The following is a 54,229-nucleotide window of genomic DNA, read 5'->3' as shown; positions in this document are numbered from 1 at the left end:
CCGGTCTCGGCCTCGATCCGCCTCTGCAGACGGATGAGCTGCAACGCCGGCGGGCCTCCGTTCAGCCGCTCGGTGCCCGACAGGTCGATCCAGGCCTCGTCCAGCGACAGGGTCTGCACCAGCGGCGTCAGCTCGCGCACCATGGAAAAGATGCGCCGGGACTCCTCGGTGTACTTGGCGAAGTTGGGCTTGATGACGACCGCGTCCGGGCAGGCCTTCAGCGCCTTGAACATCGGCATGGCCGAGCCGACGCCATACAGCCGCGCGATATAGCAGGCGGTGGTCACCACGCCCCGCACGCCCCCGCCGACGATCACCGGCTTGTCGCGCAGCTCCGGCCGGTCGCGCTTCTCGACCGAGGCATAGAAGGCGTCGCAGTCCAGGTGGGCGATCGCCAACTGGTCCAGCTCCGGGTCCGACGCCACGCGCGGCGATCCGCACGCCGGGCAGCGCGCCACGGCCTCAGCTCCCGTCCAAAGACACTCGCGGCAGATGCTCTTCATCGCTTCCCAAGGCAGGGGCCGCGGACCTCGGGTGTTCCCGCGGCGGGTCCGCGCCGGCTTCACGCCAACTTAAGACTGGATCGGCATGATCGGAACCGAAGTCGGCCTATCGTGCCGCGCGCCGAACTCCGGGTGGTGATGTCCAAGAAAGTCCTCATCGTCGAGGATAACGAGCTGAACATGAAGCTCTTTCATGATCTGCTCGATTCCCAGGGCTATCAGACCCTGCAGACCCGCGAGGGCTTGCAGGCGATGGCCCTGGCGCGCCAGCACATGCCCGACCTGATCCTGATGGACATCCAGCTGCCGGAAATCAGTGGCCTGGAAGTCACCAAATGGCTGAAGGACGACGAGGAGCTGGCGCATATCCCGGTCATCGCCGTCACGGCCTTCGCCATGAAGGGCGACGAGGAGCGCATCCGTCAGGGCGGCTGCGAGGCCTACATCTCCAAGCCCATCTCGGTGATGCATTTCCTCGACACGGTGAAGAAGCACCTCAATCAGCCCGTGATGGTGGGTTGACCGATGGTCGCGCGCGTTCTGGTCGTCGATGACGTGGACGCCAACGTCCGCCTGCTAGAGGCCAAGCTGACGATTGAATATTACGACGTCCTCACAGCGTCCGACGGGCCGACGGCGATCCGCATCGCCGCCGAGGAGAAGCCCGACATCATCCTGCTGGACGTCATGATGCCCGGGATGGACGGGTTCGAGACCTGCCGCCGGATCAAGGCCGATCCCGTCACGTCTCACATTCCTGTCGTTCTGGTCACCGCGCTGGACGGGCGCGAAGACCGGATCAAGGGGCTGGAGGCCGGGGCCGACGACTTCGTGACCAAGCCGATCGACGACGTGGTCCTGTTCGCCCGGGTCAAGTCGCTGACACGGCTCAAGCTCATCATGGACGAACTGCGCGAGCGCGAGGAGTCCAGCCGACGCATGGGCGTCAGCGCCGACAAGGCGGGTCGCCTCAAGGGCTCGGGCGGCCGCATCCTGATCGTCGACGACAATCCGCGCCAGGCCGAGAAGATGGTCGAGGTGCTGTCCAAGGAGCACCGCCCGTCGGTCGAGACGGACCCCGTTGCGGGTCTGGCGGCTGCCAAGGGCCCCAACGACCTGCTGATCGTCAATGTGGCGGCCTCGGAGTTCGACGGCCTGCGTCTGGTGGCCCAGGTTCGCTCGGCTGAGACCACGCGTCATCTGCCGATCCTCGCCGTCGTCGATCCGGCCGACCGGCCGCGCCTGGTCAAGGCGCTGGATCTGGGCGTCACCGACCTTCTGACCAAGCCGGTCGATGCCGAGGAGCTGGCCGCTCGCGCCCGCACCCAGGTCAGGCGCAAACGCTACACCGACTTCCTGAGGGAAAAGCTGGACTACAGCCTGGAAATGGCTGTCACCGACGCGCTCACCGGGCTGCACAATCGCCGGTACATGGCGGGCCAGCTGCAGGGCTTCGTCAGCCGCTCGGCGCTGAGCGGCGAGCCGGTCTCCGTGCTGGTGCTCGACATCGACCACTTCAAGGCGGTCAACGACGGCTTTGGCCACGATGCCGGCGACGAGGTCCTGCGCGAGTTCGCCGTGCGGCTGGCGACCAACGTCCGCGCCGTCGACCTGCCGTGCCGCTTGGGCGGCGAGGAGTTCGTCGTCGTCATGCCGGGCACCGACATGGAGGACGCCCGCCGTATAGCCGAGCGCATTCGCCGCGACGTGGGCTCCACGCCGTTTCGCGTCATGGGCGGGCGGGAGCTGCTGACCGTGACCATCTCCATCGGCGTGGCGGCCTGCACGGGCGCCGGCGACACGCCCGAGGCCCTGCTGAAGCGCGCCGACGAGGGCGTCTATGAAGCCAAGGCCGCCGGGCGCGACCGCGTGGTCGTCCGCGCCGCTTGAGCCCTAACCGCCGACGGGCACGGTCTTGAACTGTTCGGCCGGGTCGCGGTCGATCAGGTTGATCAACACACCGTCGGGGTCGCGCAGGCAGACCTCCATCTGGCTGCGGTGGGGCATGACGAAGGTGATCGGGTCCGGCGACCAGGTGGCTCCCGCGCCGCGCGCCGCCGTCAGCACCTCTATGAAGGGCTGGGCATAGAAGACCAGCGCGGTCTCGCCCAGCCGCGGCGGGCCTGCCGGGGCGGGGAGGGGCTCAGGGGCCGGCGTCAGCTCGAACAGGCCGACCATGCCGAAATTGGCCGCGTCGGCGCTCCTTTTGAGGATGCGACACCGCAGGGTCGATCCCGCTGGAACCTGAAGCGCGCCTTGCGAGCTCTCCGGATCGAGGTCGCCCTCGAAGTAGACGGCGTCGAGGCCCAGCGCGCGATAGAAGACGGTGGACCGCTCAAGGTCCGAACAGAATACCGCCGAGCGGATCAGGCTGGAAACGGGCATCTCAGGCGTCGGCCTTCGACACCTCGACCGCGACCTCTTCGGAGGCCAGGTCGTCCTTGGTCTGCATCGCCTCGGCTTCTTGCTGGAGGGTGCGCAGCACGCGGGTCAGATACTCCTGCATCCACAGGCCGCGCTCGGCCGCCTGGTTCTTGGTCGGCTCGAACGCTTCGATCTCGGCGCGGCCGACGATCCCCTTCGTCTCCAGCAGCCGCTCGACCGTGTCCAATCGCTCGCGCGTGACGGCCAGTTCCTGCACCGTCGCCATCAGGATGTTCAGGACCCGCTCGACCTGGGGGTCCATGAAATAGGGCCGCTTGCCCGCCGGTTTGGCGGACGACAGGGCGAGGGCGAGGTCAAGGCTCACTTGCGTGCCCCCACGACGTGCCAGGCGGCCTTTCTGCCATAGTCCTCGCCCTCGTCGTCGGCCGCGTCGGGGAAGACCTCCTTGTCGACCACCGCGGTCACGCCGTCGTGGATCAGGTTCTCGCGCTTGAAGCCCGCCTCGATCATGAAGCCGTCGATGTCGAGCTCGTGCATCGTGCTCCAGAAGGGCTCGTTGTTGTAGAAGGCGTCCCAGTCGCGCATGGCCTGCTCGAACAGGGGCATGTCGGCGGCGTATTGCGGCTGTTCGACGTGGAGCACGATGCCGTCGGGCGACAGCACGCGGAAGGTCTCGGCGAAGATCGCCTTCATCGAGGTCAGCGACAGTTCGTGCAGGGTCATGGTCGTCTGCACCCAGTCGAACGACCCGTCGGCCCAACGCGAAAGGTCCGATCCGTCGCCCTGAACGAAGCGGACATTCTCCACGCCCATCGTCTTCGCCCGCGCCGCGCCGTAGCGCAGCATGGGCGCGCCGACGTCCAGCGCGATGACCTCCGCGTCCGGGAACGCCTCCGCGATCGGCAGGACGTTCTGGCCCAGGTTGGCGCCGACATCGAGGATGCGGCGAGGCCGGAAGTCCGGAAGGTGCTTCCGGACCCATTTCACCACCGCATGGCCGCCGCCGTCCGAGAACCGGCCCAGCGCACCGCCGGTCGTGGCGAAGATGCCGCTGTCGTAGTTGGCCGCGCCCGAGACGTCGCCAGGGAATATCTCGCGGTGATAGCTGCCGGGCATGCAGTGGTGATCCACCGCCGAGACATAGCGCGGGATCGGCAGGGCCGGATGGACCTCCAGCCGGTCGCCGGACTTGGTCAGGGCGTCAACCTTGGCAGACAGCGTCTCGGCCTGGCGCAGGGCGATCCAGCGACCGGCCTGCTGGCGCTGTTCCATCGTCGCGCGACGCAGCGCCGACCAGGCCTGGTAGTAGGGGTCCTGCAGCAGAGCCTTCCGAACTTCATGCCGGTCCTTCGGCGCGCGGCCTTCCCGGGCTTCGAAGCCCGGGCCGGCGCGACGCTCCCAGGCCGTCTTCACCGCCGGCATGACCTTGGTCGAGAGGTGCCGGTTCATGTGGGCGAGGAAGTTGAAGCGCGCGATCTCGTCGTGGCTGGTTTCCGGGAACACGCCGTGCCGACCGACCACGCGATAGTCCGGCGGACCGGAATAGGACTGGGCCGGGCCAGCGTTCTTCAGATCGGGAGAACCATCCATCATCGACCTCCGGGGCTTGCCGCGCGCAAATGATATAGGATTATATCATTTACCCGTCGAGGGTTCCTCCAGCTTCCAGGATGACGCACATGGCCGCCACCCGAATCTTCGCCCTCTTCAACCTGAAGCCGGGCCAGGACCCGGCGGCCTACGAAACCTGGGCCAAGGCGACCGACATCGCGGCGGTGCGCGCCATGGGCTCGGTCGACGACTTCCAGGTGCACAAGGTCGATGGGTTGCTCGGCTCCGACGCCGCGCCGCCTTACGCCTACGTCGAGACCATCGACGTCAACGACATGGGCCGCTTCTTCGAGGAGGTCTCGACCCCGGCGGCCCAGAAGATCGCCGGCGAGTTCCAGTCTATGGTCGACGTGACCTTCCTCGTGACCAAGAGCCTCTGATGGGGCGCTTCGACGGCAAGGTGGCGGTGGTCACCGGCTCTGGCCGCCGCAAAGGCCTGGGCGAGGCCATCGCCCGGAAGCTGGCCGGGGAGGGGGCGCGGGTCGTCATCTCCGACATCGGGGCTTCGCAGGATGCGGCCACACCGGGCACGATGATCGGCGCGACCGAGGAGATGGAAGCCATTGCGGCCGAGCTGCCCGGCGCCTCCACCTGCGTGTGCGACGTGCGCGATCCGGTTCAGGTCAGGGCGCTCGCGGCGCATGCGGTCGAGACCCACGGCGGGTTGGACGTCTGGGTCAACAACGCCGGCATCGGCTACATCATGAAGCCGCTCATGGAGGTGACACCCGACGACTGGCGCGCTGTGATCGACGTCAATCTGTCCGGCTGCTTCTATGGCATCCAGGCGGCGGCCGAGGTGATGATCCGACAGGGTCGGGGCGGGCGGATCGTCAACATCGCCTCCCAGGCCGCCAAGTCCGGCTTTCCGCACGCTCAGGCCTATACGGCCTCCAAGCACGGTCTGGTGGGCCTGACGCGGTCCGCCGCCATCGAGCTGGGGCCGCATGGCATCACGCTGAACAACGTCTGCCCCAACCACGTCACCACCGGCCTGGGCGCTTGGCAGAACGAGTATTTCGCCAAGGTGGTCGGGGCGGCTTCCGTCGACGACTACCTGAAGGCCATGGCCAACCGCATCCCGCTGCGCCGCCCTGGCCTGCCCGAGGACACCGCCGACGCGGTCGCCTTCCTGTGCTCGGACGAGGCGAAGTACATCACCGCCGAGAGCCTGAACGTCTCGGGCGGCGAGGAGCCCCACTGAATGCCCGCGCCCGCTGACTTCACCTGGCCCGGCGGTCATCGCCTGGCCCTGTCCATCGTCGTCAACGTCGAGGAGGGGGCCGAGCAGAACATCCGCGACGGCGACAAGGGGCCGGAACCGGTCGATGAGCTCTCGGCCGTGCCCAAGCGGCCGATGCGGATGCACGGCAATGAGTCCAACTATCAGTACGGCATCAAGGCCGGCGCGCCGCGCATCCTGAAGCTGCTGGACGAACACCGCATCGAAGCCACCTGGACGGCGGCGGCGCTGGCGCTGGAACGCGCGCCCGAGCTGGCGGCGAAGATCGTCGCGCGGGGCGACGAGGTCTGCTGCCACGGCTGGCGCTGGGCCCACCAGTTCTGGATGGACGAGGAGAAGGAGCGGGACTTCATCCGGAAGGGCTGGGAGTCGATCGAGCGCACGATCGGCAAGCCCCCGACCGGCTGGCTGAGCCGCTATCTGCACACCGAGGCGACGCGGCGGCTGCTGGTCGAGGAGGGGTTCGCCTATCACATGGACGACTATTCCGACGACTTTCCCTTCTGGGACGTGGTCGAGACGGCGAACGGCGCGAAACCCATCGTCATCCTGCCCTATGCCTTGGATTCCAACGACATGAAGTTCTGGCTGGCCCCGGCGCTGACGGCGCGGGACTGGCTGCAATACGCCACCGACACCTTCGACCAGATGCACGCCGAGGCCATGGACGGCGAGACCAAGATGATGAGCCTGGGCCTGCATCTGCGCATCATCGGCCGGCCGGGGCGGATCGGCGCGTTCCGCGGCTTCCTGGAGCACATCGCGGGCAAACCCGGCGTCTGGACTGCCAGCCGCGCCAAGATCGCCGAGGCCTTCGCCGTCGCCGTGCCGCCGCCCGCCGCATGATCGATCTCTGGTCCGTCCCGACCGCCAACGGCCAGAAGGTCCACATCGCGCTGGAGGAGGCGGGGCTGCCGTATCGGGCGACCATGATCGATCTGACCAGGGGCGAGCACCGCACGCCGGAGTTTCTGGCGCTCAACCCCTTCGGCAAGGCCCCCGTGATGCGCGATCCGGACGGGCCAGGCGGACGACCGTTGGTGCTGGCCGAGACGCTCGCCATCGCCTGGTATGCCGCGGAGAAGGGGGCGAACGGTCTGGTCTCCGATGACCCCGCGATCCGCGCCGAGCAGATGATGTGGGCCGCCGCCATCTCCTCCTCGGTCGCCATGCCCTTCGCCATGCAGTTCTTCGCCACCCAGCTGGCCCCGACGCCGGATCCCTGGCTGATCGAGACCATGACCGGCGGCGCGCGGCGATCGCTCGACGTGTTCGAGGCGCGCCTGGCGGAGCGGGAATGGGTCTGCGGGCAGGCGTTCAGCGTGGTCGACTGCCTGCTGTTCCCGGTGGTGGCGACCTCGGCGAAACGGCTCGACGGCTGGCTCGAGGCGTATCCCGCGCTCAGGCGCTGGCATGCCGAGACGGCCAGACGCCCAGCCGTCCAAAGAGGCATGGCGGTCGGGGCGGATTGACCTTCGGGCAGCACTCCGACTAAATGTCCGGACATTTGATCCGAGGCGTCATGGCCTATCGCTCGCTCCTGTTCGTGCCCGGTTCGCGGCCTGACCGCTTCGACAAGGCGGCCGGGGCCGGGGCCGACGGCGTCTGCATCGATCTGGAAGACGCCGTGCCGCCGGACGGCAAGGACGCCGGGCGAGCGGCCGCGATCTCGGCGCTGGACGGCCGGTTCGGAATTCGTGTCAACGCGGTAGGAACGGCCGACGGGGAGGCGGACCTCGCCGCGCTGAACGTGGCCGGGCCGGTCTTCGTCATGATCCCCAAGGCCGCCTCGGCCGCCGATGTCGCCGCCGTCCGCGCCGCCATTGACGCCCCGCTCTGGCCCATCGTCGAGAGCGCGGAGGGGCTACACGCCGCCTGGGACATCGCCGCCGCGCCGGGGGTGCAGGGCGTCCTGTTCGGCGGGGCCGACTACGCCGCCGATCTGGGCTGCACGATGGAGTGGGAGCCCCTGTTCCACGCCCGAGGCGTGCTCGCCGCCGCCTGCGCCCGGGCGGGGGTCGAGTTGCTGGACGTGCCCCACCTCGACATCGCCGACGAGGCCGACCTGATCGCCTCGACTCATCGGATCAAGGCCATGGGCTTCACCGGCCGGGCCTGCATCCACCCCGCCCAGATCGGTCCCGTGCACGCCGTCTTCACCCCGACTGAGGCCGAGATCGCCCGCGCGCGGCGCGTGCTCGACGCCTTCGAGGCGGCCGGCGGCGGGGCCGCCCTGCTGGACGGCAAGCTGATCGAGAAACCTCTGATCCGCGCCGCCCGGCGCACGCTCGAACACGTCGGAGACGCCTGAATGGTGCAGCAATTCAAGGAAGTTGGCCCGCAACGCTACCGCGAGACCTTCGGTCGCTACTTCGAGGATTTCATCGTCGGCGACGTCTATGAGCACCGCCCCGGCAAGACGGTGACGGAGTACGACAATCACCTGTTCACGCTGATGACGATGAACACCCACCCGATGCATTTCGACGCCGAGTTCGCCAAGGCCTCGGAGTTCAAGCGCAACATCGTGGTCAGCCCCTACACCCTCGCCCTGCTCATCGGCATGAGCGTCACCGACTGCAGCCAGAAGGCCATCGCCAACCTGGGCATGGACGAGGTCAAGTTCACCGCCCCCGTCTTCGCCGGCGACACCATCTATGGCGAGAGCGAGGTGCTGAAGAAGCGCGAGAGCCAGTCGCGGCCCGGCCAGGGCATCGTCACCATCCGCACCATCGGCCTGAACCAGGACGGCGTTCAGGTCTGCACCTTCGTGCGCAACATGCTGATCCCGGCGCGTGGCAACGCGGTCGAGGACCGGGTCGGAAACTACTGAAATGACGAACATCTCTGACGCCGACGAACGCGCCATTCTGGACGCCATCGACAAGTGGATCGAGCAGAAGGTCCGCCCGGTCGCCATGGAACTGGAGCACGGCGACATCTGGCCCGCCGACCTGGTGGACGACATGGCCGAGCTGGGCCTGTTCGGGGCCATCATCGATCCCGAGTATGGCGGGCTGGGTCTGTCGGCGACGACCTATTCGCGGATTGTCATGCGCATCGCCGAGGAGTGGATGAGCCTGACCGGCATCTTCAACTCCCACCTGATGATGGCGACCGTCGTCCAGCGCTTCGGCACGCAGAAGCAGAAGGACTACTGGCTGCCGAAGTTCGTCACCGGGGAGATGCGCGGCGGCCTGGGCCTGACCGAGCCGGACGCGGGCACCGACCTTCAGGCCATTCGCACGGTCGCGACGCGCGACGGCTCCGACTATGTGGTGACTGGGACCAAGACCTGGATCTCCAACGCCATCCAGGGCCACTGCTGCGCCCTGCTGGTCAAGACCGACCCGGAGGGGCAGCCGCGCTACAAGGGCATGTCGATGCTGATCGTGTCCAAGATCGACCCGGAGACCAAGGCGCCGCTGCCGGGCATCTCCAACGGCAAGAAGCTGGAGAAGCTGGGCTACAAGGGCATCGATTCCGGCGAGTTCATCTTCGACGGCTATCGCTGCGACGCCGAGCTCAGCCTCGTCGGCGGCGAGGAGGGGCAGGGCTTCTTCATGGCGACCGGCGGTCTGGAGATCGGCCGCGTCAACATCGCCGCCCGCTCGGTCGGCATCGCCAAGCGGGCCCTGCGCGAAAGCGTCGCCTACGCCCAGACCCGCAAGACCATGGGCAAGCCCATCGCCGAGCACCAGGCGATCCAGCTCAAGCTCGGCGACATGGCGGCCCGAACCCGCGCCGCCGAACTGCTGGTCGAGGACGCGGCCCGCGCCTTCGACGCCGGCGGGCGGATCGACATGGAGGCGGGCATGGCGAAGTACTTCGCCTCCGAGACGGCCGTCGAGGTCGCCACCGAGGCCATGCGCATCCACGGCGGCTATGGCTACTCCAAGGAATACGTCATCGAGCGGCTGTACCGCGACGCGCCCCTGATGTGCATCGGCGAGGGAACCAACGAGATGCAGCGCATCATCATCGCCAAGCAGCTGGTGGCGAGGAACAAGGTGTGATGCGGCCTCTAGACGGCGTCCGCATCCTGGCGGTCGAGCAGTACGGGGCCGGCCCCTACGGCACCATGCTGATGGCCGAGCTGGGGGCCGAGGTCATCAAGATCGAGGCGCCGTCCTTGGGCGGGGACGTGTCGCGCCAGACCGGGCCCTACTTCCTGGGCGAGGGCGACAGCCAGTTCTTCCAGACCTTCTCGCGCTCGAAGTCGTCGGTGGCGCTGGAAATCAAGACGCCGGAGGGCCGCGCCGACTTCGAGCGCCTGGTCCAGTCCGCGGACGCCGTGGTCAACAATCTGCGCGGCGATCAGCCGGCGAAGATGCGGATCGACTATCCCAGCCTGAAGGCGGTCAAGCCGTCGATCGTCTGCGCCCACCTGTCGGCCTATGGGCGGAACAACAGCCGCGAGGCCTGGCCCGGCTACGACTACCTCATGCAGGCCGAAGCCGGATTCATGAGCCTGACCGGAGAGCCGGACGCGCCGCCCACGCGCTTCGGTCTGTCAATGGTTGATTTCATGACGGGGACGATGTGGGCCATGGCGACCGTCAGCGCCATCCTGAAGGCGCGCGAGACCGGCGTCGGCTGCGACGTGGACGTCAGCCTGTTCGACGTGGCGCTCCATCAGCTCAGCTATCCGGCGGTTTGGGCCATGAACGAGGGCCACGACGTGGGCCGCCTGCCGCGCGGCTCCCATCCCTCGATCGCGCCGTCGCAGCTCGTGAAAACGGCCGATGGCTGGGGCCTGCTGATGTGCCAGACGCCCAAGTTCTGGGACCGGTTCTGCGAGCTGGCCGGGGCCGATGCTCTGAAGTCCGACCGCCGCTTCGCCGACATCCCGTCCCGCCGGGCCAACCTGGCGGCCCTAAGTGACGCGGTGGACGCCGTCACCTCGACACGCACGACCGACGAATGGCTAGGACTGCTCGGCGGCGAAGTGCCCTTCGCGCCGGTCCGCGATGTCGCCGAGGCGCTCGCCAATCCCTTCGTCGCCGAGGTCGGCATGCGCGACGTGGTCGATCATCCCGACCGCGACGGCGGCCTGCACATGCTGGCCAGCCCGGTGAAGATCGATGGCGAGCGGGCCCCCGGCTTGCGGGCGCCCAAGCTCGGCGAGCAGACCGCCAGGGTACTGGGCCGGTGAAGCTCCGGGGCGTCAAGGTCCTCGACCTCAGCCTGTTCCTGCCGGGGCCGATGCTGACCCTGATGATGGCCGACCACGGCGCCGAGGTGATCAAGGTCGAGCCGGTCGGGGAAGGCGAACCCACCCGCCATGTCGGCTATCGCAAGGGCGGCGAAAGCGTCTGGTTCAGGAACACCCATCGCGGCAAGCGCTCCATTCAGCTGAACCTGAAGGACCCGGCGGATCACGCTGTTTTCATGGGACTCGCAGCCGAGGCCGATGTGATGGTCGAGGCCTTCCGGCCGGGCGTGGCAAAGCGGCTGGGCGTGGACTACGATGTGGTCCGGGCCGTCAATCCGGGCGTCGTCTATTGCGCCATCTCGGCCTTCGGACAGGACGGGCCGTATCGTGACCGCCCCGCGCACGACGTGGCGGTCCAGGCGCTCGCCGGCGTCGTCTCGTTGAACGAGGGCCAGGACGGCCTGCCCGCCATGCCCGCCATGCCGGTGGCCGATGCGCTGGCGTCGCTGACGGCGCTGTCCGGCGTGCTGATGGCCCTGCTAAAGAAGCGCGAGACGGGTCACGGGGACTACCTCGACGTGGCCATGTTCGACAGCGTCCTCGCCTGGACGCCCAACGTCACGGGCCGGATCTTCGCCACCGGCGAACCCCATGTCGTCAAGAACGAACGCTCCTGGGGCGGCAACGCCATGTACGGCCTCTATCGCACCGCCGACGACCGCTGGCTGGCGCTCGGCGGGGCCGAGGTGAAGTTCGCGCGCAACCTGCTGACGCCGCTCGGGCGCGAGGACCTGATCCCCTACGCCGAACGGCCGCCGGGACCGGGGCAGGAGCCGCTACGGGCGTTTCTGCGCGAGACCTTCGTCATCCGCCCCCTCGCCGAATGGGAAACCTGGTTCGCCGACAAGGACGTCTGCTGGGCCCCCGTCCGCACCCTGAAGGACGCGTTCGACGATCCGGCGCTTCAGGCGCGCGGCATGCTGGCGCGCGACGCCGACGGAAACGAGATCGTCGGCACGCCCATCCGGTTTCGCGAGGAGCCTGCCGTGATCGACCCGACCGTGCCGCGGCTGGACGAGCACGGAGCGGGGATTAGGGCGAAGCGCGCGCCCTAGCCCTCCCGCCGATACGTCATCGCATAGACGAACCGCCCGCCTGGATGGACCGAATCCGACGCAAGGATGAGCGCGCCGTCGTCCCCGTGATAACGCCGCAGCGTCCGCAACGCCGCCCCGCCGGGCTCCGCCTTCAGGGCCTTGGCATCGCCAGCCGACAGCAGCTCCGCCGTGATCTCCTGATCGATCCGTCCCGCCGCCACGCCGAACCGTTCGTCCAGCAAGGCATGCACCGACCGCCCCTCGCCAAGATCGCCCGCCACCCCCGTGAACGGCTGGGGCACATAGATCCGCGACAGGGCGAGCGGCAGGGCTTCTGCGATCCGTAGCCCGTCTATGACCAACCAGGTGCGCTCAACGTCGCCGCCGATCCGCGCGGCCTCGTCCGAGGTGAGGCGGCGCTCCTTCTGCGCCAGTACTTTCAGCTTCGCCGTCTGGGCGTACTGCATCAGGTCCTCGACCCCGCCCAGCGGCTGGACGTAGGCCGAGGGACTGGCCGCCGCGATCACCGTCGTCCCGGCCCCCCGCCGCCGCGCGATCAGCCCAGCGTCGGTCAAGAGGCGGATGGCGTCCCGCGCCGTATGACGCGACACCCCGTGGGTCTCGGCCAACTCCAGCTCCGGCGGCAGCTGCGACCCGACCGCATAGTCCCCGCGCGCAATGGCGGCGCGGAGGGTCTCGGCGAGCTGGCGATAGCGGGGGGCGGCCATGGCTCTCCCTACATCGCCCGGCGCATGGCGGACCAGTCGTCGGCCAGCCGGTCGCGGTGCGCGGGCGAGGCGACGGCGATCAGGGCCTGCGCCATCGCATCGATCGACAAGCCGCGCAGGTCGGCGACGCCATGCTCCGTCACCACCACGACCGGATCGCCCCGTCCGACGCTGGGCGGGCAGGACAGGCGGGGCGTGATGCGACTGAGCGTGTCGCCCTTGGCCGAGGCGGGCAGGGCGACAACGGGCAGGCCGCCGTCCGACGCCCAGGCTCCGCGCAGAAAGTCGATCAGCCCGCCCGCGCCCGAGACCTGCCGCCCGTCCATCCACTCGGCGTTGACCTGGCCGAACAGATCGACCTCGATGGCGGAGTTGACGGCGACGAAGCGCGGAATGGCCGCGAGCGTCGATATGGCGTGGGTCTCCCCGACCGGCCGGAACCGCACGCGCGGATCGTCAGCCACGCGGGCGTGGAGGTCGGACGAACCCAACGCGACGCCGGTGGTCACCGCGTCCACCGCATCCCGGTCCAGCAGGTCGATCAGCGGGTCGGTGACCATGCCGGAGTGGACGCGCAGCCCCCGCCGATCGCCGAGCGCCGCCAGCGTCGCCACCCCGATCTTACCCAAGCCCGTCTGCACGGTCGCGCCTTCCGGGATCAGCGCCGCTACGCGGGCGGCGATGGCGGCGCTGACCGGATCGATCGCGCCCGCGCCATAGCCGGGCAGGGGCGTGTTCACCTCCACCACCACGTCGAAGGCGTCGAGCGGCACGAAAGGCCCATCGCGCACCGTAGGCATGTCCGCGTGTATCAGGCCGATCCGGAACCGCGTCCGCTGGAACAACGCCGGGCTGAAGTCCGCCGCGACGCCCAGGCTGCAAAGGCCGTCGGCGCCCGGCGGCGCGACGGTGAACACCCCGGCGTCGAAGGCCCGCTCCGACAGTCGCCGCCACACCTGGGTGTAGGTCAGGGGCGAAAACGCCAGTCGCCCGCCCGCGAAGCTGTCGCGCCACTCGGGGGCGAGGAAGATCGCCTCTGCCCGCGCACCGTCATGCAGCCCCGCCCAGTCGCTACGATTGACGCCCGGGATCCACACGCCTTCGAACGTCAGCCCTGCCGCCGCCTCGGGCAGCCTAGCCAGCGCCGCCGCGAACGCCAGAGGCTCTCCCGCGCAGCCGGGGATGAAGACGCGGCCGCCCTCCGGCATTGCCGCCTTGAGCGCGTCGATCGCGGCGTCCATCGTCATCGTGGTCGGCATGGTCAGAGGGCGCGCTCCGGCTTGACCGGCGAGGGCCGGGGACGCGATAACAGCATATGTCCGGACATTTGTCCTCCATCACCGTACGGCTGGCGGACGTGCTGGCCCGGCCGGTCTCGGCCGAGGACCGCGCGCGGGCTCGACTGCATCTGCTGGACTGGGTCGGCTGCGCCGTGGCGGGGTCCGGGGAAGAGGACGTGGCGCGCGTCGCGGCCTTGGCCGAAGCGGAAGGTCAGGGCACCTGCCGCATCGTCGGCGGCGGCCGGGTTGGCCCCGAGGCGGCGGCGCTGGCGAACGGCCCGGCCGGCGCGATCCTGGAGATGGACGACGTCGACCGCCGTGCCCTGCTGCACCCCGGTCCCGTCGTCATGCCCGCCGCCCTGGCGCTTGCCCAGCATCTTGGCGTGACCGACGGCGATGCCCTGCTGCACGCGATCGTGCGCGGATACGAGGCCATGATCCGCATCGGCCGCGCGGCAGGGGCGTCGCACTATCGCTTCTTCCATCCGACCGGCACGCTCGGCGGCTTCGGCGCGGCGGCGGCGGGGGCCAGCCTGATGAGGCTGGACGGCGAACGGACAGTCTGGGCGCTTGGCCTCGCGGGCCAGCAGGGCGCGGGTCTTTGGCGCGCCCGGCACGAGCCCGGCTCGGTCAAGGCGCTGCACGACGGCCGGGCGGCCGCGAACGGCGTGGCCTCGGCTCTGCTCGCCCGCGACGGCTTTCGCGGTCCGCTCCGGGTGCTGGAGGGCGAGCAGGGCCTGTTCCCCGCCATGGCCCCCGACGCCGATCCCGAAGCTGTGCTCACCCCCGCCGACGGCTGGTTGATCCACGAGGTCAGCTTCAAGCCCCACGCCGCCTGCCGCCACGCCCATCCCGCCATCGACGCGGCGCTGGCCCTGCGCGCGCGGTTCGGCGGCCTGCCCGAAGCGGTCCGGGTCGAGACCTACCGCGACAGCGTCCTGTTCTGCGACAAGCCCATCCCGACCACCGTCTCCGAGGCCAAGTTCTCACTCCAGCACAGCGTCGCCGTCGCCCTGATCCACGGCGACGCGGGGCTGGAACGCTTCGAGCCCGGCGCCATCACGGACCCCGAGATCGCCGCCCTTCGCGCCCGCGTCTCTGTCGCGGTCACCGACGACCTGACCGCCGCCTATCCCGCCCGCTTCGGGGCGCGCTTGATCGCGACGGTCGGCGGCGTGGAACACCGCATCGAGGCGCTCGATGCGCTCGGCGATCCCGAGAACCCCCTTTCGCCCGAGGCCGTGCGCGACAAGGCGCGCGCCCTCATGGCCTGGGGCGGCATGAGCCGGGATGCCGCCGAGCGCCTGATCGCCGCCGTAGACGGGCTGGGCGTCACGACGACCGTCGCGGACCTGTCGGCCGCCTTGCCGGGGAGGGACGCATGACCCTCTCTCGCACCCTGGCCGAACGCGCCCTGGCCCTGACCTGGGCCGACATCGACGCCGCGGCCCGCGCAGCCGCCAAGACCTTCCTGCACGACACCCTGTGCGTCGGGGCCGCCGGAGCGCGCGCGCCGCTCGCCGACAATGTGCTCGCCGCCGCCCGTCGCTGGGGCGAGGGGACCACCTGCGGCGTGCTCGGCCGGCCGGGCGTGCGCCTGCCCCAGCCCTCGGCCGCCTTCGTCAACGCCTTCCAGATCCACGCCCAGGAGTTCGACTGCGTCCACGAACCGGCCGTCGTCCACCCGATGGCGACCGTCGGGGCGGTGATCCTGTCGGAGACCGACCGCGCCGCCGCCGAAGGCCGCGCCGTCTTCGGCGAGGCCCTGCTGACCGCCCTGGTCGCGGGCGTCGAGGTCGCCGCCTCCCTCGGCCTTTCCGCCACCACGCCGCTGAAGTTCTTCCGCCCGGCGACGGCGGGTATCTTCGGCTGCGTCGCCGCCCTGATCGCGCTCCGCCGCCTGTCGCCCGACCAGGGCGTCTCCGCCTTCGGCTATGCGCTCGCATTCGCCTCGGGGACCATGCAGGCCCATGCCGAGGGCAAGCCCGCCCTGCCGATCCAGATCGCCAACGCCGCTCGCGCCGCCGTCATGGCCGTCGACCTCGCCGAGGTCGGTCTGCCCGGACCCGAGGTCGCGCTCGAAGGTCCCTTCGGCTACCTGACCCTGTTCGAGACCGCCCACGACCTGACGCCCCTGACCCATCCCGCGCCGGGCTTCCGCATCGCCGAGGTCAGCTGGAAGCCCTTCCCGACCGGCCGCGCGGCCCACGGCGGCATCGTCGCGCTGCAGACCCTGATGGCCGAGCACGGCCTGACCGCCGCCGACGTGTCCGAGGCGATCTACCGCGCCCCACCCCTGATCCACCGCCTCGTCGGCCGCAAGCCCACCGCCGACATGGCCCCGGCCTGGGCGCGGCTGTGCCTGCCGTGGCTCGGGGCCGTCGTCCTGACGCGCGGGACGGTGGGCCTCGCCGATTTCACGCCCGAGCGCCTCGCCGATCCGACGTTGCTGACCCTCGCCGAGCGCATCCGCGTCGAGGCCGACGACAATCCCGACCCCGCCGCCTTCACCCCCGCCACCCTGACCGTGACCACCATCGACGGACGTGTCCTGACCCACACCGTCACCGCCCAGCTCGGCTCGCCCGCCCAGCCCCTGACCCGCGAACAGCACCTGGCCAAACAGGCCGCCTGCCTCGACTTCGCGGGCCTCGGCGCCAACGCCGCCGCCGTCGCCGAGGCCATCGACGGGTTCGAGACCCTGGCCGACGCCTCTTCGATCCTCTCCCTCCTCGGAGCCAGCCCCCAATGACCTTGGCCGTGACCGACACCCACCGCACCTATTGGGACGAGATCGACTTCGCCGCCATCGCCCGCGACCACCCCATCGGCGACGCCTTCACCACACTCGTGACCTCCATCAGCCGCGAAGAACTCCGCGCCAGGCAAGAGGCCCTGTTCGCCCGCTGCGTCGCCCGCGCCTGGAAGACCGCCTTCTACCGCCGCCTGTGGGGGAACGCCGGCATCGCGGAAGGCGACATCCGGAGCCTCGACGACCTGCCGAACCTGCCCAGCTTCGACAAGTCGGACATCATGAAGTCGCTGGAGATCGCCCCGCCCTTCGGCGACTTCGCGGGCTTCGACTCCTATCCGGAGGACCAACGCCCGCCGGTCATCTTCCACACCACCTCCGGCACCACCGGAAAGCCCCAGGTCCTGCTGTTCGGGCCGAAATCCCGCGAGGTGCAGAACCTGCTGCTCGCCCGCCTCTATCGCTGGCAGGGGCTGCGCTCGGGCGACGTGGTCCACTCGGTCTATGGCCACGGCATGATCAACGGCGGCCACTATGTGCGCGAGGCCGTGACCCACTGGACCAGCGCCGTCTTCATGTCGGCGGGCACGGGGGTGGAGACCCGCTCGGCCCAGCAGGTGGAGTTGATGAAGACCTTCGGCGCCACCGCCATCGTCGGCTTCGCCGACTACATCAAGCGCCTGGCCGAGGTGGCGCGGGAAGCCGGCCTGACGCCCGGCGTCGACATTCCCGTGCGCATGATCTCGGGCCACATGGGCCGCGAGGACAAGCAGGCCCTGTCCGACGCCTGGGGCGGGGCGGAGTGCTTCGACTGGTACGGCGTCGGCGACACCGGCTGCATCGCGGGCGAAGGCCCGGATCGCGACGGCCTCTACGTCATGGAGGACGCCCAGTATCTGGAGGTCTGCGACATCGACACCGGTCGGCCCGTCGCCGACGGCCAGCCCGGCGACATGGTCGTGACCTGCCTCTACAAGGACGACCTCTATCCGATCATCCGCTTCAACACCCACGACGTGACCGAGGTCATCACCCGGCCGTCGTCGATCGGGGCCAGCTTCCAGCGCATCGAGGGGTTCCTCGGCCGGTCGGACAACATGGTGAAGGTGCGCGGCATCAACATCTTCCCCCAGGCCATCGGCCCCATGCTGGACGAGGCGCCGGAGTTCGTCGGCGAGTTCGTCTGCAAGACCCGCCGCGACGCCGCCGGACGCGACACCTTCGTGGTGGTGGCCGAGGCCTCGGCGCCGGGCGACGCGGCGCTGGCGAACCGCTTCGGCGAGATTCTGAAGCGCAAGATCGGCATCGAGGTCGAGGTCGAGCTGGTCGGCAAGGGTCAGACGGCGGCCCTCACCCAGGTCGAGGTGCGCCAGAAGCCCATCCGCCTGATCGACGAGCGGTTCTGATGATCGGCCCGTTCGAGCCCGAGGTCGCGGCCGGTGTCACGGGCCTCGCCGCCGCCTATGCCGAGGGCTCGGCCCGGCCGGACGCGGTGCTGGCGACCTATATGGCCCGGATCGAGCGGCTGAACCCCACGATCCACGCCTTCATCGATCTGGACGTCGAGGGCGCGCGAGACGCGGCCAAAACGTCCGCTCACCGCTGGGCCTCCGGCATGGCGCTGTCGCCGCTGGACGGCTGTGTCGTGGGGATCAAGGCCAACATCGCCGTCGCAGGCCTGCCCTGGACAGCGGGCATCGGCGCCTACCGCGACCGCATCGCGGACCGGGACGCCGCCTGCGTGGCGCGGCTGAGGGCGGCGGGCGCGATCATTCTCGGCACGCTGAACATGGAGGAGGGGGCGCTCGGGGCCGTCACCGACAATCCCTGGTTCGGCCGGACGCAGAACCCCTGGCGTGAGGGCTATACGGCCGGCGGCTCCTCCGGCGGCTCCGGCGCGGCGGTGGCGGCGGGCCTGTGCGCGACCGCGCTCGGCACCGACACCATGGGCTCGGTGCGCATCCCGTCGGCTTACTGCGGCGTATTTGGCATTAAACCTCGCTACGGCGCGATCTGGGAAGAGGGGGTCACGCCCCTGTCCCCCAGCCTCGACCACGTCGGCGTCCACGCCCGGTCCGCCGAGGACTGCGCCGTCGTCCTCGCCCAGATCGCCACGCCGGACCCAGCGTCGCCGGACGGGCCGCTCGCGGTGCTCGACGTCACGGGCCGCGCGACCCTGACCGAAGACGTCCGCTCCGCCTTCCTCGCCCTCGTCGCCCAAGCCGAGGCGCAGGGCCTGCTGCAGGGTTCCGTCCCGCTCGACATAGACCTCGGCCGCCTGCGCCGTCGGGGCCTGCTGATTTCGGAGGTCGAGGGCATGGCCGAGCACGCCGCCGTGCTGGACGTCCGCCCCGACGGCTTCTCCGAGACCTTCACCGCCATGCTCCGGTGGGGCACCGCCCAGCCGCCGGAGAAGCTCGCGGAAGCCCGCGCCGAGATCGCCTCCGCCAAGGCCCGCATCGAAGCCCTCATCGGCGACCGCGTCGGCCTCCTGTGCCCCACGACCGGCGGCCCGGCCTTCGCGTTCGGCCAGCCCATCCCGGCCGACCAGGCCGACATCACCTGTCTGGCCAACATGGCGGGCCTGCCGGCGGTGGCGTTTCCGATGGGGCTTTCAGCGCATGGCATGCCCCTGTCCGCCCAGATCATTGGGCGAGACAGCGCAGCGATCCTGGAGTTGGCGGGGAGGTTGGCGATCACGCTCTCCCTCTCCCAGAGGGAGAGGGCTTGAGGCTCGCAGAGCGAAGCGATGCGTCTTCAGCCGAAAGGGTGAGGGGTTTCCCTCTCACCGGCTCCCACCCTAACCCCTCACCCTTTCGCGCAAAGACGACGCTTCGCGCCGTGCGCTCAAGCCCTCTCCCTCTGGGAGAGGGATGGTCTAGCGAAACGGAAACACCGGCTTTCGCTTGGCCAGAAAAGCATCCCGCCCCTCGCGGAAATCCTCCCCCTCCACCGCCTCGATCAGCCACCGCGCGGTGGTTTCGGTGTCCCCCGTCTCCCCGTCCGCGATCAGGCCCACGATCGCCTTGGCCCGCCGCGCGGTCCACTGGCTCGCCGCCGCGATCTGGGCCGTCTTCTCGGCCACCGCCGCCTCCAGCGCGTCGGGCGCATGCAGCCCATCCACCAGTCCGATGCTCAGCGCCTCATCCGCCCCGATCAGCCGCCCGGTGAACAGGATGTCCTTGGCCTTCGACAACCCCACCGCCTGCACCAGCCGGCGCGTGTCGGGCAGCGAATACACCAGCCCCAGCTTGCCGGGCGTCAGCGCCAGCCGCGCATCCGTCGCCGCGATCCGCAGGTCGCACGCCAGCGCCAGCCCCAGCCCGCCCCCGACGCAGGCCCCCTCGATCATCGCCACAGTCGGCTTCTCGAACCCCGCCAGCGCCTCCATCGCCTCGCCGACTCGGTCGAAATAGGCGCGGGTGCTGTCGGGCGTCGCATAGACGGTCTCGAACTCGCCGATGTCAGCCCCGGCCGCGAAGGTCCCGCCCGCGCCCCGCACCACCAGCACCTTGGCCGCCCGGTCGCTCGCCACGTCGGCCAGCAGGCCGGGCAGGGCGGTCCACATGGCCAGCGTCAGGGCGTTCTTCTTCTCGGGCCGGTTCAGGGTCAGGGTCGCCACATCGCCGGCGACCTCGACCTTCAGCGCATCATTCATAAGCCCGTCCAAAAAGAAGTTCCCGCCCAAATGATCTAAGTCTATACCATTTGCCAAGGGCGGATCGCGCCGCCCGTCCGAGGGAGCGAACGATGAGCGGAATCCGCGAAGGCATGCCGGTCCTGGCCCGCCACGCTGGCGAATGGGAAGGCGAATACATTCACGTCGATCCCGACAACAACCTGATCGACCGCCACCGCTCGCACCTGCAGTGCAAATTCCCCGACGACGGTCCTTTCGCCTACTATCAGATCAACACCTACATCTGGGACGATGGTCGCAAGGAAGAGATCCACTTCCCCGCCACCTATCGTGACGGCCAGATCTGGTGGGACACCGACCGCATCGACGGCCGGGCGTGGGAGATCGACCCTCGCACCGTCTGCCTGACCTGGACCCGCAAGGACATGCCCGGGGCCTATCTGTATGAAATGATCCAGCTGTCTGAGGACGGCAACGACCGCGCCCGCACCTGGCACTGGTTCGAGAACGACAAGCTGTTCAAGCGCACCTGCATCACCGAACGCCGGGTGAAGTGAACCCGCTGCATGAGCACATGCCGGCGCTGGTTCGCCACGCCGGCGTCTGGGAGGGGACCTATCGCACCGTGACGACGGACGGCGTCGAGGTCGACCGCCACGCCTCGCGCATCGAGGTCTCATTCCCGGACGACGGCCCCTACGCCTACGTCCAGAAGAACCGCTTCACCTGGCCCGACGGCCGGGTGATGGAGGCCGAGCACCCCGGCGTCTATCGCGACGGCCGCCTGTGGTGGGACACCGGCCTGATCCAGGGATCGGCCTGGCAGGGCGACGATCGGACCTGCACCCTCACTTGGCAACGGGCTGACGCGCCCGGCGTCCATCTGTATGAGCTGATCGTAATTGCAGCGGATGGGCTGACGCGTGCGCGAACCTGGCACTGGTTCCGCGACGGTGTCTGCTGGCAGCGGACCCTGATTGATGAGCGGAGAATCTGATCGAGCGGCGCAGCAGGGCGTGGACGCCCTCTACGTCGGCGAGGTTGTTCACCAGCGTACCGCCGGGTTCGAGCACCGCCTGCGCTACGGCCTCTACATGCTGCTGCTCGACATCAACGGTCTGGATCAGGCGGTGCGACGCCTTCGCCTGCTGCGTCCAGGTCGCTTCGGCCTGATGAGCTTCACCCCGCGCGACCACGGCGATCGGTCCGGCGCGCCCCTCCGGGGCCAGATCGAGGCGCATCTGGCCGCGGCAGGCATCGACATCCAGGGCGGGGCGATCCGCCTTCTGACCATGCCGCGCATCCTCGGCTACGGCTTCAATCCACTGAGCGTCTATTTCTGTCACCGGCCCGACGGCTCGGTTGCCGCTCTCGTCTACGAGGTCACCAACACCTTCCAGGAACGGCATAGCTATCTGGTCGCCGTGCCGGAGGGTGCGCCCGTCAGCCTCGTTCGGCAGACGACCGAAAAGCGGTTCTTCGTCTCGCCTTACATGGATCAGGCGCTGACCTACGACTTCACCGTCCGGCCGCCCGGCGAGGCGGTGTCGGTCGTGGTCGCTGTTCGTCGTGGCGAGACGCCGATCCTGACCGCGTCCTTCGCGGGTCGTCGGCGGCCCCTGACGGATGCCGAGCTGCTGCGCGCCTTCGTCACCCATCCCCTCCTGACGTGGAAGGTGACCTTCGGCATCCACTGGGAGGCACTGAAGATGATGCTCAAGGGAGCGCAGTACCGGCATCGGGGTCGTCCTCCAGGCGATCCGGTCAGTCTCGGACACGCCCGTTCACCGCCTGCGACCGCGATTGACGTAGGCCGGTAGTAAGGTGCGCTCCACCGTAGACCTTGAGGGACGTCGTGGCTGGTCGAAGAGACTCCATCAACGTGGTGCACTCCCTGCACTCCCTGCACTCCTTGCACTGCTTGCACGCGGTTTTGGCCACCTTGCTCCCGTCCCTTTCGCGGGTTAGGGACGACGAAAGCCTGCGATTATTCATCAGCCGGTGAAAAAGGGAGAGCGATGCGCAAGATCTACGCTGATGCCAAATCCGCGCTGAAAGGCCTGACCTTCGACGGGATGACCGTCATGTCCGGCGGCTTCGGTCTGTGCGGCATCCCCGAGAACCTGATCGCGGCGCTGCGTGACAGCGGGGTCAAGGGCCTGACTGTCATCTCCAACAACGCCGGCGTCGACGGCTTTGGCCTGGGTCAGCTGCTGGAAACCCGCCAGATCGCCAAGATGATCTCGTCCTATGTCGGCGAGAACAAGGAGTTCGAGCGCCAGTATCTGGCCGGCGAGCTGGAGCTGGAGTTCAATCCGCAGGGCACGCTCGCCGAGCGCATCCGCGCGGGCGGAGCGGGCATCCCCGCCTTCTTCACCGCCACCGGCGTCGGCACCCTTGTGGCCGAGGGCAAGGAAGTCCGAGAGTTCGACGGCCGCCAATACGTCATGGAGACCGGCCTCGTCGCCGACCTGTCGATCGTCAAGGCGTGGAAGGCCGACGAGCGCGGCAACTTGGTGTTCCGCAAGACCGCCCGCAACTTCAACCCGATGATGGCCACGGCCGGCAAGATCACGGTCGTCGAGGTCGAGGAGATCGTGCCCGTCGGCTCGCTCGATCCCGACCATATCCACACGCCGGGCGTCTATGTCGACCGCCTGATCCAAGGCACGTTCGAGAAGCGCATCGAGCAACGCACCGTTCGCGCACGCGAAGCCGCCTGACACTCAGCCAGAGGGGACAAAGACATGGCCGAAGGATCGGACAACCAGCACCTCAAGAGCATCAGCGACAAGCTGACCTGGGGGGTGATCTTCCTGTTCATCATCATGCTGAACACCTGCTCGCTCAACGACGACATCGAGGACGCCATTCGCGACCGTCGTGACGAGCCTGCTCCGACCGCACCCGCCGCGCCTGCGCCCGCGCCCGCGACGACCCAAGGCTGACCCATGCCCCGCACCCGTGAACAGCTCGCTGAACGCGCCGCCCAGGAGCTTCAGGACGGCTTCTATGTGAACCTCGGCATCGGCATCCCGACGCTGGTGGCCAACTACATCCCGGCCGGGATGGAGGTCACGCTGCAGTCCGAGAACGGCATGCTCGGCATGGGACCCTTCCCCTATGACGACGAGGTCGATCCCGACCTGATCAACGCCGGCAAGCAGACGATCACCGAGATCCCCGAGAGCAGCTATTTCAGCTCGGCCGACAGCTTCGCCATGATCCGGGGCGGCCACATCAACCTGTCCATCCTGGGCGCCATGGAAGTGGCCGAGAACGGCGACATCGCCAACTGGATGATCCCGGGCAAGCTGGTGAAGGGCATGGGCGGGGCCATGGACTTGGTGGCGGGTGTCAAGCGCGTCGTCGTGGTCATGGAGCACGCCAACAAGCACGGCCAGTCCAAGGTGCTGAAGCGCTGCACCCTGCCGCTGACCGGCACGGGCGTGGTCAGCCGCATCATCACCGACCTGTGCGTCTTCGACGTCAAGCCGGGCGGCGCGGGGCTGGAGCTGATCGAGCTGGCCGACGGCGTGACCGTGGACGAGGTCGCGGCCAAGACGGAGGCCACCTACACGGTTTCCCAAACCCTCAAGGCTGCGGCATAGTTAACTCCGACACCGGCTCCGCCAGAGGGCCGGACGATGGAGGGTGACATGACCGACGGCTCGCCGCCGACCGCCTCGGACCGCCTCGCCGCGATCCGCGCCGCCATGACCGATGACGCCGAGGCCGGGGCCGCGTTCGGCGAGCCTGTGCGGGCCACCGTCGAAGTGGCGCTGGCGCGTGTTGAAACTCTCGCTGGAAGCGCCCCGCACGCCGAGGCCGCCGCTTTGCTGGAGCACATCCGCGACCGCGTCTCGGGCCTCGATCCCGCCCGGCTGGAGCCGCGCGGGGGCCTGGGCGGCCTGTTCGACAGCCGGGGCAAGCGGCTGAAGGCTTTCCGCGCCGCCTATCTGGCCAGCGCCGACGCTGCGTCCTCGGGCGCGACCGATCTGGCCGAGCGCGGCGCCGCCATTGCCCGCCGGGGCGAGGACCTGGAAAGCCTCTGGGGCGAACTGCGCGCAGGTGTGTCGGCCCTCGACGACCATCTGGAAGCCGGCCGCGCCTGGCTGAGCGACCGCGCCGCCACGCCCCCGCCCAGCCCCGTCCCGCCGGAAGCCGCCGCCGCCTTCGAGGACATGCCCGAGGAGGCCGCTCCGGACGCGCCGTCGGAGGAGGGTGCGCCTCCGGAGGCGGTCGCTTCCCCTGTCGAAGAGATTCAGGAGGCTCCGGCTTCCGCATCGACCGCATCCGCGCCTGACACCCCACACGCCGACGACACGCCATCGGCTGAGGCGACGCCGCCGGAGACTGGGGCGATCCCCGAGCGCGCCGAACCGTCCGATCCGGAGACCGTCGCGCAGGAGACCATCGCGCATAGCGCCGACACAGACGCAGGCGACACGGTCGTGGCCGAAGCCTCGTTAGAACTCCAGCCAGCCCCTGAGTCCGAGCCGGTGCTCGAGCCCGTGCCCGAGCCCGCACCGGCCGAGGTGACGACCCTGCCACACCCCCTGGACGCCCGGCTGGAGGCCTTGGCCGCATTGCGCGCCCGCGCCGTCGCGGCCCTCCCTCGCGTCCGGTCCCTCCAGAACGCCGACCACGCCGTGCCGGCGGTTCTCTCGTCGGCGCGGGACCGGATCGAGACCTGGCGCGCGGACTGGCGCGACGCGCTCGGCCTGTCCGGCAAGCGGCCCAGGAAGGTCAGGCCCGATCCTGTTCGTCTGGCGGAATCCAGGCAGGCGCTCATCGGAGGGCTGGGCGAGGCCGAACGCACCGCTTCCGCGGCCCGTGCGCGGCTGGGCGAGCTTTCGCCACCCGCACCGTCCGTCGAGGCGCCCAGGGCGGCGGCTTAGGCTTTCGGAGATCGGGGGCCCGGCGAGAGCGTCCTTGCCGGGCCGTCAGATCATGAAGCTCAGGCCCCGCGACGCCATGTTCCGCAGGTTCGGGAAGATGACGTCCAGGTTGGTTTCCGACACCCCCAGCCAGCGGCCCAGCGTCGCCCCGTACTGGTCCACAGACGTCGTCGGGATCAGATAGGACCGGGTCATGTCCGGGTTGCGGAACGTGCCCTGATCGATGCCCAGCGTCGGATACTGGCCATAGATGTCGCCGCCCCGGACCGATCCGCCCATCACCAGGTGGTGCCCGCCCCAGGCGTGGTCGGTGCCGTCGCCATTGGTGTTGAAGGTCCGCGAGAAGTCCGATGCGGTGAAGGTCGTCACCGCATTCCTCATGTTCACCCCGCCGATGTTGGCCAGCGCCCCGTCGAAATACGACAGGGCGTGCGCCACCTTGGCCAGGTTGTTGCCCTGGGCCGCGTTCTGGAAGTCGTGGGTGTCCCAGCCGCCCAGGCTGACGAAGAAAACCTGACGCCGGATACCCAGCGCCGGGGCTGCCGCGATCATCCGGGCCACGGTCTGCAACTGGGTGGCCAGGGTGTTGTTCTCGGTCGCGCCCGTGATCGGGTTGCGATAGGCCGGCGCGGTCGCCACCCCGGTCACCGCCGAGGAGGCGAAGACGTTGTTCAGCGTCGTCGAAGCCCCGATCGAGCGGCCGGTGGTCGTGGCGTAGTCGGCCGCGAACAGACTGGCCGACGAGGTGTCGGTGATGATCTCTCGCACCCTCTGCGGCGCGACGGTCGATCCGAACAGATTGGTCCCCGACTGGCCCGTAATGACCACGGCGGGCTGGGCCCCCGTGCTCATCTGGTACTGGACCACGCTCTGTCCCGACAGGAACACCGCATTGCCCGCCGTCGACACGGCCGTGAACAGCGAGGACGTGCCGTTCTGGCTGGAGAGCAAGTCCCCGAACCGCCCGCCCCAGCCCGTGCGCGCGCCCTCGGTCTGGCCCGCCTGCCAGGTCGACTGCTGGTCGTTGTGCGAGAACAGGTTGGACGGGAAGGGGGCGGTTCGGGCCTCGTACTGGGCCTTGGTGATCGGCTGGATCAGGGTGCCGACGTTGGCGACGACGGCCAAACGATCCGCGTCAAACAGGTCCTTCACCGGCTGCATGAAGGGATGCAGGGCAAAGGTTCGCGTCGTGGCGTTGGTGCCCGCCGGGATCGGGTTCAGGGTGCGCGGCACGATCGGCAAGACCCCGCCCCAGGCCTCGGGCGAGTCCGCCGCCGAGACGCGGCCCGTGACCGGATTGGTCGCTCCGACCGGCGTCGGCGCCGTGCCCAACGGCATCAGGGCGATAGGGTCGTTGCCGGTGTTGCGCGCCGCGAAGTAGCGGGTCCAGCTGTCGTTGTCGGTCGCCAGCACCATGTTGTGGCTGTCGTTGCCGCCGAACAGGAAGACGCAGACCAGGGCCCTGTAGTCCGGCGCGCTCTGGCTGGCGGCGTTGCCGGCGGCGGCCAGCTGGGCGGCGAAGGGGGCGGCGGCCCCCAGCATGGACATGCCGCCGGTGATCCGGAGCAGCTGGCGGCGGGTGTATCTTCCGTGGCTCATCGTCCCGCCCTCACCGCTGGACCAGATATTCGGGCGACACCATCGTCATGTAGACGGCGAGGCGAGCCCGGTTCAGAAGCGCCGCGTCGATGGCGGCCTGGTTCGTACCGGTCGAGGCCGGAACGGCGACGGAGTTGACGCTCTCGACGATGCGCGCCCTCAGCGTGGACGACATCTGGCCATAGAGCAGCATCCGGTTCATCCGGTCGGCCAGGGCGTTGGCATCGCTGGCGACCGCCACCTCGCGCGTATAGGCCGAGCGCACGTCGGCTCCGGTTCCGATGCCCGTGCCGATCGCCGTCTGCATGGTGTTGGCGTAACCGGCGACGGTGACCTCATCGACGATCTGGAACTCGGGCACCGTCAGGTTCTGGGCGCCCGCCCGGGTGTTCGGAGGCACGTATCCCGGCCGGTAGAAGTTGAAGACCGAGGGGCTGGCCAGCGCCGACTGCCCCAGCGAGGTGTTCCCGCTGGTTGAATTCAGCAAATAGTTGCCGCTCACCGAGGTCGCGCCGAAGGCCCGCATCCAGTTGGTCATGCGCACGATCGGCTCGCGGATTTTGCCGAAGGTGGCGCTGGAGGCCGAGTTGATGTCGCGGGCCTCGGCGTCCAGCAGGATGGTTCGCACCACCGCCGCCAGGTCGCCGCGGGTACCCGAACCGTTGTTGATGAACGCCGCCGAGCAGCGACCGACGTAGCCGGGCGAGGGGTTCGACGTCACCAGGCGCTGGATCAGCTGCTTGCAGATGAAGGGCGGGACGTTGGCGTGGTTGAAGATGGCGTCCAGGGCGATCCTCAAGTCGCCTGCCGCGTCGTTGGTCCCGGCCGGAATGGTGACACCCAGGAAGGTCTTGGCGGTGATCGAGTGGTACTGCGGATAGACAATCATGGGACGGACGACCGCGTCCGCGTTCCGGTTGCCGCCAAAGAAGGTGTTGTTGGTCGGGTTGGGATGATACCAGCTGAAGCCCGTGAACACCTTGGCCAGCTGACTGATGTCGTTGGCCGTATAGGTCGGGATCGGATTGCCCTGTCCGTCGCGGCGCAGGGTGCCGTCGTTGTTCAGCTCAAACACGCCGATCGACATCAGCTGCATGACTTCGCGGGCGTAGTTCTCGTCCGGAGACCGGCCCGTCGAGGGGTCTTCGCGCTGATTGGCCAGATGGGTCAGGTAGATGCCCATCATGGGATGCAGCGACACCTGCTCGAGCAGGGTGCGGTAGTTGCCGAAGGCATTGGCCCCCAGCATGTCGTAGTAGGACGCCGCGCCCCGCACATCGATGTTGGAATCGTTCATCGAGATGACGAAGATCTGCGACAGGGCGAACTTCATCCGTTCGCGCAGCTGGGCCTGGCCGGTCGCGCCATACAGCCAGAAGCTCTCGTAGAACTGGTTGGCGCTGAGGTTGGCGGTCGGGTTGGTCAGTCGGATTTGCGCCAGACGGTTCTCGACATAGGTCTGATGCGACGAGGACTGGAGAGCGATCTGGGCGTTGATGTAGGCCGAATAGCCCTGGGTCTTGACCGCTTCGATCTCGGCGTCGGTCGGCCCGAAGGTCGCCTGGGTCAGGAACTTGGCCGCTTCCGCGTCCGATATGGTCGGCGCGGGCGTGGGCGGCGGGCCGCCGCCGCCGGAGTTGCCTCCGCCCCCACCGCTGCCGCCTCCGCAGGAGGCGAGACCAAGCATCAGCGCGGCCGGCAGGGCGGCCCGTCTGAACCCTTGAAGCAGTCCGGATAGTCTCACGTCTGTCCCCCGACCCACGTGTTGATTTGGCGACGCTACGACTGTTCCACGGCGCGGGTGAAGAGTTTCCGTCGCCGCGCGGTGAATTTCATCTTCACCGTGTGCGGATCTCTGCGGGCTGGCCAAGCCGGTCGTAGGCGCCCTACAGACGCAGAAAAGAGCGGGGAGATTTCCAATGCTGTCGCGCACCGTCCTGAGCGCCCTGATCGCCGTGTCGCTGGCGACGCCGGGCCTGAGCCAGACGCCGCCTCCGGCCGCCGCACCGGCAGAAGCTCCAGCCGACGAAACCCCCGACTGGGACGTTCAGAATCCTCCCGGTCCGGCTTCCGACGTCCAGATCGATGTCACTGAAGGCACCTGGATGGCGCTGGACGTCAGCCCGGACGGCCGCGAGATCGTCTTCGACCTGCTCGGCGACATCTACGTCATGCCCATCGAGGGCGGAGAGGCCCGCGCCATCGCCTCGGGCGTCGCCTGGGACATGCAGCCCAAGTTCTCGCCGGATGGCACCCAGATCGCCTTCACCTCGGACCGGGGCGGCGGCGACAACATCTGGATCATGAACCGCGACGGCTCCAACCCGACGCAGGTGTCCGACGAGAGCTTCCGGCTGGTCAACTCTCCGGAATGGACGCCGGACGGCGAGTTCATCGTGGCCCGCAAGCACTTCACTTCGTCCCGGTCGCTGGGCGCCGGCGAAATGTGGATGTGGCACCGCTCGGGCGGGGGCGGCGTGCAGCTGACTGAGCGGCGGACCCAGCAGAAGGACACGGGCGAGCCCGCCTTCTCGCCCGACGGCCGCTACCTGTATTTCTCCGACGACGCCACGCCGGGACCGACGTTCGAATACTCCAAGGACGTCAACGGCGAGATCTACGTCATCCAGCGGCTGGACCGCGAGACGGGCGAGATCGAAGAATATCTGTCCGGCCCCGGCGGTTCGATCCGGCCGACGCCGTCGCCGGACGGTCGCTCGCTCGCCTTCATCCGGCGCGTCCGCTACCAGTCGACCCTGTTCGTGATGGACATCGACAGCGGTCGCGAGACGCCGATCTATAACGGTCTGGACCGCGATCTGCAGGAGACCTGGGCTGTCCACGGCGTCTATCCGGCCTTCAGCTGGACGCCGGACAACCGCTCCATCGTCGTCTGGGCCGGCGGCAAGATCCGCCGCATCGACGTGGCCACGGGCGTGGCGACCGACATCCCCTTCGGCGTCAACGACACCCGCCGCATCCAGGAGGCCGTGCGCTTCCCCGTCGACGTCGCGCCGGATCAGTTCGACGTGCGGATGATCCGCTGGGCCCAGACCTCGCCGGGCGGCTCTCGCGTGGTGTTCGAGGCGCTGGGCCACCTTTGGATCCGCGACCTGCCGGAGGGGACGCCGCGTCGCCTGACCCACCAGTCCGACCACTTCGAGCTCTATCCCAGCTGGTCGCGCGACGGCCGCTCCATTGTCTACACGACCTGGGACGATCAGGAGATGGGCACGGTCCGCGTCGTCCCGGCCTCGGGCGGGGAGGGGCGGGTCGTCACCCGCCGTCCGGGGCATTATGTCGAACCCGTCTTCTCGCCGGACGGCCGCACCATCGTCTTCCGCAAGACCTCGGACGGCTTCCTGACCTCGGGCCTGTATGGCCGCGACACGGGCCTGTATCGCGTCTCCGCCTCGGGCGGCGACGCCACCCTGATCACCGACGAGGGCCGCGCGCCCCAGTTCGGCGCGAGCGGCGATCGCCTATACTTCACAGGCCGCCAGGAAACGAACGCCGCGCTGAAGTCCGTCGACCTGAACGGGGGCGATGAGCGCGTCCACCTGCTCAGCGAATGGGCCGCCGACTTCGCCATCTCGCCGGACGAGCGTTGGGTGGCCTGGAACGAGCGGTTCAACGCCTTCGTCGCGCCTTTCGCCCGCACCGGCCGCCCGGTGACCCTGTCGGCAGACGGCAAGGCCTTGCCTCAGACCCGGTTCACCCGCGATGCCGGGGACTGGCTGCACTGGTCGGGGGATTCCAGCCGCCTGAACTGGGCCTTGGGGCCGCAGCTGTTCAGCCGCGACCTGAACCAGGGTTTCGCCTTCGTGGAGGGCGCGCCCGCCGATCTGCCCGATCCGCCCGAGACCGGCATCAACATCGGCTTCACCCAGGCCGCCGATCGTCCCGAAGGCCAGCTGGCGCTCGTCGGCGCCCGTATCGTCACCATGGACGGCGAGCGCGTCATCGAGGATGGCGTGATCGTCACCGATGGCAACCGCATCGCCGCCGTCGGCGCGCGCTCGGAGGTCCAGATCCCGGCCGGCGCCGAGGTCGTGGATGTCTCCGGCAAGACCATCATCCCCGGCCTCATCGACGCCCACTGGCACGGCTCGATGGGCTCGGACGAGATCATCCCCGAGCAGAGCTGGGTCAACTACGCCGCGCTCGCCTTCGGCGTGACGACGATCCACGATCCGTCCAACGACACCTCCGAGATCTTCGCCCATTCCGAACTGGCCCGCGCCGGCCGGGTTGTCGGGCCGCGTATCTTCTCGACCGGCACGATCCTGTACGGCGCCAACACGCCCTTCACGGCGGTGGTCAACGACCTGGACGACGCCCTGTCGACGCTGCGCCGCATGCAGGCGGTCGGAGCCTGGAGCGTCAAGAGCTACAACCAGCCGCGCCGCGAGCAGCGTCAGCAGATCATCGAGGCCGCGCGCCAACTGGGCATGAACGTCGTACCGGAGGGCGGCTCCCTCTATCAGCACAACATGTCGATGATCGTGGACGGCCACACCACGATCGAGCACTCCATCCCGCTGGCCAACCTGTATGACGACGTCCACGACCTGTGGCGCCAGTCCGAGACGGCCTACAACCCGACCCTGGTCGTGGCCTATGGTGGCAGCTTTGGGGAGAACTACTGGTATCAGGAGAGCCCAGTCTGGGATCACCCGATCCTGACCCAGTATGTGCCGCGCCGCATCCTGGACGCCCGCGCCCGTCGTCCGGTGACCCTGCCCGAGGACGAGTGGAACCACATCAACATCGCCCGCGAAGCCGTGCGCCTGAACGACCTCGGCGTCGACGTCGCCATCGGCGCCCACGGCCAGCGCGAGGGCCTGGCCGCCCACTGGGAGATGTGGATGCTGCAGCAGGGCGGAGCCACGCCGATGCAGGCCATCCGCGCCGCCACGATCGGCGGGGCGAGGGCTCTCGGGCTCGATCGCGACATCGGCTCGCTTCAGGTCGGCAAGCTGGCCGATCTGGTGGTGCTGGACGCCAATCCGCTGGAGAACATCCGCAACACCACCTCGATCCGCTACACCCTGGCCAACGGCCGTCTCTACGACGACCGGATGAACGAGGTCGGTCTGCGCCAACGGCCGCGCGCGCCCTTCTGGTTCGAGCGCGAGGGCGACGAGGGCTTCGTTCCGGGTTCGACGCACACGGAGACGGACGGTCACGGGCACGGCGACTGACGCTTTTGCGGCCGGACGCGGGGTGATGTAGGGAAGGGACGAACCCGCTCCTTCCCATCCCCTTTTCCATGCGCGCGGCCGTCCGGCCGACCGCAGGCCCGTCATGACCGAAACCTCGCCCGCCCAGACCTCCGCCCTCGTCCTGTTCTCCGGCGGACAGGACAGCGCCACCTGCCTCGCCTGGGCGCTGGAGCGATACGCGCGCGTGGAGACCGTCGGTTTCGATTACGGCCAGCGCCACGCGGTGGAGATGGCGGCGCGGCTGCGCGTGCGCGACGGCATGGCGGCGGCGCTGCCCGACTTCGCAGATCGTCTGGGCCCCGACCACGTCGTCGACCTGACCGGCTTTGGCGCTATCGGCGAGACGGCGCTCACCACCGACCGCGCCATCGAGATCGACGCGCGCGGCCTGCCGACCACCTTCGTGCCCGGTCGAAATCTGGTGTTCCTGAGCGTGGCGGCGGCTCTGGCCGACCGGCGCGGGCTGGACCTCCTGGTCGGCGGCATGTGCGAGACGGACTTCTCCGGCTACCCGGACTGCCGCCGCGACACCATCGAGGCCATGAGCCGGGCCCTGACGCTGGGCCTCGACAAACCCGTGCCCATCGAGACGCCCCTGATGGCCCTGACCAAGGCCCAGACCTGGGCGCTGGCTGACCGTATCGGCGGGGCGGACCTGGTCGAGCTGATCGTGGAGGAGAGCCACACCTGCTATCGCGGCGACCGCGCGCACCACCACGCCTGGGGCTACGGCTGCGGCGAGTGCCCCGCCTGCGAACTCCGCGCCGCCGGATGGATCGAATGGACCGCCGGCGCATGACCTATTCGGTCAAGGAGACCTTCCTGACGATCCAGGGGGAGGGCGGTCAGGCCGGCCGCCCCGCCGTCTTCTTGCGCTTCGCCGGTTGCAATCTGTGGAGCGGGCGCGAGCAGGATCGCGCGACTGCCGTCTGCACCTTCTGCGACACCGACTTCGTCGGCACCGACGGCGACGGTGGCGGCAAGTTCGCCGATGCCGAGGCCCTCGCCGACCACGTCGCCGCCTTCTGGATCGGCCGCGACGGCGACCCGCGTCTGGTCGTCTGCACCGGCGGAGAGCCGCTGCTGCAACTGGACCCGGTCCTGATCGCGGCGCTGAAGGCGCGCGGCTTCGAGATCGCCCTGGAGACCAACGGCACTATCGCCGCGCCCCCCGGCATCGACTGGATCTGCGTCAGCCCCAAGGCCGCCGCGGCGGTGGTGCAGACGACTGGTCAGGAGCTGAAGCTGGTCTATCCGCAACCGCTCGCCATGCCCGACCGCTTCGAAGACCTCGCCTTCGACCGCTTCTGGCTGCAGCCGATGGATGGGCCTGATCAGGCGGCGAACACGGCTGCGGCGATCGACTACTGCCTGGCCAACCCGAAATGGCGGCTCAGCGTCCAGACGCACAAATACATCGGCGTGCGCTGATGCGGGTTCGGCCGTACACGCCTGGCGACGCTGAGGCGATGGCCGCGCTGTATCAGAGGTCCGTGCGGGCGGTGGGGCCCTCGGACTATGCACCCGTGCAGGTCGAGGCCTGGGCCGGCGCCGGCCCGTCGGCCATACACTTCGCCGAGCGCATGCAGGACGGCCGTTGGGCCTTCGTCGCCGACCGGGCAGAGGGCGAGCTATTGGGCTTCATCGATCTGGAAGCCGACGGCCACATCGACTTCCTATACGTCGCGCCGGAGGTCCAAGGCCGTGGCGTCGCCGACCGGTTGCTGGATGCGGTGGAGCAGATCGCTCGCTCAGCCGATGTCCAGCGTCTCTATTCGGAGGCCAGCGAAGCGGCTCGCCGCTTCTTCGTCCGGCGCGGATTCGTCGTCCTGCATCGCCGGGACTTCGAGGTCGCCGGCGTGCCGATCCACAACTACGCGGTGGAGAAGCGCCTCTAGCAGCGCCGTCCCTGGCGCTGCCGTTCCTCGCAGCGGCGCTGCTCGCGCTCATACTCGCGCTGCTCGCGCTCGCGGCGGGCGCGCGTCTCCTCGTCCGAAGTGGTCACGGCGTCGACGCCCGCGCCGACGACCGCCCCCGTCGCCTTGGCCGCTCCGCCCACGACGGCTCCGGCCGTGCCAACGACGGCCCCGACCAGGCACCCCTGGAGCATCAAGGAGCCCGCCAGAACGGCGGACAGGGCGGCGGCGCGGCGCAGGGCTTGGATCATGGGTGGCATGTGGCACGGTCTTGGTGAACCAAAGATGACCTAATCTTCACGCCTCTGCGGCCGGGATCGTCGTAACGTCGCTCAATGAGGTGGAGGGGCGAATGAAGGCGATACGCCTGGGCGTGCTGGTCCTGCTGACGGTGGCGGCGACCTTCGCCCTGCATGAGCTGGCTCACGGTCTGACCGGGGCCGCGCTCGGTTATGAGATCTTCGTGCGGGCGAACAGTTCCGGCCTGGCGGGCGGCGGCGCCTATGACAGCGACCTGCACCGCGATCTGGTCGCCGCAGCAGGACCGGCGGTGACTCTCTTGCAAGGGTTGGTCGCCGCCTTGTGGATCCGCACGCGACCGGGCCTGATCGCCCTCGGCATCGTCCTGTCGGCGCTGTTCATGAGGATCCTGGCCGCCTTCGCGAGCCTAGGTAATCCAAACGACGAGGCGCGCCTCGGCCTCTCCTGGGGCGTGGGCCCCTGGGCCATCCACGCCCTGGTCATCCTGATCCTGCTCGGGCTGGCCGTCTGGAGCGCAAGGCGCGTCCGACCGCGCCTCGCGCCGCTGATCGGCCTGCTGGTCCTGATCCAGATCGGCGTCGCGGCCGTCGCCCTCGGAGAGCGCCTGCTCCCCACGCTCACCCTCTGACCGTCTCAGCCGACCTGCGCGCGGTGCCTCAGCATCGCATCGGCCAGCACGCAGGCGGCCATCGCCTCGACCACGGGCACACCCCGCAGTGCCACACAGGGGTCGTGACGGCCCTTGGTCCTAAGATCGGTCTCGGTCCTGTCGCGCGTCACCGTTCGGCGTGGCGCCAGGATCGACGAGGTCGGCTTGAACGCCACCCGCGCCGTGATCGTCTGGCCCGTCGAGATGCCGCCCAGAATGCCGCCCGCGTGGTTGGACAGGTATTCGATCTGGCCATCCGGCCCCAGCCGCATCTCGTCGGCGTTGTCCTCGCCCGATAGCTCCGCCGCGCCGAAGCCCGCGCCGATCTCCACGCCCTTGACGGCGTTGATGCTCATCAGCGCGGCGGCCAGTTCCGCGTCCAGCTTGCCGTAGAGCGGCGCACCCCAGCCCGCAGGGACGCCCGAGACCTCCAGCGCCACCACGGCGCCGATCGACGAGCCTGCCTTGCGGACCTCGTCTAGATACGCCTCCCACGCCGGAACGGCCTCGACCGAGGCCGCGAACAGCGGGTTGTCGTAGACGGCGTCGAAATCCACGGCGTCTGCCGCGATCCGGTGCGGCCCCAGCTGCACTACGCCGGCGCGGATGACCACCTCGTCGCCCAGCACCTTTCTCGCCACCGCGCCCGCAGCGACCCGGCTGGCGGTCTCGCGCGCCGAGGACCGGCCGCCGCCGCGATGATCGCGCACGCCGTACTTGGTCTGATAGGTGACGTCGGCGTGGCCGGGGCGATAGGCGCGGGCGATCTCGCCATAGTCCTTGGAACGCGCGTCCTCGTTCTCGATCTGGATGGCGATAGGCGTGCCAGTCGTCACCGGCCCAGCGCCGTCATCGAACACACCGGACAGGATACGAGCGGTGTCGCTCTCCTTCCTCTGGGTGACGAAGCGACTGCCGCCAGGCTTCCTGCGGTCCAGCCAAGGCTGGAGATCGACTTCGGTCAGGGAGATCAGCGGCGGGCAGCCGTCGACGACACAGCCGATCGCCGGCCCGTGGCTCTCGCCCCAGGTCGTGACGCGAAACAGATGGCCGAAGGTGTTGTGGGACATGACCCGCGACGCTTAGGCCGCCAGCCGGTCCGGCGTCCAGACGCGGGTGAAGCGGGCCAGCAGATCCTCGGCCGCTGACGGCACGTCATCGGCGGGCGTCAGGTGCACGAACAGATGCCCCTGCGGGCGCCGTCCGCGCGCGGGCAGGCCCAGCCCGCGCAGCCTCAGCCGTACGGGATGGGACAGACCGGCTGTGACCCACGCCGCGTGCGAACCCGCATGGGTTTCGATCTCGATCCGCCCGCCATCGGTCAGCAGACGACGCGGCGTGTCCCAGGTCATGTGCAGATCATCACCGACCACCGTCAGACCCTCGCTTGAGCGGATCAGAACGGGCAGATGCAGGTCCCCACCATCGTCGGCGGCGCCTCTCAGGCGCAGGTGCTCGCCCGATCGCATCCCGGCCGGAGCGCGCACACGCAGCGTCCGCCCGCCAAGACGAACCTCAGCGATCCCGCCTTCCAACGCCTGATGCGGGGTCAGGCCGATGACGGGCAGGGCGGCCGGGCGCTGGCGCGGGGCGGCGAGGGCGGCGCGGACGCCTCCGCGCGACTGGATCAAGCGATAGGCGGCGATGACTCTCCGGAACCGCTCGTCGTCGCCGCCGGGGAGGTCGGGCCGCGCCGACTTCACCGCCAGGCGGAAGGCTCGCACGACCGCCGCCTGATCCGTCGGCCCGTGCAGGCCCAGGACGGCGAAGGCGTCGGTCAGGGAGGGGCCGGAGGCGGACATGCGACGAATAGGCCGCGATCATGGTCAAGGCGGGGTTAACCGTGCGGGCCGCGGCACCGCTTGCTATAGCGTCCTCATGACCAGCCCCGTGATCCCGCCCAGCCCCAGCCGCGAGGAATACGCCCGCGACTACGCCGCCGCGCTCGCCGCCAACGGCGACGAAACCATCTTCGACCGCGCCGAGCCCATCGGCCTGATCGTCGACTGGCTGGCCGACGCCCGCGCTCATGAGCCGAACGATCCCAATGCGATGGCCCTGTCGACCGTCGATGCCGACGGCGTGCCCGACAGCCGCATGGTGCTGCTCAAGGACATCGATGCGCGCGGCCTGACCTTCTACTCGAATGCCGAGAGCGCCAAGGGCCTGCAACTGTCGGGCAAGCCGCATGTGGCCCTGCTGTTCCACTGGAAGACCCTGCGCCGGCAGGTCCGCGTGCGCGGCACCGTCGAAGCCGTCACTGTGGCCGAAGCCGACGCCTATTTCGCCAGTCGTGCTCGCGAAAGCCGGATCGGCGCCTGGGCCTCGGACCAGTCCCGACCCCTGCCGGATCGCGCCGCCCTGGAAGCCGCCGTCGCCCGCGAGACCGCGCGGTTTGAGGGCGTCGAGCCGCCCCGGCCGCCCCACTGGACAGGCTGGCGCGTCGTCCCGCGTTCGGTGGAGTTCTGGCGCGACCGACCCTATCGGCTGCACGACCGGCTGAGGTTCGACCGCTCAAGCGAGGGCTGGACGAAGACCCGGCTCCAGCCCTGAGGCGTCAGGTCCCGTAGCGGGCCAGGAACGTCTCGACAGCGTCCGAGGCGATCTTCTCTGGCGAACGTTCCGCCTGCACCTCGTCGCCGGTCACCAGGGGCATGAAGAAGACCGGATGCTCGACCATGCCCATCAGCTGGCCCGCCGCCCACGACGCTTTGTCGAACCGGATCTCGCCGCGGTCCGCGAGGGTCTGCAGCGCCTGGATCAGGGGACGTCCGAAATCGCTTCGTCCCCTGTCGAAGAATCGCCGGGCGACCTCTCGGAAGCGCGGCCGCTCGGCCATGACCAGTCGGAACACCGCGCGCACAAAAGGATCGCCCATGAAACGGGCGTAGGCCAGCGCGAAGCCAGTCAGCACCTCGCGCGCGGGTCCGTCGGTCAACCGAACGCATTCCATCTGGCGGGCAAAATCATCGGCGGCGTTCTCGATCACCGCCCCGAACAGATGCTCCTTAGACGGAAAGTATGCATAGAGCGTCGCAGTCGAGACGCAGGCCGCCCGCGCGATCGGCTCGATCCGGGTCGAGGCATAGCCCTGGCTCATGAAGAACCGTCGGGCTTCCCGCACGATCGTGTCCCGTCGCTTGTCCTGGCCGGGTTTCAGGTCGGGCAGAATGCCGGTGGCGTGCGAGTCCATCGGCAGCACGCCTAAACCAATCCGCGCACAACCGGAATACGGACGAACACCGTTACGGTTCTGAATTCATCAGCTTGGCGAGCAAGGGATGGGCCAGCAGCGGTGCGGCCAGCCGCACGACCGCCTGCGGGTCCTCGAGCCGCACAGCGGCAGTAGCATCGGCCACGATGAAGTCGGCCCGTGTGCGCGACGGCTCGGTCAGCCTTTCGTGTCCGGGACGGACGGTCTTCAGATACTGGTCGATCACCGAGCCCGCCGTCCGCCCGCGCTCGGCCTGATCCCGCAGCAGGCGTCGGATGAAGCGGATGTCGGCCGGCGTGTCCACGAACACCCGGATGTCGAACAGATCGGCGAGCGACGGCGTGCACAGCAGGTGTGTGCCTTCCACGATCACGACCGGCGCCGCCCGCACCGGCTCTCCACCCGGCTCTCGGCCGTGGGTGATAAAGGAATAGATCGGGGCGACGATATCGCGTCCGGCCTTCAAGGCGCCCAGGTCGGCCTTCAGCCGCTCGTGATCGCGCGCCGCCACGTCGTCGAAGTCGAACGTCGCCGCATCGAAGCCGGGCAGGGAGGCAGCGTCACGGTAGTAGGAGTCCTCGCGCAGCAGCACCGCCTGACCCGTCGGCAGCACCGCCGCCACGGTCTCGGCCAGCGTCGACTTGCCCGAGCCCGAGCCTCCGGTGATGGCGATGAGGATGGTCATGGCGGGGCTCTAGCCGCCCCGCGCCTCTAGCGGAAGAAGCAGGTGTCGCCTGCGTAGAGGGATTCCACGGTGCCCGACCCGTCCGCGGCCGTGAGGAAACCGCCCAGGTCGCCCGCCGTGAACTCGATGCCCAGCGTCGAGTCGGTCTGGATCTCGACGGTGCGCGCCGCGTTCAGGTCCGCTCGGCTCGTGCCCACGCCGATCCCGTCTGCGGTCGTCAGGCCTGCCTCACGCAGGAACCAGCCCCGGAACTCTCCATTCTGGAACAGCAGCTGCAGGCCGTTGGCGTATTGCGCGAACTGGACGGGTCCCTGACCGCACTCCTCGTTGGTGGACTGTTCCGGAGCCGGGCCGCCCACGGCGATGTTCACCGCGGTGATGACGGACTCCTGCGGCGTGCCGAAGGGCAGTGCGCGCGCCGCGCCTGAGGCGTCGAACACCCGTAGCCCTTCACCTTCGATGGCCAGACCACCGGTCTGTTGCGCGGCTGCGGCCGGCGCCGCGGCCTCGGAAGGCGCTCCGGCGGGAGCGGCCGTCTCTGCGGCCGGCTCGATGGACCGATCACAGGCGGCCAGGGCGGCCACGACGGTCAGGGCGAGGGCGGTCCGGGCGATAAGGCGCATGGTCTTGTTTTCCTTGTTTCGGGTCCGACGCCGGGGAGAGAAGGCCAAAACGCACGCAGAGGCAACGGCGAAGCTGTCTTCATCGCCCCAAGATGACCTAGCGTCACGTTGCTTGCCGGTGATCACCTCGGCTAGGTTGCCGCCAAGCCTCGCCTTCAGCAGGGGCATTTTCCGAGGGAACGTGATGCTGGGTTTGATGCAGGACTGGCCGCTGACGGTCGACCGGATTCTGGACCACTCCAGGAATTGGCACCCCCACCGCGAGGTCGTGACCCGCTCGGTCGAGGGACCGATCGTGCGCACGACGTACGGCGAAATCCACGGCCGGGCCAAGCGCGTGTCCAATGTGCTCAAGGGCTGGGGCGTCAAGGTCGGCGACCGCGTCGCGACCCTCGCCTGGAACACCGGCCGCCACATCGAGGCCTGGTACGGCATCATGGGCATCGGGGCGGTCTGCCACACCCTGAACCCGCGCCTGTTCCCGGAACAGCTGATCTACATCATCAACCACGCCGAAGACCGCATCATCTTCGTCGACCTGACGTTCGTGCCGCTGCTGGAGGCCATCCTGCCGCACTGCCCGACGGTGGAGCGGGTCGTGGTCATGACCGACCACGTCACCATGCCGGCGACCAAGCTGCCGCGCGCCGAATGCTACGAGGCGGTGCTGGAAGGCGTGTCCGAGGACTGCGAATGGGGCGGTTTCGACGAGAAGACGGCGTGTGGCCTCTGCTACACCTCGGGCACGACGGGGAATCCGAAGGGCGTCCTCTATTCCCACCGGTCGAACTTCATCCACACCCTGCTGGGCATGCAGTCGACGGTGCTGGGGCCGTCGCCCAAGGAAGTGATCCTGCCCGTCGTGCCGATGTTCCACGCCAACGCCTGGGGCATAGCCTTCGCCGGCCCGGCCGCCGGGGCCAAGCTGGTCATGCCGGGGGCCCGGATGGACGGTCCCGCCATCTATGAGCTGATCGAGAGCGAGGGCGTCACCTTCTCGGCCGCCGTGCCGACCGTCTGGCAGGGGCTGCTGGCGCACCTGCGCGAGCACAAGCTGCAGATCCCCACGGTCAAGAAAGTGCTGATCGGCGGCTCGGCCGTGCCCGAAAGCCTGATCCGCGCCTTCAACGACGAGTTCGGCATCGAGGTTCTGCAGGGCTGGGGCATGACCGAGACCTCGCCCATCGGCACCCTGTCCAACCTGACGCCGGAACTGGCCGCCCTGCCGTACGACGAGGGCATGAAGTGGCGGGTCAAGCAGGGCATGCCGCCGCTGGGCGTCGAGCTGAAGCTGAAGAACTACGCGGGTCAGGAGATGCCGCACGACGGGCACACCTACGGCCGCCTGATGGTGCGCGGCCCCACCATCGCCGGGGCGTACTTCAAGGGCGAGGGCGGCGAAATCCTCGACAACGAGAGCTACTTCGACACCGGCGACGTCGCCACCATCGACGAGCACGGCTTCATGCAGATCACCGACCGCGCCAAGGACGTGATCAAGTCGGGCGGCGAATGGATCAGCTCCATCGAGATCGAGAACATCGCCGTCGGCCACCCCAAGGCCGAGCTCGCCGCCGTCATCGGCGCGGCGCACCCCAAGTGGGACGAACGGCCCGTGCTGGTCGTCAAGCTCAAGCCGGGCGAAAGCCAGGACAAGCAGGAGCACCTGGACTTCCTGCAGGGCAAGATCGCCAAGTGGTGGATGCCCGACGACGTCGTCTTCGTCGACGACATCCCGCTGGGCGCGACGGGCAAGATCGACAAGAAGCTGCTGCGCGAGCGAATGAAGGACTACCGTCTGCCGACCGCCGCCCCGACCGAGACGGTCTGACCCAATGGCCCAGGCTCCGCGCGCGGTCCGCTGGGCGCGAGTTCTGCTGGCCCTCACGCTGCTGAGCCCCGCCGTGGCCTTCGTCGCCGTCGCGGGGATGAAGCTCGGCGTGTGGGACTGGACCGTCGGCTATTCGCTTCTCGCCATGCGCGTCGGGCTCGCGTTCGCCGCGCTCGGGGCCGTGGCGGCGCTAGGCGGCGTCGTCGTGGCCCTGGGCGAGAAGAAGGCCGGGCCCTTCGCCCTGGTCGGGCTGGTGGCGGGCGCCGTCACGGCGACCATCTATGGCCTCCATGTCGCTTCTCACGGCCTGCCGGTCGCGGGGGGACCCGCGCTCCTCGCCGATGTCACCACCAACCCGGCCGAGCCGCCGGTCTTCTCCGGGACCCTCGCGGATCAGCGCAGCGCCGCCGGCGTGCCAACCCTGACTGCCAGCGCCTTCGGGGCCTGCCAGGCCGCGACCGTCCCGACCCAGGTCGCGCCCAGCGTCGCCGCCTACGCCCTGCAGCAGGCGGGGTTCACGGTGCTGGGCTCCGGCGTCGGCCGCGCCGACGGCACCCGCACCGGCTTCTGGTTCGGCTTCAACCATGACGCCGTCATCCGCATCCGCCCCGGCCAGACGGACGTCCGCGTCTCGGCCCGCCAGGCGCGACCCGACGGCGGTGAGGCCTGCGGACTGTTGCAGACGATCGTGTCGAACCTTCAGGCGCCGTAGGTCGCCGTCAGGGTGGGCTCGCCGTCGGTGGTGGCCCGACCCTCCTTCACCAGCTTGATCAGGTGCGCCCAGACCGACAGGCTCGCCGCCGGCCACAGCCGCTGGTCGACGGCTGCATAGAGCTTGGGCACCATCTCCGCGATGGTCCGGTCCCCGGCCGCCAGCCGCGCTGCGACCTGCGCCTCGCGTTCGAGCCGATGCGTCCGGTAGGCCGCCAGAAACGCGGCGGGCTGCGTCACCGGAGCGCCGTGCGTCGGCCACAGGGTGTCGAACCCCGCTGTAATCACAACGTCGAGACTGGCCATGTAATCCGCCATGTCTCCGTCCGGCGGCGCGACCACCGTCGTCGACCAGCCCATGACGTGGTCGCCGCAGAACAGGGCGTTTTCCTCTTCCAGCGCGAAGGCCATGTGGTTCGACGCATGGCCCGGCGTGGCCAGAGCGGTCATCGACCAGCCGTCGCCTTCGATCCGCTCTCCGCCTGTCAGAATGACATCGGGCGCGAAGGCCTCGTCCTCGTCCTCATCCAGACCGCCAGAGGCGTGGGTCTGTCGCGCGGGCGGGCGCATGGCCAGGATGGGCGCGCCCGTCCGCTGGGCGAAGGGGCGGGCGAGGGGGGCGTGATCGCGATGGGTGTGGGTCACAAGCACATGGGTCACGCGCCGGCCCTCGACCGCCCCCAACAGGGCGTCCAGATGCGTCTCGTCCATCGGCCCCGGATCGATCACGGCGACCCCCGCGCCCGGCGCGTCGCGCCCGACGATGTAGGTTCCCGTCCCGGTGAAGGTGAACGGCCCCGGATTGTTCGCGATGACCCGCTGGATCAGGGGCGAGACCTGATCGCGGCGGCCGTACTCGAACTCGAAGTCTCTGACGAAGGGAATCATCCCGGCTCCTGCTCGCCCGGCGCGGTCCTTGCCTTAACGGATCGTAAACCGTCTCGGAGCGTCCAAAATGGCCCGCGCCATCGCCTATTCTGTCTCAAATCGGCTCCAGCCCATCGCGGCGGCCATCCTGTGTCTCATGGCGGCGCAGCTGGTGCTGCACTCCTGCGGCGATCCCGAGCCTGTGCCCTTCGCCGCCCGCGTCGCCGTCGAACGCTAGAGCGGCAGCCGGCTGAGGTCGTAGCCGGCGCGAGCTCCGGCCTCGCGCAGGGCGTCGGCATCGGCCCCGGCGCGCCGCATGGCCAGCGCCCAGGTCACGGCCGATCGCGTGCCCGATCGGCAGAACATCCAGACGGGCTCGCCCTTGGCCAGAACCTCGCCGACCGCATGGATCGCCGCCTCGTCCGGGAAACCGCTTACCGGCGCATGGACGAACGCCACGCCCGCCGCCCGCGCGGCCTCGGCCACTTCGGCCGCCGTGGGCTGACCGGGATCCTCGCCGTCGGGCCTGTTGGACACGATCGTTGTGACGCCCAGCGCCGCCGCTTCGCCGATGTCGGACAGGGCGACCTGGGGCGCGACCTGCACGGTGTCGCTCAAGCGTCGGAAATCGGCCACAGTCGCCTCCTCGGTTTCAGGTTTTCCAGCTAACACGCCGCCACGGAAAAACCATTGCCACGCTTCAGGCGTTAGGCTCGCTCCTGATGTCGAAACAACCCACGGATTCTCGATGCGTCTTCTGACCGCCGCCTCCTTCGCCGCCCTCGTCCTGTCCGCTCCCTCGGCCTTCGCCCAGGATCAGGACGGTCCGATCGCCACCGCGACCGAGGCGACGGAGTCGGTCGAGGCGAGAAACGCCCGCGAGGCCATCGCCTATGAGACGCCCCTGCCGCGCGGCGCTCCGGAACAGGACTATCCCCTGGTCGCCTGGTGCGCGGCCCTGGTCGAGGGGCACATCGCGCTCGGCCGCACCCTGACCGGCGCCGACGATCTGGACCGCGAGATCATGCGACTGGGCGCGCTCGAGGCCACCGATTTCCGCGAGGCCCTGCGCATCGGGGCACCGCGCCAGACGCCGGCGACCCGCACGGCCGCGCAGGCCGCCGAGGCCGAAGCCACCGCCCGCTGGACCCCGCTGATGGCCCTGCCGGAGGATGCCGCGCGCAGCCAGGCGTTCGGCCTGTTCTTCGGCCTGCCCGGTCGTTGCGAGCACGCCGCGCGGCGGGTGCGCGAGAACATCACCACCGCCCCGGTGACGCTGCAGCAGGCGGGCCTGGACGAGATGGGTCAACCGGTCGCCCAGTAATCGGGGCGGGGGGCAGGGCAGGGGCCTCGACCGTCGCGGCGGGGGCCTCTAAACCGGCCTCATGTTCAGATCCGTCCTGGTCGCCAATCGCGGCGAGATCGCCTGCCGCGTCTTCCGCACCGCCAAGCGCATGGGCCTGCGCACCATCGCGGTCTATTCCGAGGCCGATGCGAACGCGCTCCACGTCCGCGAGGCCGACGAGGCCGTCCTGATCGGCCCGGCCCCGGCGCGGGAAAGCTATCTGGATCAGGCCAAGGTGCTCGCCGCCGCCAAGGCGACCGGCGCCGAAGCCATCCACCCCGGCTATGGCTTCCTGTCCGAGAACGCGGAGTTCGCCGAGGCCGTCATGGCCGCCGGCATCACCTGGATCGGCGCCCCACCGGCCGCCATCCGGGCCATGGGCCTGAAGGACGCGGCCAAACAGCTGATGGTCGAGGCGGGCGTGCCCGTGACCCCCGGCTACATGGGCGAGGACCAGTCGCCCGACCGGCTGAAGGCCGAGGCCGACGCCATCGGCTATCCCGTTCTGATCAAGGCCGTGGCGGGCGGGGGCGGCAAGGGCATGCGCCGCGTCGACGAGGCCCCGGCCTTCCTCGACGCCCTCGCCTCATGCCAGCGCGAGGCCGCCTCCAGCTTCGGCGACGACCGGGTGCTGATCGAGAGATACATCCTGTCGCCGCGCCACATCGAGGTTCAGGTGTTCGGCGATGCCCACGGCGAGGTCGTCCACCTGTTCGAGCGCGACTGCTCGCTCCAGCGCCGCCACCAGAAGGTGATCGAGGAGGCCCCGGCCCCCGGCATGGACGAGGCGACGCGCCAGGCCGTCACGGCGGCGGCGGTGCGGGCGGCGAAGGCCGTCAACTACGTCGGCGCCGGCACCATCGAGTTCATCGCCGACGGGACGGAGGGCCTGCGCGCCGACCGCATCTGGTTCATGGAGATGAACACCCGGCTGCAGGTCGAACACCCGGTCACCGAGGTGATCACCGGCCAGGACCTGGTCGAATGGCAACTCCGCGTCGCCGCGGGCGAGCCCCTGCCGCTGAAGCAGGACCAGCTGTCGATCACCGGCTGGGCCATGGAGGCCCGTCTCTACGCCGAGGACCCGGCCAACGGGTTCCTGCCCAGCATTGGGCGCCTGGACCACTTCGTCCTGCCCGACGACATCCGCGTCGACACCGGCGTCGAGGCGGGCGGCGAGGTCAGCCAGTTCTACGACCCCATGATCGCCAAGCTCATCGTGCACGAGGCTGCGCGCGAGGCGGCGGCGGCGCGGCTGGCGGAGGCGTGCGCCGAAGTGCAGGTCTGGCCGGTCCGGACCAACGCCGGGTTCCTGGTCCGCTGCCTGAAGCACGCCCGCTTCCGCTCGGGCGACGTCGACACCGGTCTGATCGCGGCCGAAGGCGAGGCGCTGTCGCAGGCGCAGCTTGACCCCGCGATCGACGCCGCCGCCATCGGCATGGTCGCCGAGAGCGAGTGGCACGGCCGCACCGACTATCGCTCCGCCGATGGGTCGTCGCCGTTCCAGGGGCTGCCAGGCCAGACGTTCGGCTTTCGTCTGAACGCCGCGCCCCGCGCCAGCTACGCCGCCCGGGTCGCGGGCCGCAAGGTCGTCGCTCCGGTTCTGGCGGACGGCGAATACGCGACCTGGCACGTCGGCGAGCCCGCCCTGCCGGTCGAAGTGCTGCACGACACCATTCAGGTCGGCGAGCGCAGCTTCGGCTACGCCTACGCCTTTGGAGACGCGTCTGGCCCCGACATCCTCTTCGCTGACGGCGGGGCCGTGACCGTGACCTGGCGCGACGGCGTCGCGGACCGGGGCGCGGGTAGCGGCGGGGCTTCCGACGGCGCCCTCCGCGCCCCCATGCCGGGCAAGATCGTCGCGGCGCCCGCCAGGCCCGGCGACGCCGTGAGCAAGGGCCAGCCCATCGTCGTGCTCGAGGCCATGAAGATGGAGCACGCCCTCGTCGCCCCGTTCGACGGCGTCGTCGGCGAGATCGGCGTCTCCGTCGGCGACCAGGTCGCGGCCGACGCCGTCCTGGCCACGGTGGAGGCGGCCTCCGCCTGATGCCCCTCCACATGATCAAGCTGTGCGTCGGCGTCGCCCACGTCGAGACGCTGGAGCGCCGCGCCGCCAAGGGTCAGTGGCTGACCGTCAACACCCGCATGACGCCCAAACGCGCCGCCGAGATCGAGGACGGCGGCTCTATCTACTGGGTCATGAAGGGCACGGTCACCTGCCGCATGCCCATCGTCGACATCTCCACCCGCGGCGAGGGCAAGGCCTCCAGCTGCGTCATCAAGCTGGCGCCCGAGGTCATCCGCACCGCCCCCCAGGCCCGTCGTCCCTTCCAGGGCTGGCGCTATCTGGAGCCCAAGGACGCGCCGCCCGATCTGTCGTCGATGGACGCCGGCGACCTGCCCATCGATCTGGCCAAGCAGCTCCGTGAGATGGGGGCGTGGTGACGCCCCTCTCGCCCGCCACCCGCGCCGCCACCCGCGAGCTTCTGACCCTGGCCTGGCCGGTGGTGCTGGCGCGGATCGGCATCATGACCATGGGGCTGACCGACGCCATCGTGGTCGGCAATTACGCCAGCCGCGAGCTGGCTCTGCATTCCCTGGCCTGGGCGCCGACCTCGGTGGTCGTCACGACAGCGGTCGGCCTGCTGCTCGGCGTCCAGGTGATGACGGCCCGTCTACTAGGCGAGGGCCGTCGAGGGGAGGCGGGCGCGGTCCTCCGACGCGGGCTCGTCTACGCCGCCCAGATCGGCGTCGCCTCCATGCTGGCCTTGGTCGTGATCGGCCCCTGGGCGCTGGAGCGGCTGAACCTCGAGGACGGGCTGGGCGCCGCCGCTGGTCCGGCCCTGATCGTTTTCTCGCTGTCCATGCCGGCCTATCTGATCTCGGTCGCCTGCCAGTTCTTCCTGGAGGCGCTCGGCAAGCCCAAGCCGGGCATGATCGCCATGTGGGTCGCCAACGGGGTGAACCTCGGCCTCAACCTGCTGCTGGTGCCCGACCTGCTCGGGCTGGGCGTCGCGGGCGCCGAGGCCTCGGCCTGGGCCACCTTCTGGGCGCGGGCGTCCCTGGCGATCTTCCTCCTGATCTACATCGCCCGCCTGCCCGAGGCGCGCGCGCTCGGGGTCTTCACCAAGCCGCGACGGGATCCCGTCGCCGCCCGCCAGCAAGTGACCATTGGGCTCGGCTCGGGCTCGTCCTACTTCATCGAGGTCGGAGCCTTCGCCCTCATGACCCTCTACGCCGCCCAACTGGGCACGGCCGAGACGGCGGCCTGGGCCATCGTGCTCAACATCTCCGCCATCGTCTTCATGATCCCCATGGGGCTGTCCTCGGCCACGGCGGTGCTCGTCGGCCGCGCCTACGGAGCACGAGACCCCCACGCCGTCCTCCGGAACGGCCTAGTCGGCGTCGGCGTGGTCACCGGCCTGACCTTGCTGGTCGCTCTGATCGTCTGGCCCAGCGCGCCGTTGCTGATCGGCGCCTACAACCGCGACCCCGCGCTGGCCGTCATCGCCATTCCGGCGCTGGTGCTGGCCACCCTGTTCTTCGTCGCCGACGGCATCCAGGTCGTCGCGGCCCAGGCCAACCGCGCGGCGGGCGACGTCTGGTGGCCGACGATCATGCACTTCACCGCGTATGGCGCGATCATGATGCCCCTGGGCTGGTGGTTGTCGCAGAGCTTCGGCGTCGACGGCCTGGTCTGGGCCGTCATCATCGCCAGCCTGGTCTCATCGACCCTGCTGACCGGCCGGTTCGTGCGGATCGCCAGGCGTCTGCAGATCCGAGGCGTTCCGACCTGAAGCCGCTCAGGTGACGCGGCGGCTGTCGCTCTCTATATGCGTCGGCTTCCTCCCGCCCCCGGAGCCCCATGTCCCGCATCCTGATCACCTCGGCGCTGCCCTACATCAACGGAATCAAGCACCTGGGGAATCTCGCGGGCTCCATGCTGCCGGCGGACGTCTACGCCCGGTTCAAGCGGGGGCAGGGGCATGCGGTGCTCTACATCTGCGCCACCGACGAGCACGGCACCCCGGCCGAGCTGGCCGCCGCCGCCGCCGGTCAGGACGTGCGGATCTACTGCGACGAACAGCATGAGATCCAGAAGCGGGCGGGCCAGGCGTTCGGCCTCAGCTACGACTGGTTCGGTCGGTCCTCGAACGCGCCCAACCGCCGCCTGACGCAGCATTTCGCCAACGTCCTTGAACAGAACGGCTTCATCGAGGAGCGGGTGGATCGGATGATCTACTCCATCGACGACGCCCGCTTCCTGCCCGACCGCTACGTCGAGGGCACCTGCCCCCACTGCGGCTATCGCCCGGCGCGCGGCGACCAGTGCGACAACTGCGGCCGTCTGCTGGACCCCACCGATCTGATCGAGCCCTATTCGGCGGTGTCGGGCTCGACCAAGCTGGAGGTGCGCGACACGCGCCACCTCTACCTGCTCCAGACCAAACTGGAGGACCGCATCCGCGCCTGGATCGAGTCCAAGTCCGACTGGCAGACCCTGGCCCGCTCCATCGCGCTCAAGCATCTGGACGAAGGGCTGATCGACCGGGGCATCACCCGCGACCTGTTCTGGGGCGTGCCGGTGGTAGGCCCCGACGGCGGCCCGCGGCTCGGCATGGAGGGCAAGGTCTTCTACGTCTGGTTCGACGCCCCCATCGAATACATCGGCGCGACCGAGGAGTGGGCCGAGGCCAACGGCCGGACCTGGCGCGACTGGTGGCGTCTGGACGAGGGCGCCGAAGACGTCCGCTACGTCCAGTTCATGGGCAAGGACAACGTCGCCTTCCACACGGTGTCGTTCCCCGCCACCATCCTCGGCTCCGGCGAGCCGTGGAAGACGGTGGATACGCTGAAGGCCTTCAACTGGCTGAACTGGTATGGCGGCAAGTTCTCGACGTCCCAGAAGCGCGGCGTCTTCATGGACCAGGCGCTGGAAATTCTGCCCGCCGACTACTGGCGCTGGCACCTGACGGCCTATGGGCCGGAGGGCTCGGACGCCGCCTTCACCTGGGAGCAGTTCCAGGCGACGACGAACAAGGACCTGGCCGATGTGCTCGGCAACTTCGTCAACCGCATCGTCAAGTTCGCGGAATCCAAGTTCGACGGCGTCGTGCCCGACGGCGGCGAACCGGGGCCTCTGGAAGCCAAGCTGGATGCTGAGGTCCGCGCCGGTCTGGCCGAGGCCACCGAGGCCTTTGAAGCGATGGAGTTTCGCAAGGCCTGTCAGGCCATCCGCGCCGTCTGGGTGCTTGGCAACGAATATCTGCAGGAAGCCGCGCCGTGGACGGCCTTCAAGACGGACGTGGAGCGTTCGGCGGTCGGGGTCCGCACGGGTCTGAACTTGGTCGCTCTTTTCGCCCGCATCGCCGCCCCGGTCATGCCCTTCACCGCCGAGCGGATCGCCGCGACGGTGGGCGAGACCGACCTGAGCTGGCCGGCCGCCGACGCGCCGTTGCTGGAACGCCTCCCTCGCGGCCGGCCGGTCTCCGCGCCCGAAGTCCTGTTCAAGAAGATTGAGGACGCCCAGGTCGCAGACTGGAGCGAGCGCTTCGGAGGCGCGGAGTGACGCCAGCGCTCGGCGAGCTTTCCTCCGAAACGCTGTCGGCCGTTCGCGAGCGGCTGACACGCACCGGTCGGGCGCAACTGCCAGACGTTCTGGCCGCTGACTACGCCAAGGCCCTGCGCGAGGCCGCCGATGGCGTCGACTTCAACATCGTCACACGCCGATCGACCGGCCACGTCGATCTGCCGGCCGCCTGGCTGGCCTCTCTCGATCCACAGCGGCGCCGGACGCTCGGCGAGACGGTGCAGGCCTCGGCGACCGACCAGTTCCAGTATCTGTTCGACAACCACCCCATCTACGACATGGCCGAAGCTCGGGTGGCGGCACCGGTCTGGGCGGATCTGGTCGCCTTCCTGAACGGCGACGCCTTCCTCGGCCTAATGCGGGACGTGACGGGAGAACCCCGCATCGCCTTGGCCGACGCCCAGCTGACGCGGTTTCGGCAGGGGCACTTCCTGAGCGAGCATGACGATACGGCGGAAGGGAAGAACCGCTACTTCGCCTATGTTCTGAACCTGACGCCCGCCTGGCGCATCGACTGGGGCGGGCTCCTGGCTTTCCACGCAGAAGACGGCAACGTATCCGAGGCTTTCACGCCGCGCATTAACACCCTGAATCTGCTTCGCGTGCCCCAGCCGCATTCGGTCACGCAGGTCGCCCTGTCCGCAGGGGCCGATCGCGTCTCGGTCACCGGCTGGTTGCGGGGAACGGGATAGCTATTCGAACAGCGAAGCCGGCGCGCCATATTCGCCGGGCCACGCCAGATAGGCCACGTCCGTCGGGCCGATGACGTGGACCACGACGCGCCAACGATTGCCCTGCCGTCGCAGCAGCCCATAGGTGGTCGGTCCGTCGAACATCCCTTCGGCGATGACTTCGTCGAATCCGGCCCGCGTGAAGTCTATCGCGCGGCCGTTGGGTGCCTGAATCTCGCCGGCATAGTAGGCCCAGTCCCCCTGGACCCGTAGCCTATCCACCACGAACCGGACCGGCTGGTTCACCTCGTCCTCGACTGGCCTGCGCAGGGCATCCAACAGGGTCCGGCGCAGAGGATCGCCGACCGGAACATCCCGCACGGCGTTCTGGATGACGGCCGGTGCCGCCGCCGGTTCGGAGATGCTCGGCGACAGGGCGGTCAGGACAAGGGCCAGAACCAGCGAAGTCATCTTCGAACCCCCTTGCGCGAAGAACCTATTCCGCCGTGGTCGAGCCCGACGACGTCACGGATTCCGCCGCGGCTGCGGACGGCGGGGCGACGGAGCCGTCTGTCCCGGTCAGGGGCGCGCCGGACCCCGGCAGCTCGCTGTCCTCGGACCGGACGCCCTGCATGAACTTCTCAACCTCCTTGGGAGAGATGTCGATGAAGGCCGGGGCCGAGGCGTTGTGCTGTTCCAGATTGCCCGTGCGCACCACGACCGAGCGATAACCGTCCCAGATCATGTGGAGCGCAACGTACAGCACGATCACCAGGCCCACGTAGCCGATCCAGCGATACTTGTTCAGCAGACGGGCGATGAAGGTCGCCGCGACGCCCATCAAGATGATCGACAGCACCAGGCCGAACACCATGATCCAGGGGTGCTCGTGCGCCGCGCCGGCCACTGCCAGGACATTGTCCAGCGACATGGTGATGTCGGCGATCATGATCTGCAGCAGCGCGGCGCCGAAGGTCTTGCGCTTCAGGCCCAGCTCTTCCGGGGTCGGGCCCTGGCCATGCTCGATGGCGAGAGCGAGCTCCAGCTCCTTCTCGGCTTCCGCCTGATCGTGCGTCGCCTGCTCGCGCAGTTCGCGCCACATCTTCCAGCAGACCCAGAGCAGCAGCACGCCGCCCGCCAGCAGCAGGCCGACGATGGCCAGCAACTGCACGGTGATCAGCGCGAAGCCGATGCGCATGACGACGGCGGCGGCCAGGCCGATCAGGATGGCCTTGCGGCGCTGTTCAACCGGCAGGGCGGCGGCGGCCAGACCGACGGCCACGGCGTTGTCGCCGGCCAGCACCAGGTCGATGGCCAGCACCTGACCGAGCGCGGTCAGCTGGCTGGCGAATTCGGGAGAGCTGAGGAATTCCATGAGCGGGCTGTTAGCAGGGAGCGACAGTTAATCAAGCGGGCCGCTGCTTGCGGCTGGCTTCGTACAGCGCGATCGCCGCCGCGTTTGACACGTTCAGGCTCTCGAAGCCGCCCGGCATGGGGATTCTGGCCAGGACGTCGCAGTGCTCGGCCACCAGCCGGCGGATGCCGTCGCCCTCCGACCCCATGACCAGCACGGTCGGTCGCTCATCCAGCGCGCTGCCCAGCGTCTCATCCGACGCTCCGTCCAGCCCGACGGCCCGCCAGCCAAGATCGGCCAGCCGCTCCAGCGCCCGCGACAGATTGGTCACCCGCGCGCACGGCAGCCGCTCGGTCGCCCCCGCCGCCGCCTTGGCCAGCGCCCCCGCCAGAACAGGCGAATGCCGGTCCTGCACGACGATCCCGCGCGCGCCGAAGGCCAGCGCCGAGCGGAAGATGGCCCCGACGTTCTGGGGATCGGTCAGCTGATCCAGCATGACGATGACGCCCCGGGCCGGCTCCGCCAGATCCTCTAGCGCCACGCCCTCCAGAGGCTGAACCTTGAACACCAGCCCCTGATGCACCGCGCCTTGGGGCAGCATGCGCTCCAACCCCTGGAGGTCGACGACCTCGACCACACGGCCGGGCGCCAGGCAGTCGCGTTCGAGCTCTGCGGCGCGATCCGCTGTGGCGAGCAGCCGCCCCATGCCCTTCCTCGCCGGATTGGCCAGCGCCGCCAGCACCGGGTGGCGACCCCAGATCAACTGGTCCGCGTCGATCTTGCCCCGGTTCTGACGCGGCGCCGCCGCCGAACTGGGTTCGGTCGCCCCGGGTGCCCATCCGCCCTTGTCCAGCGCCCCCTTCGCCCCCTTGCCGCCCGGCCCCGAACGCCCCCGAAAGCCTGCTCCACCGGCCGTTTTCCCGCCCGATTTGCGGTCGTTGCGTTCTGGAATTCTCGACACTATAAGACGCCCTCCGATTTGGAGCCCTTGGGGCTTTCGGGTCTGGCTCCCTGTATCGCAGGCGTGTCCGAACCCCGAAGTCTTTTGTTTCGAGACGGGTCGAAAGACCGGTTTCGGGCGTTCATTCGGATCGACCAGCGCGTGCGGGGGAATGTCCCGAGCGGCAAAGGGGGGGGACTGTAAATCCCCTGCGTAAGCTTCGCAGGTTCGAGTCCTGCTTCCCCCACCACGCGCTTCGATCCGAGAGTTCAGAGGCGACGATGAGGATCGCGGTCGAGGGCTGGATCGCCCGAGGCCGTCTCTGCGCGGGTATAGTACAATGGTAGTACAGCAGCCTTCCAAGCTGAATATGTCGGTTCGATTCCGTCTACCCGCTCCAGGTTTTTGATTGAGCAACGCGCCCCTCAACCCGGGCCATCAGGAGTTTGGCCATGGCCAAGGAAAAGTTCGAACGCACCAAGCCGCACTGCAACATCGGCACGATCGGTCACGTCGATCATGGCAAGACGACGCTGACGGCGGCGATCACCATGACGCTGGCCAAGGCCGGCGGCGCCAAGGCGATGAACTATGCGGACATCGACGCCGCGCCGGAAGAGAAGGCGCGCGGCATCACCATCAACACCGCGCACGTCGAGTATGAGACGGCCAACCGTCACTATGCCCACGTCGACTGCCCGGGCCACGCTGACTATGTGAAGAACATGATCACGGGCGCCGCGCAGATGGACGGCGCGATCCTGGTGGTGTCGGCCGCCGACGGCCCGATGCCGCAGACCCGCGAGCACATCCTGCTGGCCCGTCAGGTCGGCGTGCCGGCGCTGGTGGTGTTCATGAACAAGGTCGACCTGGTCGACGACGAGGAGCTGCTGGAGCTCGTCGAGATGGAAGTGCGCGAGCTGCTGTCCAGCTACCAGTTCCCGGGCGACGACATTCCGATCACCAAGGGCTCGGCCAAGGCCGCGACCGACGGCGTGAACCCGGAGATCGGCGAACAGAAGATCCTGGAGCTGATGCAGACGGTGGACGATTACATCCCGCAGCCTGAGCGTCCGATCGACCTGCCGTTCCTGATGCCGGTGGAAGACGTCTTCTCGATCTCGGGCCGCGGCACCGTGGTGACGGGCCGGGTCGAGCGCGGCATCGTCAAGGTCGGCGAGGAAGTCGAGATCGTCGGCATCCGCCCCGTCCAGAAGACGACCTGCACGGGCGTGGAGATGTTCCGCAAGCTGCTGGACCAGGGCCAGGCGGGCGACAACGTCGGCGTGCTGCTGCGCGGCACCAAGCGCGAGGACGTCGAGCGCGGCCAGGTGCTGTGCAAGCCGGGCTCGATCACTCCGCACACCAAGTTCCTGGCCGAGGCCTATATCCTGACCAAGGAAGAGGGTGGCCGTCACACGCCGTTCTTCACCAACTACCGCCCGCAGTTCTA

At 69.1% G+C, this 54,229-nt stretch carries 58 protein-coding genes and 2 tRNA genes (1 of these 60 cut by a window edge); 40 read left to right on the top strand and 20 right to left on the bottom strand.

Annotation, left to right across the window (positions count from 1 at the left end):
* On the bottom strand, positions 1-503 hold the 5' end (the start) of the coding sequence (locus Q333_RS0114300) for a DNA polymerase IV (RefSeq protein ID WP_029417928.1). 751 nt of this gene lie to the left of the window's left edge; 503 of the gene's 1,254 nt are visible here — the first part of the coding sequence; its start codon is at positions 501-503; the stop codon falls past the left edge of the window.
* Positions 504-641: 138 nt separating this feature from the next.
* On the opposite strand from Q333_RS0114300, the gene Q333_RS0114295 reads away from it, so the two are divergent.
* Together Q333_RS0114295 and Q333_RS0114290 are read left to right on the top strand one after the other, a co-directional pair.
* Positions 642-1,025, top strand: coding sequence for a response regulator (locus Q333_RS0114295; protein ID WP_029417927.1), 384 nt, complete (start codon positions 642-644; stop codon positions 1,023-1,025).
* 3 nt (positions 1,026-1,028) lie between these two features.
* Complete coding sequence (locus Q333_RS0114290) at positions 1,029-2,393, top strand: PleD family two-component system response regulator (RefSeq protein WP_029417926.1); 1,365 nt, start codon at positions 1,029-1,031, stop codon at positions 2,391-2,393.
* 3 nt (positions 2,394-2,396) lie between these two features.
* Here Q333_RS0114290 and Q333_RS0114285 read toward each other — a convergent pair whose 3' ends face one another.
* Genes Q333_RS0114285 through Q333_RS0114275 form a run of 3 tightly spaced genes read right to left on the bottom strand, consistent with a single transcriptional unit; the run spans position 2,397 to position 4,478 of the window.
* On the bottom strand, positions 2,397-2,888 hold the full coding sequence (locus Q333_RS0114285; RefSeq protein WP_029417925.1) for a VOC family protein: 492 nt from the start codon (positions 2,886-2,888) through the stop codon (positions 2,397-2,399).
* A gap of 1 nt (position 2,889) precedes the next feature.
* Positions 2,890-3,252: a hypothetical protein gene (locus Q333_RS0114280; protein WP_029417924.1), complete on the bottom strand. Its 363-nt coding sequence runs from the start codon at positions 3,250-3,252 to the stop codon at positions 2,890-2,892.
* Entirely contained in the window at positions 3,249-4,478 is a 1,230-nt protein-coding gene (locus Q333_RS0114275) for a class I SAM-dependent methyltransferase (RefSeq protein WP_051651350.1), read from the bottom strand. The genes Q333_RS0114280 and Q333_RS0114275 overlap by 4 nt, the downstream gene beginning before the upstream one ends.
* 89 nt (positions 4,479-4,567) lie before the next feature.
* On the opposite strand from Q333_RS0114275, the gene Q333_RS0114270 reads away from it, so the two are divergent.
* From Q333_RS0114270 to Q333_RS0114230, 9 genes are read left to right on the top strand one after another with little or no spacing between them, the layout of a single operon-like run.
* Positions 4,568-4,879: an REDY-like protein HapK gene (locus tag Q333_RS0114270; protein WP_029417922.1), complete on the top strand. Its 312-nt coding sequence runs from the start codon at positions 4,568-4,570 to the stop codon at positions 4,877-4,879.
* Positions 4,879-5,703: an SDR family NAD(P)-dependent oxidoreductase gene (locus tag Q333_RS0114265; protein WP_029417921.1), complete on the top strand. Its 825-nt coding sequence runs from the start codon at positions 4,879-4,881 to the stop codon at positions 5,701-5,703. The genes Q333_RS0114270 and Q333_RS0114265 overlap by 1 nt, the downstream gene beginning before the upstream one ends.
* Positions 5,704-6,588: a polysaccharide deacetylase family protein gene (locus Q333_RS0114260; RefSeq protein ID WP_029417920.1), complete on the top strand. Its 885-nt coding sequence runs from the start codon at positions 5,704-5,706 to the stop codon at positions 6,586-6,588. It abuts the gene before it with no gap.
* Positions 6,585-7,214, top strand: a complete 630-nt coding sequence (locus Q333_RS0114255; RefSeq protein WP_029417919.1) for a glutathione S-transferase family protein — start codon at positions 6,585-6,587, stop codon at positions 7,212-7,214. Before Q333_RS0114260 ends, Q333_RS0114255 begins: the two co-directional genes overlap by 4 nt.
* Before the next feature lie 50 nt (positions 7,215-7,264).
* A complete protein-coding gene (locus Q333_RS0114250; RefSeq protein ID WP_029417918.1) occupies positions 7,265-8,053 on the top strand; it encodes an HpcH/HpaI aldolase/citrate lyase family protein in 789 nt (262 codons plus the stop codon).
* Entirely contained in the window at positions 8,054-8,575 is a 522-nt protein-coding gene (locus Q333_RS0114245) for a MaoC family dehydratase (protein ID WP_029417917.1), read from the top strand.
* Position 8,576: 1 nt separating this feature from the next.
* The gene (locus Q333_RS0114240) at positions 8,577-9,758 is read left to right on the top strand and encodes an acyl-CoA dehydrogenase family protein (protein WP_029417916.1); all 1,182 of its coding nucleotides are present in this window, start codon (positions 8,577-8,579) and stop codon (positions 9,756-9,758) included.
* Positions 9,758-10,897: a CaiB/BaiF CoA transferase family protein gene (locus Q333_RS0114235; protein ID WP_029417915.1), complete on the top strand. Its 1,140-nt coding sequence runs from the start codon at positions 9,758-9,760 to the stop codon at positions 10,895-10,897. Before Q333_RS0114240 ends, Q333_RS0114235 begins: the two co-directional genes overlap by 1 nt.
* Positions 10,894-12,012, top strand: a complete 1,119-nt coding sequence (locus Q333_RS0114230; protein ID WP_029417914.1) for a CaiB/BaiF CoA transferase family protein — start codon at positions 10,894-10,896, stop codon at positions 12,010-12,012. Before Q333_RS0114235 ends, Q333_RS0114230 begins: the two co-directional genes overlap by 4 nt.
* On the opposite strand, the gene Q333_RS0114225 is transcribed toward Q333_RS0114230, so the two are convergent.
* Positions 12,009-12,722 carry a GntR family transcriptional regulator gene (locus tag Q333_RS0114225; protein ID WP_029417913.1) on the bottom strand — a complete coding sequence of 238 codons (714 nt, stop codon included), beginning with the start codon at positions 12,720-12,722 and terminating at the stop codon, positions 12,009-12,011. The two genes, Q333_RS0114230 and Q333_RS0114225, sit on opposite strands and share 4 nt — an antisense overlap.
* Before the next feature lie 8 nt (positions 12,723-12,730).
* Positions 12,731-13,981, bottom strand: coding sequence for an acetyl-CoA hydrolase/transferase family protein (locus tag Q333_RS0114220; protein ID WP_029417912.1), 1,251 nt, complete (start codon positions 13,979-13,981; stop codon positions 12,731-12,733).
* Between the two features lie 56 nt (positions 13,982-14,037).
* On the opposite strand from Q333_RS0114220, the gene Q333_RS0114215 reads away from it, so the two are divergent.
* Genes Q333_RS0114215 through Q333_RS0114200 form a run of 4 tightly spaced genes read left to right on the top strand, consistent with a single transcriptional unit; the run spans position 14,038 to position 19,485 of the window.
* On the top strand, positions 14,038-15,387 hold the full coding sequence (locus Q333_RS0114215) for an MmgE/PrpD family protein (RefSeq protein WP_084176167.1): 1,350 nt from the start codon (positions 14,038-14,040) through the stop codon (positions 15,385-15,387).
* Entirely contained in the window at positions 15,384-16,754 is a 1,371-nt protein-coding gene (locus Q333_RS0114210; protein WP_029417910.1) for an MmgE/PrpD family protein, read from the top strand. The genes Q333_RS0114215 and Q333_RS0114210 overlap by 4 nt, the downstream gene beginning before the upstream one ends.
* 8 nt (positions 16,755-16,762) lie before the next feature.
* Positions 16,763-18,160, top strand: a complete 1,398-nt coding sequence (locus Q333_RS0114205; protein WP_211249718.1) for a phenylacetate--CoA ligase family protein — start codon at positions 16,763-16,765, stop codon at positions 18,158-18,160.
* Positions 18,160-19,485, top strand: a complete 1,326-nt coding sequence (locus tag Q333_RS0114200; protein ID WP_051651349.1) for an amidase — start codon at positions 18,160-18,162, stop codon at positions 19,483-19,485. The genes Q333_RS0114205 and Q333_RS0114200 overlap by 1 nt, the downstream gene beginning before the upstream one ends.
* A 147-nt stretch (positions 19,486-19,632) precedes the next feature.
* Here Q333_RS0114200 and Q333_RS0114195 read toward each other — a convergent pair whose 3' ends face one another.
* Complete coding sequence (locus tag Q333_RS0114195) at positions 19,633-20,412, bottom strand: enoyl-CoA hydratase-related protein (protein WP_029417906.1); 780 nt, start codon at positions 20,410-20,412, stop codon at positions 19,633-19,635.
* A gap of 92 nt (positions 20,413-20,504) precedes the next feature.
* Between Q333_RS0114195 and Q333_RS0114190 the strand changes: the two genes are divergently transcribed.
* The 7 genes from Q333_RS0114190 (at position 20,505) to Q333_RS0114160 (ending at position 25,295) form a co-directional block, all read left to right on the top strand.
* On the top strand, positions 20,505-20,951 hold the full coding sequence (locus Q333_RS0114190) for a DUF3598 family protein (protein ID WP_029417904.1): 447 nt from the start codon (positions 20,505-20,507) through the stop codon (positions 20,949-20,951).
* Positions 20,948-21,391 (top strand): hypothetical protein, encoded by a 444-nt coding sequence (locus tag Q333_RS0114185; RefSeq protein ID WP_211249717.1) that lies wholly within the window; start codon positions 20,948-20,950, stop codon positions 21,389-21,391. Before Q333_RS0114190 ends, Q333_RS0114185 begins: the two co-directional genes overlap by 4 nt.
* On the top strand, positions 21,375-22,214 hold the full coding sequence (locus tag Q333_RS0114180) for a DUF1365 domain-containing protein (protein WP_051651348.1): 840 nt from the start codon (positions 21,375-21,377) through the stop codon (positions 22,212-22,214). The genes Q333_RS0114185 and Q333_RS0114180 overlap by 17 nt, the downstream gene beginning before the upstream one ends.
* A 198-nt stretch (positions 22,215-22,412) precedes the next feature.
* Positions 22,413-23,117 (top strand): CoA transferase subunit A, encoded by a 705-nt coding sequence (locus tag Q333_RS0114175; protein WP_029417899.1) that lies wholly within the window; start codon positions 22,413-22,415, stop codon positions 23,115-23,117.
* A gap of 24 nt (positions 23,118-23,141) precedes the next feature.
* Complete coding sequence (locus Q333_RS0114170; RefSeq protein ID WP_029417898.1) at positions 23,142-23,342, top strand: hypothetical protein; 201 nt, start codon at positions 23,142-23,144, stop codon at positions 23,340-23,342.
* Positions 23,343-23,345: 3 nt separating this feature from the next.
* On the top strand, positions 23,346-24,005 hold the full coding sequence (locus tag Q333_RS0114165) for a 3-oxoacid CoA-transferase subunit B (protein WP_029417897.1): 660 nt from the start codon (positions 23,346-23,348) through the stop codon (positions 24,003-24,005).
* A 48-nt stretch (positions 24,006-24,053) separates the two neighbouring features.
* Positions 24,054-25,295 carry a hypothetical protein gene (locus tag Q333_RS0114160; RefSeq protein ID WP_157072472.1) on the top strand — a complete coding sequence of 414 codons (1,242 nt, stop codon included), beginning with the start codon at positions 24,054-24,056 and terminating at the stop codon, positions 25,293-25,295.
* Positions 25,296-25,340: 45 nt separating this feature from the next.
* Here the strand turns inward: Q333_RS0114160 and Q333_RS0114155 are convergent, their stop codons facing one another.
* Together Q333_RS0114155 and Q333_RS0114150 are read right to left on the bottom strand one after the other, a co-directional pair.
* Positions 25,341-26,894, bottom strand: coding sequence for a DUF1501 domain-containing protein (locus Q333_RS0114155; protein ID WP_029417894.1), 1,554 nt, complete (start codon positions 26,892-26,894; stop codon positions 25,341-25,343).
* Between the two features lie 10 nt (positions 26,895-26,904).
* Positions 26,905-28,581 carry a DUF1800 domain-containing protein gene (locus Q333_RS0114150; protein ID WP_051651347.1) on the bottom strand — a complete coding sequence of 559 codons (1,677 nt, stop codon included), beginning with the start codon at positions 28,579-28,581 and terminating at the stop codon, positions 26,905-26,907.
* Between the two features lie 232 nt (positions 28,582-28,813).
* On the opposite strand from Q333_RS0114150, the gene Q333_RS0114145 reads away from it, so the two are divergent.
* The 4 genes from Q333_RS0114145 (at position 28,814) to Q333_RS0114130 (ending at position 34,017) form a co-directional block, all read left to right on the top strand.
* A complete protein-coding gene (locus Q333_RS0114145) occupies positions 28,814-32,098 on the top strand; it encodes an amidohydrolase family protein (protein WP_084176165.1) in 3,285 nt (1,094 codons plus the stop codon).
* A 103-nt stretch (positions 32,099-32,201) separates the two neighbouring features.
* A complete protein-coding gene (gene queC / locus Q333_RS0114140) occupies positions 32,202-32,918 on the top strand; it encodes a 7-cyano-7-deazaguanine synthase QueC (protein ID WP_029417891.1) in 717 nt (238 codons plus the stop codon).
* Positions 32,915-33,550: a 7-carboxy-7-deazaguanine synthase gene (gene queE, locus Q333_RS0114135; RefSeq protein ID WP_029417889.1), complete on the top strand. Its 636-nt coding sequence runs from the start codon at positions 32,915-32,917 to the stop codon at positions 33,548-33,550. Before queC ends, queE begins: the two co-directional genes overlap by 4 nt.
* A complete protein-coding gene (locus Q333_RS0114130; protein WP_029417887.1) occupies positions 33,550-34,017 on the top strand; it encodes a GNAT family N-acetyltransferase in 468 nt (155 codons plus the stop codon). Before queE ends, Q333_RS0114130 begins: the two co-directional genes overlap by 1 nt.
* Here Q333_RS0114130 and Q333_RS0114125 read toward each other — a convergent pair.
* Positions 34,014-34,295 (bottom strand): hypothetical protein, encoded by a 282-nt coding sequence (locus Q333_RS0114125; protein ID WP_245591554.1) that lies wholly within the window; start codon positions 34,293-34,295, stop codon positions 34,014-34,016. The genes Q333_RS0114130 and Q333_RS0114125 overlap by 4 nt on opposite strands.
* A gap of 92 nt (positions 34,296-34,387) precedes the next feature.
* On the opposite strand from Q333_RS0114125, the gene Q333_RS0114120 reads away from it, so the two are divergent.
* Complete coding sequence (locus tag Q333_RS0114120; RefSeq protein WP_029417885.1) at positions 34,388-34,924, top strand: hypothetical protein; 537 nt, start codon at positions 34,388-34,390, stop codon at positions 34,922-34,924.
* Positions 34,925-34,929: 5 nt separating this feature from the next.
* On the opposite strand, the gene aroC is transcribed toward Q333_RS0114120, so the two are convergent.
* Positions 34,930-36,015, bottom strand: a complete 1,086-nt coding sequence (gene aroC, locus Q333_RS0114115) for a chorismate synthase (protein WP_029417884.1) — start codon at positions 36,013-36,015, stop codon at positions 34,930-34,932.
* A 12-nt stretch (positions 36,016-36,027) separates the two neighbouring features.
* Positions 36,028-36,747 (bottom strand): DnaJ C-terminal domain-containing protein, encoded by a 720-nt coding sequence (locus Q333_RS0114110; protein ID WP_029417883.1) that lies wholly within the window; start codon positions 36,745-36,747, stop codon positions 36,028-36,030.
* A 76-nt stretch (positions 36,748-36,823) separates the two neighbouring features.
* Between Q333_RS0114110 and pdxH the strand changes: the two genes are divergently transcribed.
* Positions 36,824-37,498 carry a pyridoxamine 5'-phosphate oxidase gene (pdxH, locus tag Q333_RS0114105; protein ID WP_029417881.1) on the top strand — a complete coding sequence of 225 codons (675 nt, stop codon included), beginning with the start codon at positions 36,824-36,826 and terminating at the stop codon, positions 37,496-37,498.
* Positions 37,499-37,502: 4 nt separating this feature from the next.
* Here the strand turns inward: pdxH and Q333_RS0114100 are convergent, their stop codons facing one another.
* Genes Q333_RS0114100 through Q333_RS0114090 form a run of 3 tightly spaced genes read right to left on the bottom strand, consistent with a single transcriptional unit; the run spans position 37,503 to position 39,467 of the window.
* Positions 37,503-38,138, bottom strand: coding sequence for a TetR/AcrR family transcriptional regulator (locus Q333_RS0114100; RefSeq protein WP_051651346.1), 636 nt, complete (start codon positions 38,136-38,138; stop codon positions 37,503-37,505).
* Positions 38,139-38,190: 52 nt separating this feature from the next.
* Positions 38,191-38,844, bottom strand: a complete 654-nt coding sequence (gene udk, locus Q333_RS0114095) for a uridine kinase (protein ID WP_029417877.1) — start codon at positions 38,842-38,844, stop codon at positions 38,191-38,193.
* 26 nt (positions 38,845-38,870) lie between these two features.
* Complete coding sequence (locus Q333_RS0114090; RefSeq protein WP_157072471.1) at positions 38,871-39,467, bottom strand: hypothetical protein; 597 nt, start codon at positions 39,465-39,467, stop codon at positions 38,871-38,873.
* Positions 39,468-39,651: 184 nt separating this feature from the next.
* Between Q333_RS0114090 and Q333_RS0114085 the strand changes: the two genes are divergently transcribed.
* Positions 39,652-41,298, top strand: a complete 1,647-nt coding sequence (locus Q333_RS0114085) for a long-chain-fatty-acid--CoA ligase (RefSeq protein WP_029417873.1) — start codon at positions 39,652-39,654, stop codon at positions 41,296-41,298.
* A gap of 4 nt (positions 41,299-41,302) precedes the next feature.
* On the top strand, positions 41,303-42,010 hold the full coding sequence (locus tag Q333_RS0114080; protein ID WP_029417872.1) for a DUF1499 domain-containing protein: 708 nt from the start codon (positions 41,303-41,305) through the stop codon (positions 42,008-42,010).
* Here Q333_RS0114080 and Q333_RS0114075 read toward each other — a convergent pair.
* The gene (locus tag Q333_RS0114075) at positions 41,998-42,897 is read right to left on the bottom strand and encodes an MBL fold metallo-hydrolase (protein ID WP_029417871.1); all 900 of its coding nucleotides are present in this window, start codon (positions 42,895-42,897) and stop codon (positions 41,998-42,000) included. The two genes, Q333_RS0114080 and Q333_RS0114075, sit on opposite strands and share 13 nt — an antisense overlap.
* Before the next feature lie 67 nt (positions 42,898-42,964).
* Here Q333_RS0114075 and Q333_RS17770 point away from each other — a divergent pair, with 67 nt between their 5' ends.
* On the top strand, positions 42,965-43,114 hold the full coding sequence (locus tag Q333_RS17770) for a hypothetical protein (RefSeq protein ID WP_169738150.1): 150 nt from the start codon (positions 42,965-42,967) through the stop codon (positions 43,112-43,114).
* On the opposite strand, the gene Q333_RS0114065 is transcribed toward Q333_RS17770, so the two are convergent.
* Complete coding sequence (locus Q333_RS0114065) at positions 43,111-43,512, bottom strand: TIGR01244 family sulfur transferase (protein WP_029417870.1); 402 nt, start codon at positions 43,510-43,512, stop codon at positions 43,111-43,113. The genes Q333_RS17770 and Q333_RS0114065 overlap by 4 nt on opposite strands.
* 112 nt (positions 43,513-43,624) lie before the next feature.
* On the opposite strand from Q333_RS0114065, the gene Q333_RS0114060 reads away from it, so the two are divergent.
* The 6 genes from Q333_RS0114060 (at position 43,625) to Q333_RS0114035 (ending at position 50,503) form a co-directional block, all read left to right on the top strand.
* Positions 43,625-44,200, top strand: coding sequence for a hypothetical protein (locus Q333_RS0114060; RefSeq protein WP_029417869.1), 576 nt, complete (start codon positions 43,625-43,627; stop codon positions 44,198-44,200).
* A 61-nt stretch (positions 44,201-44,261) separates the two neighbouring features.
* A complete protein-coding gene (locus Q333_RS0114055; RefSeq protein ID WP_029417867.1) occupies positions 44,262-46,268 on the top strand; it encodes an acetyl/propionyl/methylcrotonyl-CoA carboxylase subunit alpha in 2,007 nt (668 codons plus the stop codon).
* Positions 46,268-46,666 carry a DUF1489 family protein gene (locus tag Q333_RS0114050; protein WP_029417865.1) on the top strand — a complete coding sequence of 133 codons (399 nt, stop codon included), beginning with the start codon at positions 46,268-46,270 and terminating at the stop codon, positions 46,664-46,666. The genes Q333_RS0114055 and Q333_RS0114050 overlap by 1 nt, the downstream gene beginning before the upstream one ends.
* Positions 46,660-48,018: an MATE family efflux transporter gene (locus Q333_RS0114045; protein WP_245591553.1), complete on the top strand. Its 1,359-nt coding sequence runs from the start codon at positions 46,660-46,662 to the stop codon at positions 48,016-48,018. Before Q333_RS0114050 ends, Q333_RS0114045 begins: the two co-directional genes overlap by 7 nt.
* A gap of 68 nt (positions 48,019-48,086) precedes the next feature.
* On the top strand, positions 48,087-49,790 hold the full coding sequence (gene metG / locus Q333_RS0114040) for a methionine--tRNA ligase (protein WP_029417863.1): 1,704 nt from the start codon (positions 48,087-48,089) through the stop codon (positions 49,788-49,790).
* Positions 49,787-50,503, top strand: a complete 717-nt coding sequence (locus Q333_RS0114035; RefSeq protein ID WP_029417862.1) for a 2OG-Fe(II) oxygenase — start codon at positions 49,787-49,789, stop codon at positions 50,501-50,503. Before metG ends, Q333_RS0114035 begins: the two co-directional genes overlap by 4 nt.
* Here the strand turns inward: Q333_RS0114035 and Q333_RS16675 are convergent, their stop codons facing one another.
* From Q333_RS16675 to rlmB, 3 genes are read right to left on the bottom strand one after another with little or no spacing between them, the layout of a single operon-like run.
* Entirely contained in the window at positions 50,504-50,953 is a 450-nt protein-coding gene (locus tag Q333_RS16675; protein WP_051651344.1) for a hypothetical protein, read from the bottom strand.
* Positions 50,954-50,978: 25 nt separating this feature from the next.
* Positions 50,979-51,857, bottom strand: coding sequence for a TerC family protein (locus tag Q333_RS0114025; RefSeq protein WP_084176163.1), 879 nt, complete (start codon positions 51,855-51,857; stop codon positions 50,979-50,981).
* A 31-nt stretch (positions 51,858-51,888) separates the two neighbouring features.
* Complete coding sequence (gene rlmB / locus Q333_RS16670; RefSeq protein WP_029417857.1) at positions 51,889-52,797, bottom strand: 23S rRNA (guanosine(2251)-2'-O)-methyltransferase RlmB; 909 nt, start codon at positions 52,795-52,797, stop codon at positions 51,889-51,891.
* A 145-nt stretch (positions 52,798-52,942) separates the two neighbouring features.
* Between rlmB and Q333_RS0114015 the strand changes: the two genes are divergently transcribed.
* The 3 genes from Q333_RS0114015 to tuf form a co-directional block, all read left to right on the top strand.
* Positions 52,943-53,026, top strand: a tRNA-Tyr gene (locus tag Q333_RS0114015).
* Positions 53,027-53,102: 76 nt separating this feature from the next.
* Positions 53,103-53,176, top strand: a tRNA-Gly gene (locus tag Q333_RS0114010).
* A 52-nt stretch (positions 53,177-53,228) separates the two neighbouring features.
* Positions 53,229-54,229 (top strand): elongation factor Tu (tuf, locus tag Q333_RS0114005; protein WP_029417856.1); only part of this gene is annotated, 1,001 nt, incomplete at its 3' end.

It is taken from the genome of Brevundimonas bacteroides DSM 4726 (genome assembly GCF_000701445.1).
In the GTDB taxonomy this organism is placed as follows: domain Bacteria; phylum Pseudomonadota; class Alphaproteobacteria; order Caulobacterales; family Caulobacteraceae; genus Brevundimonas; species Brevundimonas bacteroides.
Note: the sequence above shows the minus strand (reverse complement) of the source record. Positions and strands in the feature narration are given on the sequence as shown.

What these genes read in the sequence shown, in the direction of transcription:
- Q333_RS0114295 (WP_029417927.1), top strand. Translation starts at nt 642, where the DNA reads ATGTCCAAGAAAGTCCTCATCGTCGAGGATAACGAGCTGAACATGAAG.
- Q333_RS0114290 (WP_029417926.1), top strand. Translation starts at nt 1,029, where the DNA reads ATGGTCGCGCGCGTTCTGGTCGTCGATGACGTGGACGCCAACGTCCGC.
- Q333_RS0114285 (WP_029417925.1), bottom strand. Translation starts at nt 2,888, where the DNA reads ATGCCCGTTTCCAGCCTGATCCGCTCGGCGGTATTCTGTTCGGACCTT.
- Q333_RS0114275 (WP_051651350.1), bottom strand. Translation starts at nt 4,478, where the DNA reads ATGGATGGTTCTCCCGATCTGAAGAACGCTGGCCCGGCCCAGTCCTAT.
- Q333_RS0114270 (WP_029417922.1), top strand. Translation starts at nt 4,568, where the DNA reads ATGGCCGCCACCCGAATCTTCGCCCTCTTCAACCTGAAGCCGGGCCAG.
- Q333_RS0114265 (WP_029417921.1), top strand. Translation starts at nt 4,879, where the DNA reads ATGGGGCGCTTCGACGGCAAGGTGGCGGTGGTCACCGGCTCTGGCCGC.
- Q333_RS0114260 (WP_029417920.1), top strand. Translation starts at nt 5,704, where the DNA reads ATGCCCGCGCCCGCTGACTTCACCTGGCCCGGCGGTCATCGCCTGGCC.
- Q333_RS0114255 (WP_029417919.1), top strand. Translation starts at nt 6,585, where the DNA reads ATGATCGATCTCTGGTCCGTCCCGACCGCCAACGGCCAGAAGGTCCAC.
- Q333_RS0114250 (WP_029417918.1), top strand. Translation starts at nt 7,265, where the DNA reads ATGGCCTATCGCTCGCTCCTGTTCGTGCCCGGTTCGCGGCCTGACCGC.
- Q333_RS0114245 (WP_029417917.1), top strand. Translation starts at nt 8,054, where the DNA reads ATGGTGCAGCAATTCAAGGAAGTTGGCCCGCAACGCTACCGCGAGACC.
- Q333_RS0114240 (WP_029417916.1), top strand. Translation starts at nt 8,577, where the DNA reads ATGACGAACATCTCTGACGCCGACGAACGCGCCATTCTGGACGCCATC.
- Q333_RS0114235 (WP_029417915.1), top strand. Translation starts at nt 9,758, where the DNA reads ATGCGGCCTCTAGACGGCGTCCGCATCCTGGCGGTCGAGCAGTACGGG.
- Q333_RS0114225 (WP_029417913.1), bottom strand. Translation starts at nt 12,722, where the DNA reads ATGGCCGCCCCCCGCTATCGCCAGCTCGCCGAGACCCTCCGCGCCGCC.
- Q333_RS0114220 (WP_029417912.1), bottom strand. Translation starts at nt 13,981, where the DNA reads ATGCCGACCACGATGACGATGGACGCCGCGATCGACGCGCTCAAGGCG.
- Q333_RS0114215 (WP_084176167.1), top strand. Translation starts at nt 14,038, where the DNA reads ATGTCCGGACATTTGTCCTCCATCACCGTACGGCTGGCGGACGTGCTG.
- Q333_RS0114210 (WP_029417910.1), top strand. Translation starts at nt 15,384, where the DNA reads ATGACCCTCTCTCGCACCCTGGCCGAACGCGCCCTGGCCCTGACCTGG.
- Q333_RS0114200 (WP_051651349.1), top strand. Translation starts at nt 18,160, where the DNA reads ATGATCGGCCCGTTCGAGCCCGAGGTCGCGGCCGGTGTCACGGGCCTC.
- Q333_RS0114195 (WP_029417906.1), bottom strand. Translation starts at nt 20,412, where the DNA reads ATGAATGATGCGCTGAAGGTCGAGGTCGCCGGCGATGTGGCGACCCTG.
- Q333_RS0114190 (WP_029417904.1), top strand. Translation starts at nt 20,505, where the DNA reads ATGAGCGGAATCCGCGAAGGCATGCCGGTCCTGGCCCGCCACGCTGGC.
- Q333_RS0114180 (WP_051651348.1), top strand. Translation starts at nt 21,375, where the DNA reads ATGAGCGGAGAATCTGATCGAGCGGCGCAGCAGGGCGTGGACGCCCTC.
- Q333_RS0114175 (WP_029417899.1), top strand. Translation starts at nt 22,413, where the DNA reads ATGCGCAAGATCTACGCTGATGCCAAATCCGCGCTGAAAGGCCTGACC.
- Q333_RS0114170 (WP_029417898.1), top strand. Translation starts at nt 23,142, where the DNA reads ATGGCCGAAGGATCGGACAACCAGCACCTCAAGAGCATCAGCGACAAG.
- Q333_RS0114165 (WP_029417897.1), top strand. Translation starts at nt 23,346, where the DNA reads ATGCCCCGCACCCGTGAACAGCTCGCTGAACGCGCCGCCCAGGAGCTT.
- Q333_RS0114160 (WP_157072472.1), top strand. Translation starts at nt 24,054, where the DNA reads ATGACCGACGGCTCGCCGCCGACCGCCTCGGACCGCCTCGCCGCGATC.
- Q333_RS0114155 (WP_029417894.1), bottom strand. Translation starts at nt 26,894, where the DNA reads ATGAGCCACGGAAGATACACCCGCCGCCAGCTGCTCCGGATCACCGGC.
- Q333_RS0114150 (WP_051651347.1), bottom strand. Translation starts at nt 28,581, where the DNA reads ATGCTTGGTCTCGCCTCCTGCGGAGGCGGCAGCGGTGGGGGCGGAGGC.
- Q333_RS0114145 (WP_084176165.1), top strand. Translation starts at nt 28,814, where the DNA reads ATGCTGTCGCGCACCGTCCTGAGCGCCCTGATCGCCGTGTCGCTGGCG.
- queC (WP_029417891.1), top strand. Translation starts at nt 32,202, where the DNA reads ATGACCGAAACCTCGCCCGCCCAGACCTCCGCCCTCGTCCTGTTCTCC.
- queE (WP_029417889.1), top strand. Translation starts at nt 32,915, where the DNA reads ATGACCTATTCGGTCAAGGAGACCTTCCTGACGATCCAGGGGGAGGGC.
- Q333_RS0114130 (WP_029417887.1), top strand. Translation starts at nt 33,550, where the DNA reads ATGCGGGTTCGGCCGTACACGCCTGGCGACGCTGAGGCGATGGCCGCG.
- Q333_RS0114125 (WP_245591554.1), bottom strand. Translation starts at nt 34,295, where the DNA reads ATGCCACCCATGATCCAAGCCCTGCGCCGCGCCGCCGCCCTGTCCGCC.
- Q333_RS0114120 (WP_029417885.1), top strand. Translation starts at nt 34,388, where the DNA reads ATGAAGGCGATACGCCTGGGCGTGCTGGTCCTGCTGACGGTGGCGGCG.
- aroC (WP_029417884.1), bottom strand. Translation starts at nt 36,015, where the DNA reads ATGTCCCACAACACCTTCGGCCATCTGTTTCGCGTCACGACCTGGGGC.
- Q333_RS0114110 (WP_029417883.1), bottom strand. Translation starts at nt 36,747, where the DNA reads ATGTCCGCCTCCGGCCCCTCCCTGACCGACGCCTTCGCCGTCCTGGGC.
- pdxH (WP_029417881.1), top strand. Translation starts at nt 36,824, where the DNA reads ATGACCAGCCCCGTGATCCCGCCCAGCCCCAGCCGCGAGGAATACGCC.
- Q333_RS0114100 (WP_051651346.1), bottom strand. Translation starts at nt 38,138, where the DNA reads ATGGACTCGCACGCCACCGGCATTCTGCCCGACCTGAAACCCGGCCAG.
- udk (WP_029417877.1), bottom strand. Translation starts at nt 38,844, where the DNA reads ATGACCATCCTCATCGCCATCACCGGAGGCTCGGGCTCGGGCAAGTCG.
- Q333_RS0114090 (WP_157072471.1), bottom strand. Translation starts at nt 39,467, where the DNA reads ATGCGCCTTATCGCCCGGACCGCCCTCGCCCTGACCGTCGTGGCCGCC.
- Q333_RS0114085 (WP_029417873.1), top strand. Translation starts at nt 39,652, where the DNA reads ATGCTGGGTTTGATGCAGGACTGGCCGCTGACGGTCGACCGGATTCTG.
- Q333_RS0114080 (WP_029417872.1), top strand. Translation starts at nt 41,303, where the DNA reads ATGGCCCAGGCTCCGCGCGCGGTCCGCTGGGCGCGAGTTCTGCTGGCC.
- Q333_RS0114075 (WP_029417871.1), bottom strand. Translation starts at nt 42,897, where the DNA reads ATGATTCCCTTCGTCAGAGACTTCGAGTTCGAGTACGGCCGCCGCGAT.
- Q333_RS17770 (WP_169738150.1), top strand. Translation starts at nt 42,965, where the DNA reads ATGGCCCGCGCCATCGCCTATTCTGTCTCAAATCGGCTCCAGCCCATC.
- Q333_RS0114060 (WP_029417869.1), top strand. Translation starts at nt 43,625, where the DNA reads ATGCGTCTTCTGACCGCCGCCTCCTTCGCCGCCCTCGTCCTGTCCGCT.
- Q333_RS0114055 (WP_029417867.1), top strand. Translation starts at nt 44,262, where the DNA reads ATGTTCAGATCCGTCCTGGTCGCCAATCGCGGCGAGATCGCCTGCCGC.
- Q333_RS0114050 (WP_029417865.1), top strand. Translation starts at nt 46,268, where the DNA reads ATGCCCCTCCACATGATCAAGCTGTGCGTCGGCGTCGCCCACGTCGAG.
- metG (WP_029417863.1), top strand. Translation starts at nt 48,087, where the DNA reads ATGTCCCGCATCCTGATCACCTCGGCGCTGCCCTACATCAACGGAATC.
- Q333_RS16675 (WP_051651344.1), bottom strand. Translation starts at nt 50,953, where the DNA reads ATGACTTCGCTGGTTCTGGCCCTTGTCCTGACCGCCCTGTCGCCGAGC.
- Q333_RS0114025 (WP_084176163.1), bottom strand. Translation starts at nt 51,857, where the DNA reads ATGGAATTCCTCAGCTCTCCCGAATTCGCCAGCCAGCTGACCGCGCTC.